This window comes from Streptosporangium minutum (genome assembly GCF_002149035.1).
GTDB classification, from domain to species: domain Bacteria; phylum Actinomycetota; class Actinomycetes; order Streptosporangiales; family Streptosporangiaceae; genus Streptosporangium; species Streptosporangium minutum.
In genome coordinates this window covers 1-56390 of sequence record NZ_NGFP01000010.1, presented here as the reverse complement: position 1 = coordinate 56390, position 56390 = coordinate 1, and the positions used below count along the sequence as shown (strand labels likewise).

The window sequence follows — 56390 nt, the reverse complement described above, 5'->3', positions numbered from 1 at the left end:
TGCATTACATAACAAGCCACTCCTTCCCCGGGGGCGGGCGGGGCGGACCAGCGTCCGGCGTCCCCGTCGAGCAGCCGAGCGAAGATCGCCGGACTGCCGGAGCGGAGGAGGCGCAACCGGCCCCCCGAACCGCCGGAGGGGCGGAAATCCGACAGCGGTACGTGGTCGTTGGCCGGTCTCGTGCCCGACGGGCACCTCCGATCCGCGGCGGCCGGCGCGCGCGTCCTCGGCGAGACGCCGCCGGCCAGGAGCTTGCCGGAAATACCTCTTCGGGGAGTGTAACCCACCGCTATCACCCCAGAACGGATCGTCAACACTCGCACACCGCGATGCCTCCGCCGCGGCGGCGCCCGGTAAACCCGCGGTCACCGGCGGGCGGGGCGGATGACGGCGCCCTCCAGCCCGATCCCCCGCGAACCCGCGATCACCGGCGAGCCGTACGGATGACGGCGCCCTCCAGCCCGATCCCCCGCAAACCCGCCGTCCTCAGCGGGCCGTACGGATGACCGCCGTCCGGCCTCCCTCGGGCCCCCGCGGGGACGGCTATCGACGATCTTCCGCCAGGCGGGCGGTGACCAGCCACCCCCGGCCGGTGCCCGCACATTCCGGGTCGAACGCCGGTGGCACGGGGCGGCGGTATTCTGCCGCGACCTCACCGAGGTCATGGAGAGCCGGGCGCCATCCTCGTCCGCGGAGCCAGGAGGCGAGGTCCCCGGCGGGACCGCCCCGCCACAGGTCGACGAGCTCGGCGGAGATCGCCCGCCGGGCGGCACGGAGCGGTTCGGAGTCCTCCATATGATCCAGCGCCAGGACGCTGCCGGGGGCCGAGGCCCCGGTGACGCGATCCAGGAGGAGGTCGGCGGCGTCGGCCGGCAGGGCGTACAGGATCCCCTCGGCCAGCCAGGCGGTCGGCAGGTGCGGCCGGAGACCCGCCTCGACCAGCGCACCCGGCCAGTCGTCGCGCAGATCCGCGGGGACCTCCACCCGGTCGCAGCGCGCGAGGACGCCATGCTCGGCCAGGCGGGCGCCCCTGAACGCCAGCACGTCGGCGAAGTCGACCTCGAAGACACGCGTCCCGGCGGGCCAGTCCAGCCGGAACGCGCGGGTGTCCAGACCACACGCCAGCAGCACCACCTGGGCGCACCCGGCCCCGGTGGCCTCCAGCAACGCCCGGTCCAGGAAACGCGTGCGGACCGCCACCTGATCGGCCATCATCTCCGCGAAGCCCGGCCCGGTGGACGCCGGCGCGGCAGTCCACACCGATCTGGCGACGCCGTCCGCGTCGAGGAACGTCCGCGCGTAGGGGTCGTCGAAGAGCCGGTCCGCGCGGCGGCTCTCCTCCGCTCGCAGGAAGGCGACCCCCAGGGCGGTCGCGCCGATTCCGGTCAGCTCGCCGGCGAGTTCGGGTCGGTGTGCCATCGTGCTCCTCCAGAGCTGTCGTGAACGCCTTCCCTGGACGGGCCGGGCGCGGGCGTCTTCCCCGCCCCTCCCCCTCCTAGGAAAGAGCGAATGCTCGTTCTCTCTTCAAGCTGCCACGCCCGCACCGGATTGACAAGAGCGAACATTCGTTCTTTTATGGAGCCATGTCACCCGTCTCGTCGGCGCACCTGGCGGCGCGGCGCGCCCAGCTCCTCAAGGCCGCCCGCACCTGCTTCGCCCGCAACGGCTTCCACGCCACGTCGATGCAGGAGGTCCTCAGCGAGGCCCGCATGTCCCCCGGCGGCGCGTACCGCTACTTCCCCAGCAAGGAAGCCCTCGTGGCCGCCATCGCCACCGAGACCCTGACCGAGGTCTCCGCCGCGCTCAAGGCCCTGTCGGAGGACGGCTCCACCCCGGGGCCCGACGACATGGTGACCGCGGTGACCTCCACCGTCGAGCGGCTCGACGCGCTGCACGACACGGCCAAGCTGGAGATCCAGGTGTGGGCGGAGGCCCAGCGCTCCCCGCTGCTCGCCGAGCAGTTCGCCAGGGCGTTCGCCGACGTGGAGCGCTTCATGACCGAGCAGGTCGAGACCTACCAGGGGCGTGGCCTCATCGAGCGCGACGTGCCGGCCGGCCACATCGCCCGGGTCCTCATCGGCCTCGTACACGGTTTCATGGTCCAGCGGACCCTGCTCCAGGCCGACACCGCCCTGTTCCGCGACGGCCTCCGCGCCCTGGTCGCGGGCCCCGGCCGCGCCCCCGCCCCGCCGTCAGAGTGATCCCTGGACTGCCCCGCCGTCAGAGTGATCCCTGGACTCCGGCGTCCTCGCGGTAGCCGCGGGCCTGCATCTCGAACAGCCGGGCGTATCCTCCGTCCGTGGCCGTGAGCTCGTCGTGCGTCCCCCGCTCCGCGATCCGGCCGTCGTCGAGCACGACGATCAGGTCCGCGTCGCGGACCGCGCCGAGCCGGTGGGACACGAGCAGGCTGGTACGGCCGGCGCGATGCTCGCGGAGCCGCCGGTGCACCTCGTACTCGGCCTGCGCGTCCAGGCCCGAGCTGGGCTCGTCGAGGATGAGCAGGTCACGCCCCTGGCGCAGCATCGCGCGGGCCAGGGCCAGGCGCTGCCACTGCCCCCCGGAGAGCACCACTCCGGCCTGCGGGTCGTCCTCGTCCTCCGGGCCGAAGAAGATCCGGCTGAGCAGCGTGTCGTAGCCCCGGGGCAGCGCCTGGACGGTCTCGTGGACGTCCGCCATCCCGGCCGCGGCCTGGATGCGGGCGCGGTCGGACAGCGCCTCGATCTCCCCCACCCCGATGTTCTCCGCCGCCGTCAGGTCGTAGTTCATGTAGTCCTGGAAGAGCACGCCCATCCTGGCGCGCAGCTCGGCCGGCGGCACCTCGCGGAGGTCCACGCCGTCCCAGAGGATGCTCCCCCGGGACGGGTCGTAGAACCGGCACAGCAGCTTGATCAGGGTGCTCTTGCCCGCCCCGTTGAGCCCCACCAGCGCGACCGACGCGCCGTGCGGGATCGTCAGGTCGACCCCCCGCAGCACCCACGGGTGGCTGTCGTCGTAGCGGAACCACACGTCGCGCAGCTCGATGCCCCGCCGCAGCGCGGGCAGCGCGGCGGCCGATCGCGGGGCCGGCAGGTCGTCGGGGAGCGACGTCACCTGCTCGTGGTAGCCGAACAGGGACAGCGCCTGGCGGGCATGGGCGGCGTTCTCCACCGTCGCGATCAGCGCGGCCTGCGTCCCGGCCACGGCGGCGGCGAACGCGGTCACGTCACCGAGGGTCAACCGGCCGTCCACGGCGGCGTACACCGCCCATATCAGTCCCACGCCGCTGACCGCGGCCGACAGCACCGCCAGCACCGACTGGGTGAGCGCCTCCCGCCGGTCCAGCCGCCGCTCACCGGCCTGGATGGCGGCCAGCTCCCCGAACATCCGGCCCTTGAGGAAGTCGCCCAGCCCGAAGAGCCGAACCTCCTTGGCGGCCTGCACCTCGGTGATGAGGGAGGAGTAGAGGACCTGCCGCCGGATTCCCGCGGACTGCCCGGCGATCATCCTCATCCGCCGCTTCTCCAGCGACATCCGCGCGACCAGGGCGGGAACCGCCGCGAGCGCCACCAGCCCCGCCATCAGCGGGCTCAGCACGGCCAGGGCGACGAGCAGGCCGACCAGCGTGATGACGTTGCGCCCGATGTCGAACAGGCCGGAGGTGATGGGCCTCAGCGCGCCGCCCGTCGCCTGCGCGGCCATCCGCAGCCTGTCCAGGAAATCGGGGTTCTCGAACCGTGACAGGCCCTGGAACCCGTTCACCGCGGTGTACAGGCGGTCCTGCGTCAGGCGGTCCAGCCTGCGCTCCATCTCGGCCTGCAGGTAGGCGATGAGATGCGGCAGCACCCCGGCGGCCAGTCCCAGGACGGTGAGGCCGCAGGCGGGCAGCAGCACCTGGCCGGTACGGCCGGCCGCCAGCTCGTCGATGAGGAGCTTCGTCGCCCACACCGTCCCCAAGGGCAACAGGCCGCCGATGACGGTCGCCGCCAGCTGGGACAGGGCCAGCCCCGGGCCGGCCCGCCAGCACAGCGACGCCACCGTCGCGGCGTATCGCGACAGACGGCGGAACCGGCCCCCGTCCGGTTCCGCGTCCGAGACCGGAGACGTCGTCACCTCGCGCGGGCCGTTCCGGCGAGAGCGTCCAGATCCGTGTCCGCCGCCACGATCGTGCCGTCCGGGCCGACCCGGAGGAACGTCGGGAAAGCCTCGATGCCGACCGCCTTCACCAGGCTGTCGGCCTGTTCCGCCGTGACGACGCTCGCCGCGCCGCCGATCATCCCGATGAGGTCGCCGGCCTTCCCGCCGTCACCGGAGATGACCGCCATGGCGGTGCCGGTGCGGGCCGCGTCGGCGAAACGCGGCGCGTGCTCATGGCACGCGTCGCAGCTGACGTCGAAGAACGCCACGAGGCGTGGCCGCTCGCCGCCGTCCGCCCCCGCGGGGGGCAGCGTGCGACCGACCAGGACTCCCGGGTCGTAGGGAGGACCGAACCGCGCCGGTCCGGCGAGCCGTTCCAGCTCGGCGGTGTGCTCGCGCAGGCGGCGCAGTACCGCGAAGGTGAGCACCAGGTCGAAGAGGCAGAGTATGCCGACCAGGACGACGGCGGCGATCAGAAAAGGCATCGAGCAACCTCACTTAAGGACTTCGAGTCGTCACACCCGCGCGTCATCGCGGCGGGGCGGAGGTGGTGAACAGGCCCAGCAGGTCGTCGAGGCGTACGACGAGCAGGGCGCCCACGGCGGCGGTGACCAGTGCGAGGACGACGCCCGCCGGGTGTGCCCCGGCCCCGGCGTCACCGGCGACGGTCCCTGCCGTGAGCCCGGCCCCGCCGGCCAGCAGCAGGACGAGATTGCGCACCACGTGCGCCGTGCCGAGCGGCGCGGCGGAGGCTCCGAAACAGCGGCACGGCGCGCGCCGCCCCCGGCGCACGGCGGCCAGGATGCCGGCGGTCAGAGCGGCGAGCAGCGCCATCGCCACCGCGAATCCCAGGAGCACGGTGGACGGCAGCGCGAGTGACAGGATCACCACGGCCTCCGCCCCCAGCACGGCGTACGCCGCCGTCACGGATCCGGCGCGCGGGAACATCCCCAGGGCCACGATCGAGCCCACGAACTCGTCGAACGCCGCCCGCCCGCGGACCTTGCCCGCCAGCGCGATCACGAAGACACCGGCCAGCAACGCCCGGCACCCGATCGTCAAATAGAGCATCTTCACCGTCTCACCACTCGTTCCACCCCGCGACGGACGTGCTCCGCGGATCCCCGCCACGGTGAGGACCCGCGGAACACGCCCGGAGTCCGGCGGCAGCTTCGGCCCCCGGACCTACGGGTTCTGCCCGGTCAGCAGCTCCCGCGCCTCTCGCAGCCCGTCACGCAGCCGGTCGTACCGCCGACGATGTGGCAGAGCTTCTGGTACCTGGCCGTCCCGTAGCAGAAGCAGGTCATGTAGTAGGAGGTGTCAGCCTTGGCGGTCGCCTTCGGCACCAGCTTCCCGAGCACTCGGTCGCCGAGCTTTCCCAGAAGAGCGTTCATCTGGATTCACTCCTTCATAGAGCGATGTGGACAGCCGAAACGCTATTTTGGGGAAATACAGCCGCTGATACAGCGGAGCTACAGCGGGGCGGTGAGCAGCCTCTCCAGCACCGGATCAGGCCGCATGGCGGGTGACGCGAAGAGCTCCGCGGCCCGGCGCGCCTCCTCCGCCGCCGCGGCGGGGTCGCCCAGCGCGGCGCGCGCCCTGGCGAGCTGGCGGGCGGCGGCGGCCTGACCGTAGAGCTCACCGGTCCGCGCGGTCAGCTCCAGCACCCGGGCGAGGTCGGCGGCGGCCGAGGCCGGGTCCCCGCGGCGCAGCCATATCTCCGACCTGCTGAGCAGCACCTCCCACTCGTCCTCCCGGTTGCCGGTCTCGCGGCAGTGGCGCAGCGCCTCCCCGAGTGTGGCCAGAGCCTCGTCCCTGCGGTCGAGCAGGCAGTAGGCGCGGCCGAGCGCGGCCAGGGTGATGCCCTCCCCGAAGGAGTCGCCGTCCGACCTGCGGAGGGCCAGGCACCGCTGGAGGCAGTCCGCCGCCTCGGTGAACCGGCCGAGCCGCAGCAGGACCTCGCCCAGGTTGTGCCTGACCATCCCGACCCGGCTGGACCCGTGCGCCTCAAGCAGCCGCAGGCCCGCGATGATGTGGCCGAGGGCGTCGTCGAGGTCGCCGCTGCGCGTGCTCAGCCAGCCGAGGTTGTGCAGCGCCATCCCCTCGGCCTCCCGGTCGCCCAGGTCGCGCCGGAGTTCGAGGGCGCGCCGCAGGCAGTCGCGGGCCACGTCGGACCGGCCGGTCCTCCACTCCACCAGTCCCAGCATCGTGAGCGCCGCCGCCTCCCCGGGACGGTCGCCGTGCCGCCGCGCCACCTCGATGGCGAGCCGTGCGACGGTCTCGAACTCCCGCCAGTGCCCGCACTTGGTCGCCAGCGCCCTGATCAGCGGCATCAGGTCGGTGACGAAGCAGGCGACCGCCGGTTCCCCCGTCGCCGCCTGGGCCGCGGCCGCGATCAGGCACGGCATCTCGGTCTCGAACCGTCGCACCGCCTCGGCGGGGTCACGGAGGGCCACCCCGGTGTCCCGCCGGCTCGGCCGGTGCCCGTCGCCGGACCGCAGATGCGGCTGGAGCAGGTCGTTCACCTGATGGCAGAGGTCGAGGTACCAGTCCAGCGCCCGCCGTACGGCCCGCACGCGCTCGTCCGGCGGGTCGTGGACGACGGCCAGCTCCGCGGCGAACAGCCGCAGCAGGTCGTGCATGCGGAACCGCCCGTCGCCGGCCGGCTCGACCAGGCGGACCTCCGCCAGCTCGTCGAGCGCGTCCTCCGCCGCCTTCGGGTCGGCGTCGAGGAGCGCGGCGGCGAGCTCGACGCTGATCTCGGGCACGTCGAGCACACCGAACAGCCGGAAGGCGTGCGCCGCGGCGGCCGTGGCCCGGCCCGCGCCGCCCGTCAGCGCCGCGTAGCTGACCTCGAAACAGGACCGGATGCCCAGGTCGGCCGCCCGCAGCTCGTCCAGCCGCCGCCGCTGGTCGCGCAGCCGCTCGGCGAACCGCACGAGCGGCCAGTCGGGGCGGCCGGCGAGACGGGCGCCGGCGATGCGCAGCGCCAGCGGGTGGTAGCCGCACCAGCGCGCGACGTCGGCCGCCGCCCCGGCCTCGGCGGCCACCCGGTCCTGTCCCGCCAGCAGCGTGAGCATCCGCACCGAGTCCGCCTCGTCGAACACGTCCAGGGCGATCGGCACGGCGTCCATGGTGGTCAGCGCCGTCCGGCTGGTGACCAGTGCCGCGCAGCCGCCGCCGGCCGGCAGCAGCGGTCCCACCTGGGCCGCGTCGACGGCGTTGTCGAGGACGACCAGGACCCGCCGGCCGGCCAGCAGGGACTGGTAGCGGGCGGCCGCCTCCCCGGGTGCGGCGGGGACCTCGCCGTGGGGCACTCCCAGGGCCCGCAGGAAACGGCCGAACACCTCGATGGGCCGTAACGGCGGCAGTCCCGGGCTCGCCCCCTGCAGGTCGACGTAGAGCTGGCCGTCGGCGTAGTGGCCGGCCGCGGCGTACGCCGCCCGCAGCGCCAGCGTCGACTTGCCGACGCCGCCGGGGCCGTGCAGCGCCAGCACCGGCGGTCCCGCGCCCGGCGCCGGCTCGCCGCACAGGACGGCGAGCATCCCGGCCAGCTCGGCCGGCCGGCCCACGAACAGCGCCGGCTCCCGCGGCAGCTGTCGCGGGCGCGGCGGCCCGTCCCCGGCGTGCGCGGTCACGGCCGCTCCCCCGGACACGGCGACTCCCACCGGCGCAGCCGCTCCCCCGGTCACGGCGTCGCCCGGCGGCACGGTCGTCCCGCCGGGCACGGCGGCTCCCATCGGCACGGCCGCTCCCCCGATCACGGCGTCCCCGCCGGTCGGCGGCCTCCCCGGCGCCATCAGGTCCGCGTCCCGGCGCAGGACCGCCTGGTGCAGGCGGCGCAGCTCCGGGCCGGGGTCGAGCCCCAGCTCCTCGGCCAGGACCCGGCGGGCCATCCCGAACACGTCCAGCGCGCCGGCCACGTCGCCGCACCGGTACAGGGCGACCATGAGCTGGCCGTGCAGCCGTTCCCGCAGGGGGTAGCGGCCGATCAGCTCCCGCAGCCGGGTGGCCGCCGTCGTGGGGCTGCCGAGGGCGAGCTGGATCTCGGTGTACTCCTCCACCGCGCTCAGATACTGGTCGGTGAGGCGGGTGACCACCTCGCGCAGGGTCGGCCCCAGCGGCGCGTCCTCGGCCACTCCCCCGCGCCACAGGGCGAGGGCCCGGGTGTAGGCGTCCTGCGCCGTGACGAGGTCCCGCCGGGTCAGCGCCTGGCGGCCGCGCGCGGAGAGCGCCTCGAACTGGAAGAGGTCGAACTCGGCCGGCTCGACCCGCAGCAGGTATCCGGCGTCGGAGGTGACCAGCCGCTCGACGGCCGGATCCTCGGAGAGGGGCAGCACCCTGCGGAGCTGCATGAGGTAGGTGCGCAGGTTGGCCACCGCGGAGCGGGGCGGATGCTCGTCCCACACCTCCGTCACCAGCGTCCGGATCGGCACGACGTAACCGGCGCGCGCGAGCAGCATGGCCAGGACCGTGCGCTGTTTGGGCGCCGTGATCCGTAAGGGTGAGCCACCGGCCTGGATCAGCACCGGGCCCAGGAGTCCAAACCTCAAGGTCGTGCCTTCCTCGCCGGCCCCGCGTCGTCGGTTAGAGGGACCGCCCGCCCAACCGGCGCAGCACGACGCCGAGCAGCCGGTCGGCGGGGAAGAACCCCCGCTGCCGGGAGTCCACGCTGTCCGGGTTGTCCCCGAGGACCACCAGCGTCCCGGAGGGAACGCGGACCACGCCGTCGCCGGTGGCGATCCCCGGCGGCACCGGGTCACCGGGGAGCGCGGCGACCCGTTTGATGTTCCAGAGCCGGCCGTCGGCCCCGGCCGGGCCGGGCGTGTACCGGCCGGCGGGATCGGACGGAGGCTCCAGCACGACGACGTCGCCCTGGCCCACCTGGCCGATCCGCCGCCGCCGTACCAGGACGCGGTCGCCGTCGGTCAGCGTCGGAGCCATGCTCATTCCCTCGACGGTGACCACCACGTAACGCAGGCGGGCCCAGAAGGCGCCCGCCACGAGCACGAGAACACCGGTAAGCAGCCCACGGATGATCAACTTCGCCTCGCCCCCCTCCGTCGGCCTTGATCCACTCACGGCAAACGATCTCCATTGGCGCCGGGATCTGTCAACAGGTCCCGGCGGGCATCCGCGGATCCCGTGGGCGGCGAGAGACATGGGCGGCTGTGTCCGCGTGAACACCTGCCGGATCTCCCGGCCTCGACGCCGCCGGCGGAGTCCCGCCCCTGACGCGCGCCGCCGTCAGGCGGTCAGCGCGAGGCCGGCACTCTCCGCCTGCGCCTCCGGAGGCGCGGTACGGCGGGCGATGGCAGGGCCCATCGCCATGATCACGACCGCGGCCGCGATCCCGGCCAGCAGGGCGGTCCACCACAGCACGGCCGGGCTGAAGTGGGTGTAGACGGTGGCGCCCACGGTCAGCGCGGTGAACCGGGCCAGGCCCCATGTCCACTGGAAGGCCCCCTGGTATCGGCCGCGAGCGTGGGCGGGCGCCAGGTTGGCGATGATCGAGGCCGCGATCCCGCCGACGCAGGCCTCGCCCACCGACCACAGCAGCACGGTCAGGGCGTACTCGACCGGCTGGTCTGCCGCTCCCGTCAGGGCGACGCCGACCGCGATCAGCACGCTGGCCACGCCGAGCACCGGCAGCTGCGGCAGCCGGGAGAGCAGACCCGTGGCGACCGGCTGCAGCACCACGACCACCACCGCGTTGATCATCGCCATGTAGCCGTAGACGGCGGGAGAGAGCCCGTCGTCGCGGACGGCGAGGGGCAGGGCGACCTCGGTCAGCGAGTAGACCGCCAGCTGGACGCCGAACAGCGGCAGCAGCGCGAGCATCAGCCGGTCGCGCAGCACCACCCCGTAGCCGGCGCCGCCGTTCTCCCTCGCCGGGCGCCGGGCGGACCGGTCGGCCGGCAGGAAGACCACGACGATCAGCGCGTACCCGAGCGCGCTGACGACGTCGACCGCGAACAGCAGCCAGTAGCCCTGCTCGGCCAGGAACCCGCCGAGCACGCCCGCGACCGCGGTGCCGACGTTGACTCCCCAGCCGAACAGCGAGTACGCCGCCCGGCGGCGCTCGGCAGCCACCGTGTCGGCCAGCACCGCGTACGCCGCCGGGCCGACCATCGCGCCGGCCATGGTGAGCGTCAGCGCGGCCAGCGCCAGCGTGATCACCCCCGGCGCCACGAACAGCGCTCCGTTGGCGGCCGCGTTCCCGACCAGCCCGATCAGCATCGTGGGCCGCCGGCCCAGACGGTCGGCGAGCAGGCCGCCCAGCATGGGGCCGATCAGGTGCCCCGCGCCCAGCGCGCCCAGGATGTACGGGGTCTGCTCGGCCGAGATGCCGCGCGAGGCCAGGTAGAACACCAGGAACGGGGTGACCAGGTAGCCGATCCGGCTGACGACGGTCCCGGCGAACAGGATCCAGACCTGCCGGGAGAGGCCGCCGAACTGGTCGGCCACGGAGGAGCGCAGAGAGGGCATGCGGAGATCCTGCGGCGCTCCGCGCGATGCGGCCATTGATTAAGCTCAGACCGAATACTCGACCATCCGGGAGAGCACATGCAGTCCGAGCTGGCCTTCTCCACGGGCGACCTGGCGCACACCTGCTTCGCCGTCTCCCCCATGTGGGAGGTCGTGACCAGCTTCCGCCTGCTGGTCGGTTCCCCCGTACCGGCACCGCACCGGTCATGGGCCGAGCAGGTGCTGCCCCGGCTGAGGGCGGCGGGTCTGGACCGCGGCCGGCTGGCCCGCCTGATCCCCGCCGGAGGTTATCTCGCCGACTTCCTCACCCCGACCCCGGCCACACCGTTCCCCACCCTGGAGTCCGAGCTCGCCGCGATCCGGGAGACCCCGGCCGAGCAGGTGCGGGAGGACCTCCGCCACCTGGCGGCGGACTCCCGGGAGCCGTGGGAGCTGCCACAGGATGATCTCTCCCGCGTGACGGCCGAGATCGAGACCTACTGGGAGCTGGCCCTGGGCCCCTACTGGGCCCGCGTCCGCGCGGTGCTGGAGGCGGACGTCTTCCACCGGGCCAGGCAGGTCGCCGAGTACGGCGCCGCCCACCTGCTCAACGACCTGCACACCTCGGTGAGCTGGGACGACGACACTCTGCGGCTCGTCAGACGGCAGTGCACGGTCACCCGGGAGGGCGCCGGCGCCGGACTGATCCTGGTGCCCTCGGTGTTCGCCTGGCCGACTGTCCTGATCAGGATCGTCGCACCGGACACGCCACAGCTCGCCTATCCGGCCAGAGGCTTCGGGACCGTCTGGGAACGGCGCGCGAGCGCGGACAACGCCGCCATCGCCGCCGTGATCGGCCGGTCACGCGCGCTGCTCCTGGCCGAGCTGGAGACTCCGGCCTCCACCACCCAGCTCGCGCGCCGGGCCGGCCTGTCGGCGGCGGGGGTCTCCCAGCACCTGACCGCGCTGCGCGACGCCGGTCTGGTCACCGCCCACCGGGCCGGCCGTTCGGTCCTCTACGCCCGCACCACGGTGGCCGACTCCCTGCTCGCGGCCGCACCCGCGTGAGGCCGGGTGTTCCCTGACCGCGGTCCGCGGAGGCACGTCGCGATCGGCGGACACCGGGATCACGCTTTCGGTGTCCCCGGTGTCCCCGGTGTCGTCGGCGGGCCGGTCCGCCGCCCCCGGAGGTCCGGGGGCGGTGAAGACCGCCCTCCGGATCCGGGACGGTGAAGGCCGCCCGCCCGGCGGTCATGCCGCGGAGAGGGCGTCGATCGGCCGGGTGCGCAGGGCGCCCACGGTCGTCGGGACGGTGGCCAGCATCACGAGCAGGAAGGCGCCGCCGACGATGGCGAGATACATCCACGCCGGGCCGGACGCGATCGGCGAGCCGGTCTTGACCAGGCTGTAGGGCACCGTCGTGGCCGCGGCGGCGACGGTGCCCAGCACGACGGCGATGCCCGCGGTCACGGCGGCCTCGACGGTGACCATTGCCAGCACCTGGCCACGGGTGGCGGCCGACAGCCGCAGGAGGCCGAACTCGCGGCGTCGCCGGCGGGTGGCCGCGACAAGGGTGTTGACCACCACGATCGCCGAGAAGCCGATGATCATGGTGACGATCAGGTAGTTCACGGGGGCGAGCTGCGCGCCGACGTCGCCCGCGACGGCGGGTCCCCGATGGGCGCCGTCCTCCGTGCTCTGCATGTAGAGGGTTCCGGCCGCGATGCCGACCAGGAGGATCAGCGGAGATGCCACGCCGGCGCTGTGCCTGGCCCGCACGCGGGTGTTGCGGGCGGCCAGCCGGGCGGTGGCTCCGAGCCGGGCGTGGGCGAACCATCCGACGGGCGTCACGGCCAGCGGGCTGAGCAGGGCGAGCCCGACGGCGACGGCGACGCCCGCCGGGCCCGCGGTGCTGGAGAGCAGCGGACCGTTCTCCATGAAGAGAGTCCCCGCCGCCAGGCTCAGACCGACGGCCAGCAACCCCAGGCCGCCGACCGCCCGAGCACGGCTGAGCAGCCGGGTCGCCGACGGCGACGCCTCGCCCAGCGCGCGCACGGGCGGGATGGAGGCGGCTCGCCTGCTGGAGATCAGGGCGGCGGCGACCGCCGCGGCCAGGGACGTGCCCGCGCCGACCGCGACGCAGAGCCAGCCGGCGCTCAACCGGGTGGAAGCACCGACCAGACCGCCGTCCACCAGCCGCCCGAGGACGACCGCGCCGAGCGCGACACCGGGCAGCAGACCGGCCACGACCGCCGGCAGCGCCACGATCACCGTCTCCAGCACGACGTTCTGCCGGATCTGCCGCGGGGTGGCGGCGATCGACCGCAGCAGCGCGAGCTCCTGCTCCCGGTGCTGGATCGTCAGGGAGACGGTGGAGACCACGCCGAAAGCCACGATCGCCACCGTCCACCCGCCCAGGATGGCGGGCAGCATGATCAGGAACCCGGAGCTGCGCCCGGTCTCCAGCCCGGTCTCCAGCAGGCTCGCGAACGCGGTGAGCAGGGCGGTGCCGGTCGCCATCACGGCGGCCGAGGCGAGGTACGACCCGATGTGGGCGCGGACCGTGAGGAAGGCCAGCCTCCACATCATCGGAGACCACCGTCCCGGCGGCCCGGCGCCGCGTCCGCCGGCCCGGCGGACCGGTCCGGCGCGGACAGCCGGGCCATCCGCGCGGCCACCGCCTCGGGGCTCGGCCGCGACATGGTGTCCACAATCCGCCCGTCGGCGAAGAACACCACCGTGTCGGCGTAGGAGGCCGCGACCGGGTCGTGGGTCACCATGACGATCGTCTGCTGGGTCAGGGTCACCGCCTCCCGCAGGATGCCGAGCACGTCGCGTGCGGCCTGGGTGTCCAGCGCGCCGGTGGGTTCGTCCGCGAAGACGACGGCGGGCCGGGAGAGCACGGCGCGGGCGATGGCCACGCGCTGCTGCTGGCCGCCGGACAGCTCCGCCGGCCGATGGTCGGACCGCTCGGCGAGCCCCAGCCGCGCGAGCAACGCCCGTACGGCCCGCTCGTCGGGCCGGCGGCCGGCGAACTCAAGGGGGAGTGCAACGTTCTGCGCCACCGTCAGCGTCGGCACGAGGTTGAACGATTGGAAGATGAAACCCATGCGGTCGCGCCGCAGCCGGGTCAGAGCCGTTTCGTCCAGGTCGCTCAGCTCGTGGCCGTCCAGAACCACGGATCCGGAGGTCGGCCGGTCAAGCCCGGCGGCGCAGTGCAGCAGGGTGCTCTTCCCCGACCCCGACGGCCCCATCACCGCGGTGAAGGTGCCACGCGGGATGGACATCGTCACCCTGTCAAGAGCGGTCACGACGGCATCGCCGTGTCCGTGGCGCTTGACCACCTCATGGAGTTCAAGGGCGTGACGCGAAGCCGTATGCGACATTTGTGAGTACGCTGTACGAGTCATAAATACACCGTACCGCACTTATGGATCAAAAGATTGAATTTTATTAAATCCGCAGGTCAGAGCGGTAAATATACACATAGTCACGTTCACTGCCTATAATTTCGTCACGCCACGAGTTTCGTGACGTAAATCGACGGAGGTCATCAAGCGTGCCGACGTGTGAGATGTGCGGACGGACATTGCGCCTCGCCGTGCGGGGGCGGCCGCCGCGGTACTGCTCGCGCGCCTGCCGGGCGCGGGCCTACCGGATGCGGGTCGCGGACCGTTCCGCGACCGACACCCGGCCCGGCGGCCGAGCCGAGGCCCAGGGCGAGGGCCGAGCCGGGGTCCGAGCCGAAGTCCAGGGCGGAGTCCAGGGCGAGGGCCGAGCCGAGGGCCAGGCCGATCCCGGAGCCGGCCCCCGGGCCGATCCCGGAGCCGGCCCCCGGGCCGATCCCGGAGCCGACGCCCGGCGGATGCCCGAGAGCACCGAGACCGGCCTTTCGGAAGGGACCCTGGATCAGCGGCTCATCGTGCGCACCGCGATCGAGCTCGCCGACCGCGACGGCGTCGCCGCGGTGTCCATGCGGCGCGTCGCCACCGAGCTGGGGGTGGGCGTGATGTCGCTGTACCGGTATGTCGCAAGCCGCGAGGAGCTCAACGACCTCATGGTGGACACCGTCTTCGGGGAACGGCCGCTGCCCGAACCGGGCCCGGACGGCTGGCGGGCCAAGCTGGAGCTCTCCGCGCGCGAGGAGTGGGCGCTCTACCGAGATCATCCCTGGGTGTCGCACCTCGTCGCGGTCACCACCCGGCCGCCGATCGCCCCGAGCCTCATGGCGTACACGGACTGGCGCATGCGGGCCCTGGACGGCCATCGGCTGGACTTCGCCACCATGGTCCAGATCGCCATCATGATCGGCACATACCTGCAGAGCGCGGCCATGCCTCTCGCCCACGAGGCGCAGGCGGCGCGGGCGACCCGCAACACCCGGCAACAGTGGGCGGACGCCCGGCAGGACGCGCTCCACCGCACCCTGCGCACCGCGCATCTTCCGATGGTGTCGGAGTTCGGCACCGAGGCGTTTCAGGCGTCCGAGCCGGAGAACATCTTCGAGTTCGGCCTCCACCGCATGCTCGACGGCGTCGCCGCCCTGCTCGACGCGGTCAGAGCGGCAGGTGACACACCGGCGGGGTCTCCGGCAGGTCCGGGCGACGGCCGATCAGGCATTGACGAAATTTAATTACATGTTATTCATGTGAAATGTCAGAAAATTTCGTATAGCTACACCACCTGATCGGGAACCGTCGGAGCCCACCCCCCAAGGAGGATGCGCATGGCGCGCAGCCAGCCCACCGACCCGCCCATCGACTTACAGGCAGCCGTCCGAGGAGAGGTCTCCTGGTTCTGCTGCGGCACGGCCTGGGGGCCCTGCAGCAGCACAGGCAAGGGAGCCTGCGGCACCTGCAACTCCGGGAACCTGCAACACGCCTGGCCCAACACCTCGGACGCCTGCTGGGCGATCACCCGGCCGGACAGCTGCGGTTTCGCGCTGAGCCGCAGGACCTGCGGCTTCCAGCACCGGATCACCGCGCTGTGCAGCGGCACCAGCGTCGTCACCTCCATCGCCGACTGCGGCCCGCAGACGGACCTGTTCTGCGGCGAGCGCAGCTGCTGCGGCGCGACCTGCGCCACCGACCGCATCATCGACCTGACCCCGGCCGCCTACAGCCGGATCGCCAGCCTGTCGACCGGCCTCCGGCCATGTGAGATCTCGACCCCCTAGGAGGCCGTCGTGACCAGCAGAAGGCAACTGCTCAAGTCCGCCGTTCTCGGAGGCGGGGCCGGCGTCGTCGCCGCGACCGCGCTGGGATCACTCGGCCCGGAGGCCGCCTTCGGCGCCGCCGCACCCGACGTCGAGCCCGGCGCGCCCGACCCCGACTTCGCCGAGGGCCGGATCCGTTCCATCAAGGACAACACGCTGCTCGTCCTGGGGTCGAACATGGTGTTCCACAACATCAGGGTCGTCGACGGAACGAGCCTGTGGAAGCTGGGCCCCACCAGCTTCGACCAGGCCAGGCCCGGTGACGGCCTCTACGCCCGGGGCGTCCGCATGCCCGACGGGGTGCTGGCCGCCGAGTCGGTCTGGCTCAACATCGTCAACATCAAGGGGCACGTCAGCAACATCACCAGCGAGAAGATCCATCTCGACCACAAGGGACAGGAGGTCCTCTGCCACCGCGTGGCGGGCAAGTCGATCGCCGTCTACTCCGACGCGCCGCCCTCGGCCGACCTGTCGCTGCTGCGCGTGGGCCAGCACGTGCAGATCCTGGGCGCCTGGCGGCCGGACACCAACGAAGTCGACATCGCCACCGTCTTCTCCCCTCACTAGGAGCGACAGATGTATGGGATCGCCGCGCTGCAGCCGTACGTGATCGGCCTCTTCCTGCTCTGGGCCGCCCTGATGAAACTGCTCGACCGGCGGATGCGGGCGCAGGCCGGGCAGACCGCCCTGGGCCGGCTGGTCGGCTCGGCGCGCGCGGTCCCCGCACTCCGGCTCGTCGGAGTGCTGGAGCTCGCTGTGGCGGTCGCGTTGCTGCTGCCGCCCGCCCTCCCCGTGGAGGGTGCGGCCGCGGCCGTGCTCTCCACGGGATTCCTGGTCTATCTCACCTACGCGCACCTGGCCGCGCCCGCCTCGTCGTGCGGCTGTCTGGGCGCGCACTCGCGGCCCGTGAACTGGCGCGGATTCGCCCGGGCGGGACTTCTGCTCGTCATGAGCCTCGTGGCGGTCCAGGCGCGGCTGTATCCGGTGGACCCGTGGCTCGTGGTGCTGGGCCTGGCGGAGGCCGTCGCCCTGCTGGGGCTCTCGGCTGAGCTGGACCGCCACTGGCTGATGCCCCTGCGCCGGCTTCTCGTACGGCTGCGCAAGCCGCTCGCCGTACCCTCCTCACAGGAGATCCCGCTGGAGGTCACGATGCGCCTCCTCTATCTCAGCCCCGCCTACTGCTCGGCGTCCGCGCGGCTCACCTCGGACGTCCAGGACGTGTGGGACGAGGACGGCCTGCGGTTCGTGGTCTACGCGGCCGGAGGGCGTACGGCGGTGTTCGCCGTTCCGCTCCCCGGCGACGATCCGTCGGCCATCCGCGTCGCCCTCACCGACGAGCCCGCGCTCATCTGACGTTCCAGGCGTCATGCCGCCGCCGTCCCCGACCCGGACGGGCGCGAGTGGTCGCCCCGCGCGGCGGCGGAAAAGACCGGCCTCAGCTCGCCGAGCCGGCCGCGCCCGCGTCGCTCCGCGCCTCGCGGGCGCGCCACTCGTCGGCGAGCACCGACCAGACCTCGATGTCGATGCGCCGGCCCTCGCGCGGGTAGGCCTGCCGCAGGGTGCCGTCGCGGGTCATGCCCAGCCGCTTGGCGACGTTGATGCTGCGCGCGTTGTCGGCGTTGGTGCGCCACTCGACGCGCTGGATGCCGCGCTCGTTCACCGCCCAGCCGACGATCCGCTCGGCGGCGCGGGTGATCAACCCGTTGCCCTCCGCGCCGGGTTCGAGCCAGCAGCCCGCCTCGCAGACGCCCAGCGCGGCGTCGAACGACACGAACAGCACGCCGCCGACGAGTGTGCCCTCCAGCCAGATCCCCCAGATGCCGCCCGCGTCCTGTGCCCGCCTGTCGGCGTAGCGCCGCAGCACCGCACGGGCCTCGGCGAGGTCGGTGGCGACGAAGGTCGGCGACACCCACGGCGAGATGTGCTCGCGCGCCCGGTCGAGGTTGGCGAGGAACTCCTCGGCCAGCCACGGCTCAAGGGGCCGCAGTTCCGCGCGGTCGGTGAGGGGAAGGGCGAACATCGGACCTCCGGGCACATTCATAACAAACGTTCGGTATGTAGGCTAGTAGACCATGAGCCCCGCCCGCACCGACCACGACGCCCGCCGCCACGACGTCTCCGAGGCGGTCTGGCGGGTCCTCGCCGAGCACGGGTTCGCCGGTCTCACCCTGCGCGCGGTCGCGGCGGCCATGGGGGCCTCCACCGGGCTCGTCACGCACTACTTCGCGGGCAAGCACGAGCTGATCGCGCACGCCCTCGACATCCTGGAGGCACGCACGCGGCAGCGCCCGCGCCTGGAGGCGCCCGCCGCGACCGGACTGCCCGCACTCCGCATCCACCTGCTCGACATACTCCCGCTGACGCCGGACGGGGTGGCGATCAACCGGATCTGGGTCGGCTCCTGGGACGTGGCGCTCTCCGACCCCGCGCTCTTCGCGGCGCAGGCCACCCGGTACGAGCGCATCCGCGCGGTGCTGCGCGCCGCGATCGAGGACGCGCAGCGCCTGGGCGAGCTGCCCGCCCGGGCCGACGCGTGGCGGCTGGCGACGACCGCGCTGTCCTTCACGCACGGCCTGGTGGTGCAGGCGCTCTTCGCCCCGGACAGGCTCCCGCCGGAGCACCAGATCGAGCTCGTCGACGACTTCCTCGCCGGGCTCGCCGCTGACGCCGACCAATCCACTTGACCACCGGGCGCTGGTCGCGTGGCGTGAGGGCGTGGCGACGTCATGCGCACCACGGGACCGCGGCATGCTCGCCGGCCGCCGTCCGTCCACTCGTGTCCCCGGCCCCTCCGACGCACCGCCCCAGGCGGAGCCGACACCGTCACGCTCCGCCGGTCAGGCGGGCGATCTCGTCGCGTACGGCGCGGCTGAGCCCGTCGAGGAGCCGATCGGCACGGCCGTCCGAGGTCGCGGACAGCAGTTCCGCGACGACGGCGGGCGGCACGTATCCGAGCACCCGGCAGGCGCGCCGCACCGTCATCGCCTCCACCAGGCGGACCGCGGCGGGGACGATGCCGAGCGCGCCGAGGACAGCGGCCGTGACACGGTCATCCGTGTGCGCCAGGATGCTCGCGCTCCGGCTGGGGGGCATCGCGCCCACCAGCCTGGCCGCCCGATGCGGGGGCATGTGGTCGATCACCCGCGCGGCTCGCGGCGGCGGCAGCAGCGCCAGCACCTCGGCTGCCGTGCCCGACGCTTCCGCCGCGCCGCCCAGGAGCCGCCCGGCGGCCTTCGGCTCCATCGAGCCGAGCAGGGTGGCGGCCTCCTGGCGGGGCCGATCGAGCAGCGGGCTTCCGCCGTCGCGGCCTTCCCCCGCCCGGGCCGGATCCCGGACCGGCCCCGAGCCGTGCGCACCGTGTCCGCGCCGTGCCTCCTGGCCCGTTCCCGGGCCGGTGCGCCGCTCCGGCTCCTGCCGTTCATGGGGCCGCGGCGCCGGGCCCGCGAGGATCGTGTCCAGCCGCCGCCCCAGCTCGGCCGCCCCCATCCGCCGAGCGGGGGCGGTGACGAGCAGGCCGGCGATCGCGTCGGCGAGCGGACCCGGTCGCCGGAAGCGCGGAGGCCGGCCGGCGGTGACCGCCCGCACCGTTTCGAGCGGGCTGTCACGGAGGAACGGCGAGTAGCCCTCCAGCGCGCAGAACAGCGTCACTCCCAGCGACCACAAGTCCGACGCCGGCCCCACCACGTGCCCGTCGATCCGTTCCGGCGCCATGAACTCGATGGTTCCGAGCAGCATGTTGGCCGACGTGAGGCCGCTCTCCCCGGAGATCCGCGCGATACCGAAGTCGACCAGGAAGACCCGGTCGTCGGGATCAACGATGATGTTGGCCGGTTTGACGTCCCGGTGCAGCACCTGCGCGTCGTGCACGGCGGCCAGTCCGTCCAGCACCTCACGTCCCACCCGGGTGATCTCCCGCTCGGAGAGGACCTGCCGCCGGGAGAGGGTCTGCCGCTCGATCCGGCGGTCCAGCGACGTGCCCTCGATGTACTCCATGACGATCCACGGCGATCCGTCGTCCATGAAGGCGTCGTAGATGTCGACGACCGCCGGATGCCGGATCCGCGCGGCGGCACGCGCTTCGCTCAGCGCCCTCTTCCGCCGTACGGCCATGTCCTCGCCGTACGGCGCCAGCACGACCTCTTTGAGCGCGACGGATCGCCGCAGCGTCCGGTCCCAGGCGAGCCACACCGTGCCCATGCCGCCCCTGCCGAGCCGGGACCTCAGCTCGTACCGGCCTTGGACGATTCGTGCCGTCATCCGGTGGCCTCAGTCCTCGTCGGGGAGCAGTTCGATCCCGCCCGAGCGCTCCGCACCCGGTCCCGGTCTCCGCATGATGCGGGTGTCCGTCATGCCACGCAGGGCCTGGTCTTCCATGGGCCCGTACTCGTAGCCGGGGTCAGCCGACTCGGCCTGGGTGCCGTTCGGTCCTCGGGGTGGCCGCGTCTCCTCCCCGAAGGCGGCGCCGGGCCGTCGCGAGGTGTCCTCCCGGGGCGACCAGATGCTCCAGACGCTGTCCGACCCGCCGGGCTCCGCCGGCCGGGACCGGGACCCGGCGCGAACACCGAACTCATCGCGCATGCCGTCCAGCTCCTGGCGCTCGGCGAGCGCGAGCGCCTTCTCATAGATGCCGGGCCGCTGCATGAGCTTCACCGCGACCGGCAGACATTCGATGAGCAGGAACAACGCGAACAGCAGCAGCCGGGCCATGCTGAGGGTGATGTCCTTGCCGGTCAGCTCGTTGAGCGCCCGGAGCCGGATGAGCAGCCCGTCGGTGGCCAGGTTGTCCTCGTCGAAGGACCGCTGGATCCGGGCCTGCTGCTCGACCGCGGCGTCGAGCTGGCGCTGGGCCTTGGGCAGGGCCTCCTCCGCGGCGGCGAGCCGTGTCCCCTTGGCCTGTTCCCCGGTCGCGTTCAACTCCCGCTTTCGGTCCTCTATCTGCCGGGTGAGCAGCTCGATGCGCCCCTTGTCTTTTTCGTACGCACGCCGGCTCTCCTGAGCGAGTGGACCATTGCCCTTTTTGATGCAGTTTGGACCACCATAGAGCTGGCACTGCCACTCTTTGTAGTGTTTGTCCGCTCGCTTCTGCTCATCGGCGCGCTGGGCGGACAGCGCCTTTATCTTCGAGTCCTGTTCTATGTCAAGGGGAACGTCGCCGCCGGAGGAAATCACCTGCCGCAGATCGGCCACCTCCTTGCGGAGCTGGCTGACGCTCTTTCCCACCGCGCCCTGCTCCTGCTGTACGGCGAAGGCGTCACCGCGCCGCTGTTTCATCTCGGTGATCTGGGTGTCGATCTCGGCCTTGAAAACCTGCAGCACCAGAGGAGTGGAGATCACCAGGCCGAGCACGACGGCGACGAGGACGCGCGGCGCGGCCAGCGCCCAGCGGTTCGGCGCGTCAGCCCTGATCGTGGAGACGAGCCACCGGTCAAGGCTGAGGATCGCCAGGCCCCACAGCAGAGCGGCGGCGACGGCGAGGACGATGTTGACGCTGAGCGTGCTGTTGAGGGCGAACGTCATGGAGACGAAGGCGAGCACGCTCGTGGTGAGAACGGCGCCCCCGATGCCCTCGAATTTGCCGCGTTCGGTCGGGCACGTCCGGAGAACCTCGGGTCGCGCTCCTGACAGCGCGACCAAAACCCCGGACAGCGCGCTCAGGAAACGTCTCATACTCCTCCTCGCAAAGGGAGTCTCATCGCGTCGGCACCGATTGGAACGGCGTCGGCTCCCCGGAGGGGATATCATAGGCGCCCAATATCGTATTTACAGATACCCGATAGAATTTCATCGAGGAATCCCGATACAGCACCTCGCCCCAGCGGCACCTCCTAACGTTATATACGCCGACCAATCGGGACACCAGGGACGCAGCGCAGCTAATACGACATATCTATGGAGGACTCCTCGTGCCGGAGCCCGACAGGGATCTGAGCAGGAAGGCGATCGCCCAGGCCCTGGCCGACCTCGCCGACACCGATCGCCTCACCCTGGTGGAGATCGCCGCCGACGGCGTCACCACGTTCCTGCTCCACCGGGACGACAACGGCCGCCCCCGCGGCCGGAGCTGGTCGGCGACCTGGCCGGGCCTCGCGGGCGAACGCGGGTGGGGCACCCATCCGGCCGAGACCCGGGAGGCCGTGCTACGCATGGCCCGCGCCGCCTCGTCCACCGCCGACGTGATGCTCGTAGCCGCGTCCTCCGCTGATCCGCAGGTCGAGCAGGCCCTCGCCTGGCTGCGCGCGGCACATCCCGCCGCGCAGGTGCTGCGAGCCGAAGCCCCGATCGCCGCACTGATCCGGGAGGTCATCGCCGACGACCCGCTGACCAGGTCGTACGAGCTGATCGTCGTCCTCGTCGACTCGGATACCAGCCGACCTCGGCTGACCAGCAGGCAGCTCTTCCCCCTCGGCTCCCGTCCGGGGGCCCGGACCCGGGTCGCCCTCCGCTGCGAAGCCGCGGGCGCGCACGGCACCGCGTTCGCCGTGGTCACCTGGCAGGGTCCGAAGCCGCGGCTGCTGTCCGTGCAGTCCGCCCCGGTCGCGCCCGGCCGGTATGAGGTGACCGCCGAGCTGGTACGGCCCGGCCGCGTACGGTTCACCGGCCTGCCCGCGCTCTCGCCCGACCCTCGGGGCTGGGATCAGCTCGTCGCCGCGCTCCCGGATCGGCTGGCGGGGGGCAGCGGCCCGGCGCACCTCGTCTGCGCGGTGGAGGTCTGCGGAGCGGACGACCAGGTCGCGGAACGGCTGAGCCGGGCACGCCAGATGATCAGCTCTGCCTCCGGCGAGCTCGGTGGCCTGCTCCGGGTCTCCCTCCTCGCCTACGCGGCGCACTCGTACGACCCGTCGGCGCCGGAGTTCCCGGTGCGGATCGCGGCCTGGGAGGCCGGCGCGGGAGAGGCTCTGAACGCACTCGGCGCGCTGGAGGAACGGGGAGCGGTGGCCAGGGGATATCCGTACCATCCCCACGCGGCGCAGCTTGAGGACATGCTCGCCGTGGTGGTCGAACGGCTCGGCCGGGCGGATCCGGCGCCCGCCGTCATCCTCACCGTCGGAGGCCTCCCACCGCACCCGGCTCGCACCGACCAGTCCAGGATCCTGCCCTGCCCCCACCGGCACGACTGGCGGAAGCTGCTCGCCGCCCTGCGGCAGCGGCAGGGCACGGTGCTGGGCGCGATCTGCGACCAGCCCGCCGACCAGGCGCACCAGGTGTGGCACCGGATCGGCGCGGCGGCCCTGGCCCATCTGGAGGCGGTGGACGTGCGCGGCCTGGCCGCCGATCTCGGCCTGGTCGCCTCCTCCCCGGTCCATCTCCCGTTCCCCCTGCTCGACGAGACGGAGTGACGACGCGCATGCAGCCCGATCCGAGCCGGGAACGTCCCGATCACAACATCGCCATGTGGGGCGCTCCCGGCAGTGGCAAAACCACTCTGCTGGCGGCGTTGTTCATCGCCCTGACCAAGAGCGACGATGACTGGAAGATCATCGGATCCGACCCCGCGTCGTCGGACTACCTGATCGAGAAGACCAACGCCCTGTTGCGGGGCAAGCTGTTCCCCGAGGCGAACATGACCATGGAGCGCTATCACTGGACGCTGCTCGGCCCCGCTCTCCGCAAGCCCGGCTTCTGGAGCAGGAAGGCCAAGCCGGGGCCGCCGGCCCGGATAGGCATCGGCATGACCGACGCTCCCGGGGGGTGGTACGGCCCGGCGGGCGGCCCGAGCGCTCTGGACGGCTCGGGAGACCCCCGTCTGCAAAAGCTGCTGGACAACCTTGAGCGGAGCCGGGGCATCGTCTTCCTCTACGACCCGATCAGGGAGTTCACCCTCGGGGACGCCTTCGACCACATGCACGCCCCGCTCACCCGGCTCGCCGAGCGGATGCTCGCCGCCGGCGAGTTCACCGACGGGAAGTTGCCGCACCACATCGCCGTGTGCGTCACCAAGTTCGACGACCCCCGGGTGCTTGAGACGGCGGAGAAGCGACGGCTGCTCACCGTGGACATCGACGATCCGTACCGGCTGCCCCGGGTGACCAGCGAGGACGCGCGGGAGCTGTTCCACGAGCTGTGCCAGGTGTCGGCCAGTGGCACCGCCGACATGGTGCTCAAGGCGCTCGACCAGTTCTTCCACCCGGATCGGATCCGCTTCTTCGCCACGTCCTCGATCGGCTTCTATGTGGACCGGCGCACGAAGCGTTTCGACTGGGACGACTTCCAGAACATGGTCCCCGGAGAGGCGGACGAGGATTCACGCATCCGGGGGCAGTTGCATCCGATCAACGTGGTGGAGCCCATGCTCTGGCTGGGGCAGCGGCTCGCCGCGATCCGGCCGACGGTGGTCTCGTGACCGACCACGAGATCGGATTCGAGTGGGCGCTGGAGGGGAAGCGGCCCGGCGCCCACGACGACTACGAGCTGCTCGACTGGAGCGACGACCGCCTCGGGCCCGAGGTCTTCGAGAAGATCAGGAGCAGGTACGCCACGGGTCTCTCGGCGGATCTGCCCCAGGTGACGATCGCGGTCGCGGCGACCAGGGAGCGCGAGCAGGTGTCGCACCACATCGTGCTCGCGGCCCAGGAGTGGTCCGGGCACCGGGACGCCACCAACCGTAAGATCGCCTACACCCGCTGGTTCTACGTCCCGTACCAGGATCTGGCCGTCCATCAGGTGTCCTATGAGGCCCTCTACCACGCCCTCGCGGGCCTGCCGGCGACCCCGTCCCCTCCCCTGGTCGTACGCGTGCCGGAGTTCGACCCCACGGCCCTCGTCCCCGGGTCGGACGCGCGGTACGCCGCCGCGCTGCTGCTGACCGGGCGGCCCGTCTGCGTGGTGGGCGCGGACAGGGTTCCCATGATCGAACGGTTGCGCTTTCTGGACACCGTCGCCGCGCTCCTGCCGTACGGCATGCGGACGAGGTTGACCGCGGCGACCTGGACCAGCAGCACGGCCCGGCACAAGCTCAGGCTGTCCTTCGCGCGGCACGCGCCGGAGAACGCCTACGAGGTGCGGTGGGGCCACGGAGCGGAGATCACCTGGCGGGACGGCCGGGCGAACGTGTGCCTGGGCCTGCTGGCCCGGCACGATGTCCAGCTCGAGGACATGCTGCGGGGGCTCGCCGGGCTGACCGATCCGCTGTCGTTCGGCCCCGAGGACCTACCGAACGCCGCACGGCTGCTTGAATACGCCGGCTCCGGGCTGCTGTCCCCCGACGCCACCGGCGTGTGGCGGAAGGCGAAGCCGGGCTCGGAGGATCCCCGGGCAGGGGGCCCCGGTGCGGACACGGTCGTCGCGGCGGGGCATCGAAAGGCCTTGCCCGGCCCCAGCGCGCCCGGTTCCGAGGATCGTGATCCGGTTCCGGGAGGAGGGGGCGGTGTCCCGGAGGCCGGGGCGGTCCCGCCCGCCGCGGTGACCGTGCCCTACCGGCCGACGGCCGCCGTAGGCCCGGCCCCGGGCACCGTGCCCCACCGGCCGACGGCCGCCGCGGGCCCGGCTCCGAACACCGTGCCGCCCTCGATGCGGGCCGCGCTCGGCGAGCTGGAACAGGCCGACCGCGAAAGGCGGCTCCGGCCCGGCTGGGGCCTGCACGGCAAGGTCACCATGGTCGTGGCCTTCGCGACGCTGGCCATCACCTTGATCGGCACCGGTGTCGTCGCGATGCTGCTCGCCCCCGGCGGCGATCCCCCCGCCGCGGGGGACTCGGCAGGGACGGAACCGGGCACGGTCGTCGTCCAGGCTCCGCCCGGGCAGGAGGACGCGTTCGCCAGGAACCTCGTGGCCAAGGCCGTCCAGCGGACGGGCTATCGGTCCGAGATCCGGCTGAGTGACGCCCCCGCCGAGACCGCACCCGTCGCGGAGCCGGCCGTGGTCCTCGTGGAGATCCCTCCGGCGGATCCCGCCCTCTCGGGTGCCCTGCCGACGTGGCCGGTGGATCCGCCGGCGGCGCAGGGGTTCTCCGCGGTCGCCGCCATCCCGGTCCCGAACCGAGACGTCCTGGTCTACGACGCCGGTCTGATCAAGCCGGAGAAGTTGACGGCGGCCTTCGCACGCCCGGACAAGGAGGTCCGGATCTCTGTGCCGGACACCTCCCAGGAGGGGCCCTCCCGGGAGCGGCCTGAGCAGATCCTGCGGCAGCGCCATCCCTGGCTGCATCTGGAGACCGTCCCGGGGACCGACCCACTGCGCGCTCTCCGGGACAAGGCGGTGCAAGCCGCCATCGTGCCCCGCGAGGCCGCCCGCGACAGCGGTTATCCCCGATCGGAAGCGCTCGCCGGGATGCCGAGCCGCTCGCTGCTCATTCTGTGCAACCAGGCCGGTGGCCGCGCGCTGCGCGACGCGCTGGACACGGTCGCCCGGTCCATCGACCCCGGCAGGCTGGCATCGGAGGACTTCGACTCCCCGGTGACGGCGGCCGCCCGGCTGGTCGAGTCGGCCCTGCCATCACCGTCCGGCGCCGTCCCCCATGCCGGGGACCGGGAGAGCGACTGGAGGGAGGACCCCTTCTGGCCCGCCCTCTCCCTGGTCGCCGCCGGGAGCGCCGCCGGATTCCTGGCCCTCCTGCTGGGGATACGGCTGCCGACCAGGATCGAGCCGCACCGGCACCAGTCGCGCCCGCCGTCCGCGCCGGCCTCGCCCGACTCCTGAGCACACGGCTCGTCCAACGAAGAAAGCCCAGGTCGGCTATGTCGACCTGGGCTTTCCGCTGGTGCGCCGCCAGGGACTCGAACCCCGGACCCGCTGATTAAGAGTCAGCTGCTCTAACCAACTGAGCTAGCGGCGCGTGAAGCTCTTGAAGGATAGCGCACTTTCCAGAGGGCTTCGAAACGGAGAACCTTGAGCCGCTAGGGTAGAACAACATTCGGTCCTGTACTGGGAGTGCACATGTGGTTCGCCTCGCCCGCCGACGTCCGGGAGCGGCTCAGCGCCGTGGACTACCTCGCCGACGACTCCATCGCGACCTCGGTCTTCCTGGCCGGCGCGCTGGGCAAGCCGCTGCTCGCCGAGGGCCCGGCGGGGGTGGGCAAGACCCAGCTCGCCAAGGCCGTGGCGGCCGCGACCGGGGCCTCGCTCATCCGGCTGCAGTGCTACGAGGGGCTCGACGAGGCCAGGGCGCTGTACGAGTGGAACTACAAGAAGCAGCTCCTGCGCATCCAGGCCGGAAACGGCGAGGGCTGGGACGCCACCCACGACGACATCTTCACCGAGGAGTTCCTGCTCGAAAGGCCCCTGCTGCGGGCGATCAGGTCCGAGACCCCGACGGTCCTGCTGATCGACGAGACCGACAAGGCCGACGTCGAGGTGGAGGGGCTGCTGCTGGAGATCCTCTCCGACTACCAGGTCACGATCCCCGAGCTCGGCACGATCACGGCCGTGCGCAGGCCGTACGTGGTGCTGACCTCCAACGCGACCCGCGAGCTGTCCGAGGCGCTCAAGCGGCGCTGCCTCTACCTGCACCTGGAGTATCCGTCGCCGGAGCGCGAGCGCGACATCGTGCTGGCGCAGGTGCCCGCGATCGAGGCGGGCCTGGCCGAGCAGCTCGCCCGTACGGTCGCCACGATGCGCACCCTTGAGCTGAAGAAGGCGCCCTCCATCGCCGAGACCGTCGACTGGGCCAACACGCTGCTCGCGCTGGGCCGTACCGAGCTGGACGAGGCGACGGTCGGCGCCACCCTCGGGGTCGTGCTCAAGCACGCCTCCGACCAGACCCGGGCACGCAAGGAACTGGCGCTGTGAGCGGCCGGAGCCGAGGGGCGGGAGGCCCTGTGAACGGACAGACCGGGAAGCAGGGGGGCGGGAGGTGAGCCTGCTCGACCGGCATGTCGGCTTCGTACACGCGCTGCGTGAGGCCGGGCTGCCGGTCTCGCTGGCCGAGGGGCTGGACGCGGCACGGGCGCTTCAGGTGATCGACCTGGCCGAGCGGGAGTCGCTGCGCGCCGCCTACGCCGCGACCCTGGTCAAGCGGCCCTCGCACCGGCCGGGTTTCGACACGCTCTTCGACCTGTGGTTCCCCGCGTCGACCACCGGCCTGTACGGCCCGCGCCCCGAGGACGGCCCGGACGCCGCCGGGCCGGATCTGGAGACCGCGGCGGTCCCCGAGCTGCGGGACCGGCTGGCCGAGCTGCTGCTGGGCGCCGACGGGATGAACGAGTTCGCCCGGGCGATGGTGGAGCGCTTCGGCCGCCAGACAGCGGGCCCCGGCCGGCAGAACTGGTTCTCCTACTCGGTGCTGCGGGCGCTGTCCCCCGAGACGCTCATGGCCCGGCTGCTCGCCGAGGTGCTGGCCGGCCAGGAGCGCGGCGGCCTGGCGGAGAAGGTGGCCCGGCAGCGGATCGGGGAGAACACCAGGCGCTTCGAGGACGCCGTCTCCACCGACGTGCGCCGCCGGATCGCCGAGGACTCCGGGATCGAGCGGATCGCGCGCTCCGCCGTACGGCCGCCGCTGGAGCAGCTCGACTTCCTCAGGGTGACGAAGGCCGACCTGTCCAGGCTGCGCCGCGAGGTCCAGCCTCTCGCCCGCCGCCTGGCCGCCCGGCTGACCGTCAAGCACCGGCTCGGCCACCGGGGGCGCCTGGACTTCCGCCGGACCGTGCGGGCCTCGCTGTCCAGCGGCGGGGTGCCACTGACCACCTTCAACAAGCCGCGCCGCCCGCACAAGCCCGAGCTGGTCATCCTCTGCGACACCAGCGACTCGGTCGCCTCCTTCGCCCACTTCACGCTGCTGCTCACCTACGCGCTGCGCGAGCAGTTCACCAAGGTCCGCGCGTTCGGCTTCGTGGACACCGTGGACGAGATCACCCGGTTCTTCGTCCCCGGCGCCGACGTGGTGGAGGCGATGACCCGGCTGGCCAAGGAGGCCGACATGGTGCGGTTCGGCCGGACCAATTACGGCAACGCCTTCGAGCGGTTCGCCGAGCGGTACGGCGACGCCATCGGGCCGAAGACGTCCCTGCTGATCCTGGGCGACGCGCGCTCCAACTACCAGCCGCCCGCGCTGGAGACGCTGAGACGCCTGAGCCGGGAGGCCCGGCACGCCTACTGGCTCAACCCGGAGCCGGTGAGCCAGTGGGACACCGGTGACTCGGTGGCCACGGCGTACGGGCAGATCGTCCCGATGCACGAGTGCCGCAACGTCGTCCAGCTCGCGGCCTTCATCGAGGAGTTGGCCTGACACCGAGAACGAGGTGTCCGTCCTGCGGGGAAAGCTCAGCCCGCGTTGAACCGCTCCACGCTGAACCGGTTGAGATCCTCCGGTCAGGCAGCACGCGCCCGGACGTCATCGCTGCTCATTGCCTGTAACTCCCATCAGACGGGCCGAGCCGCCCCTGCAGCAAGCGATCAGGCCAGACGGGTGGACAACCAGCGCGCCCCAGAGCCAAGCCTGGAACGCCGCTGAGTGCGGCCTCCGCCGTTTGCCCGCCGTAGCCCTATCCATCTCTCCACAAATTGCGAATCTGCGCAATTAACTATATGTTGATGCGTGTACTGTCGGGTGAGATCGAGGTCAGGGGTGTGCTGTGAGCGGGTCTTTCGCTGCCGCGGTCAGGGAACGGGGGCGCCGGGCAGCCGCGGCGTTGGAGGCGGCCCGTCGTGGCGATGATGTCGACGCGCTGATGCTGGCCGAAGCGGAGTGGGACCATGTGGCGCGGTTGGCTCGCACGCACGGTGTGCCGACCGGCTCGGATGAGGCCGGACCGGGCGAGGGAACGGCTCTGTGATGTCGGTTCCGTTGTATGAGGCCAAGGCGGAGCTGTTTCGACTGCTGGGCCACCCCGTGCGGATCCGGGTGCTGGAGCTGCTGCAGGAGGGCCCGATGCCGGTGCGGGACCTGCTGGCCGCCATTGAGGTCGAGCCGACGGGACTGTCGCAGCACCTGGCCGTACTACGCCGCTCGGGGATGGTCGGCGCGCACCGCGACGGTTCCACCGTGGTCTACGCCTTGGCCGGCGGGGATGTGGCCGAGTTGCTGCGCGCGGCCCGCAAGTTGCTGACCCAGAAGCTCACCGAGCAGCACGAGTTGCTGAGCGAACTGATCCAGGCGGAGGCCGGCTCCTCGTGACCCCCTTGTTCTCCTCGGGCTGGGCCCGCCTGCGCAGCGTGCTGCCCGAGGGCGGGGAGTTGGCCGCGATGGGCCGCCGTCCCCGCCGTGACCTGCTAGCCGGGTTGACGGTGGCGATCGTGGCATTGCCGCTGGCGCTGGGGTTCGGCATCTCCTCGGGTATGGGCGCCGCAGCGGGCCTGGCCACCGCGGTGGTCGCCGGAGTACTGGCGGCCTTGTTCGGCGGCTCGGGCTTGCAGGTGTCCGGCCCGACCGGGGCGATGACGGTGGTACTGGTTCCGATCATGCACGCGCACGGCGCCTCCGGTGTGCTGATGGTCGGTGTGCTGGCCGGGCTGATGTTGATCGCGTTGGCGCTGGGCCGCGCGGGCAAGTACATGGCCCTGGTGCCTGCCCCGGTGGTGGAGGGCTTCACCATCGGCATCGCCTGTGTGATCGGCCTACAGCAGGTCCCGGCCGCCCTGGGCGTGCCGACCCCGGAGGGAGACAAGGTCCTCGCCGTGGCCTGGCAGGCCGCGCAGGACTTCCTCGCCCAGCCGCGGTGGTGGGCACTGGGCATCGCCTTGACGGTGGCCGCGGTGATGCTGCTGGGGGCGCGCCGGCGGCCCACCGTACCCTTCTCCCTGCTCGCCGTAGCCGCCGCCACCCTGCTGGCGCAGTTGGTCGACCTGCCGGTAGCGCGCATCGGAGACCTGCCCGCCACCTTGCCCTCCCCCTCCCTGGCCTTCGTGGATGTGAGCGTGCTGAGCTCGCTGCTCGCTCCTGCGGTCGCGGTCGCGGCCTTGGCCGCGTTGGAGTCGCTGCTGTCGGCCGCCGTGGCCGACGGCATGAGCGTCAACCACAAGCACGACCCCGACCGGGAACTGTTCGGCCAGGGCCTGGCCAACCTCATCGTCCCGCTGTTCGGCGGCGTCCCGGCCACCGGCGCCATCGCCCGCACCGCGGTCAATGTCCGCTCCGGCGCCCAATCACGGCTGGCGGCGCTGGCTCACGCGGGTGTCTTGGCCGTGATCGTGTTCACCGCCGCCGACCTGGTCGCCCAGATCCCACTGGCCGCGCTGGCCGGTGTGCTGCTGGCCACCTCGGTGCGGATGGTGGAGGTCGGCTCGGTCAAAGCCATGATCCGCTCCACCCGCGGCGACGCCGTCGTCTTGGGGTTGACCGCTATCGCCACCTTGGCGCTCGACCTGGTCCAGGCCGTCATCCTCGGCCTGATCGTGGCCGGCGCGCTGGCATTGCGCTCCATTTCGCGCGACGTCCGCCTGGACGCGATGCCGATTCACCCTGATCTGCCCGGCGACCACACCGAGCAAGAACACGCCCTGCTGGCCGAGCACATCGTCGCCTACCGTCTGGACGGGCCGCTGTTCTTCGCCGCGGCCCACCGTTTTCTGCTGGAGCTGTCCGAGGTCGCCACCGTCTCCGTGGTGATCTTGCGCATGTCCCGTGTCACCACCATCGACGCCAGCGGCGCTCTGGTCCTGGGCGATGCCATTGAACGCCTACAGCGCCGCGGCATCACCGTCTACATCTCCGGCATCCGCACCGACCACCACCAGCCCCTGCACGCCCTCGGCACCATCGCCCGTCTCGATGAGGCCAGTCACGTCTTCGCCACCACCCCCGAAGCCATCGCCGCGGCCCGAGACCGGCTCCGATGCACCGGAGTTCTGCCCGCGCCCGCCGCCACCTCCTCGGCATCGGACCTAAGCAGGTCACGCCCGTAGAAGGCGGTCTGCCGCCGAGGAGCGTGTCACCAGGTACACGCGAGCCGGGGATCGTATCGCAGCGGCACGCGAACGTACGCTAAGTCCGTTCATGCAGCAGTGGGACGTGCTCGACTTCCTCGCCCGCAAGGCCGCCGCCCTCTCCCCTGGTCGACGCGCTCGCCCGCCACCCGGCTCCGCGTTGGACGCCCGATCGTCAGCCCGCGGCCAGGTCCATGCGGAGGAACTCGGTGATGCGGAGTAGCTTCGGTGGGCGTGTCACCTCGTCGGAGAGAGCCTGGAACGCCTCGTCTTTCCCGACGAGGCGTGGGGCGGCGAGCTCCACCTCACTCCCGTCGACCCGGAGCCGCGCCCCGTCGGCCGCCAGGACGTTCTGCACCCAGTCCGAGCGCGATCCGTACACCAGAACGAACAGGTAGCCACCGTCAACAGGGTGCGCATCGAGCGGCGTGCGGTAGGTCATGCCAGAGCTGCGACCGACGTGCGTCAGCACCGGCCACGTCCCGCCCGCGATCGCACGAGGGTTGAACACCCGCTTGTTCACGTGCCCCCACCACAGCGGCATCGGCATCGGGATCTCCTTGTCTCACCCCGTCGGGGCGTGTCGCGGGTCAGACGTTCGCCGAGCTCACAGCCGATTCCAGCCGATTCCAACCGGTAAGACTTACGGCCGTAAGGCGACTTACACTCGCAAGGCTGGCTTACGCATGTAAGGTTGTCAACCCGCCCATACTTGGAGCCGCCGTGTCACCCTCACCACCGCTACCGCCACGGCAACCACTCAGCAGAGGTCGCGTGCTGGAAGCCGCGATCCGGATCGCGGATCGCGGCGGCGTGGAGGCGATCACGATGCGACGGGTGGCGCAGGAGCTGGGCGTGGAGGCGATGTCGCTCTACCACCACGTACCGAACAAGGACGCGATCCTCGACGGCGTGGTCGACATGGTGTTCGCGGCGATCGAGCTACCCGGTACCGAGTGCGGCGATTGGCGCGACGCGATCCGTACGCGCGCTTCCTCCGCGCGTGCGGTCTTGTCGCAGCACAGCTGGGCCCTCGGCCTCATGGACTCCCGTCGCACCCCGGGGCCGGCGACGCTACGCCACCACGACGCCGTCCTCGGTGTCTTACGGGAGGCGGGGTTCACGCTGCCGATGGCCGCGCACGCCGTCTCGCTCATCGACAGCTACGTCGGCGGGTTCGTCCTTCAGGAGGCGAACCTGCCGGTGACGACGCCGGACGATGTCGGGGAAGTGGCCGGCGACATCCTCGACCACCTGCCGGCGGGCGAATTTCCGTACCTCACGGAGATGATCGTCGACCACGCCCTGCAACCGGGCTACGACCACACGAGCGAGTTCGGCTACGGCCTGGCCCTCATTCTGGACGCACTCGAAGCCCGCCGGAGGCAGAGCCCCGACACCGCCACGTGAGACGCGCCCGATGCCGGAGCACGAGGTGTTCTCCGGCGCACGACGGGATCGCGGCGGTGCACGAATGGCGGAACGTCATCCAGATCGCGGCCTTCATCGAGGAACCGGCCTGAGGGCCCCGCCCGCCACGGTTGTCGCGGGCGGGGGCCGTCGGGCTCAGAGGTCTTCGGCCGGTGTGCTTCCGGGGTCCTGAGCGACGGCGCGGTTCTGGAGGGCTTCGGCGATGGCGGCGAACTCGCTCAGCGCGGCCTCCAGGTCGTCGACGATCTCCTGCGCGATGATCTCGGGCGGCTGGAGCGCGTCGGCGTCCTCCAGGCTCGGGTCCTTGAGCCAGAAGATGTCCAGGTTGCACTTGTCGCGGGCGACCAGCTCGTCATAGGTGAACTTCCGGAACCGTTCGGTCTCCACCCGCTCGTCGGGTGACCTGCCCGGAAGGTAGGAGTCGACGAACTCCTGCAGGTCCTCGCGGCGGAGCGGGTTCTGCTTGAGCGTGAAGTGCTGGCCGGTACGGAAGTCGTACACCCAGAGGTTCCTGGTCCAGGGCTCCTCACTGGCCGGTTTCCGGTCGAAGAAGAGCACGTTCGCCTTGACCCCGCCCGCGTAGAAGATCCCGGTGGGGAGCCGGAGCAGGGTGTGGACGTCGTACTCCTTGAGGAGCGCACGGCGGATCCCCTCCCCCGCGCCGCCCTCGAAGAGCACGTTGTCGGGGAGGACCACCGCCGCGCGGCCGGGGATCGCCATCAACCGGGCGATGTGCTGGACGAAGTTGAGCTGCTTGTTGGTGGTGGTCTGCCAGAAGTCCTGCCGGTCGTAGGCGACGTCGTCCCGGGTCGCCTTGCCGTCGAGGCCGATCACCGTGATCGCGGACTTCTTTCCGAACGGCGGGTTGGCCAGCACCAGGGAGGCGCGGACGGAGGGGGAGGTGGCGAGCGCGTCCTCGGTCTGGATGGGCGATTCACCGTCCGCCTGGCACATGCCGTGCAGCAGCATGTTCATCGCGGCGAGCCGGGCCGTGCCGTCCACCAGCTCGGTCCCCAGGAACGCCTCCCCGTGCGTCAGGCGGTGCCGCTGGCCCGGGGTCAGGTCTGTGTGGTGCCTGCGGATGTAGTCGTTGGCGGCCAGCAGGAAGCCGCCGGTGCCGCAGGCCGGGTCGATGATCGTGTCCCCGGGGGTGGGCTGCGCGCAGTCGACGATCGCGTTGATGAGCGGGCGCGGGGTGAAGTACTGCCCGGCACCGGACTTGACGTCGGTGGCGCTGCGGGCGAGGAGCTGCTCGTAGGCGTCGCCCTTGACGTCGGTGCCGCGCCGTCCCCAGGTCTCGTTGTCCATGAGGTCAACGATTAGCTTCCTGAGCAGCGCGGGCTCCTGCACCCTGTTCTGTGCCTTGCGGAAGACCGTCCCAAGGATGCCCTTCTCCTTGCCCAGCTCGGCCAGCGTCTCCCGGTACGCCTCCTCCAGCGCCGCGCCGGTCAGCTTCTTCAGCGTCTCCCAGCTGATCCCCTCAGGCAGGATCCGCCCGCCGCCGAGGCTCTCCGGGAGCTTGGCCCGCTCGTCGGCCATCTTGAGGAAGAGCAGGTAAGTCAGCTGCTCGACGTAGTCGATCGCCGACACCCCTGCGTCGCGGAGCACGTCGCAGTAGCTCCACATCTTGTCCGCGAGCCGCCGCGCCTCCGCGAGCCGCGCCGCCTCGGCCGACCGCTCGGCCTGCTCGCTGTCGGACACGGTCGTCGTCACAGCAGTTCTCCCTGCTCGTAGGTGGTGGGGGTACGGGTCGAGTCGGGCCACTCAGTACGGCTGGCGGCCGATGGCTCGGCGAGGCTCACGGAGGGTGATTCCTTTGGCTTGGTACGGCGGGCACGCTGAGGCTTGAGCTGGTTGGCTCGTTCAGCTCTGATGCGCGCCAGCAATGCCAAGGCGGGCTCATCGGTCGGGTCCTGTGGAAGCAGCCGGCCCGCAAACGCCTCTCTCAAAAGCGACCGGCGCAACTGGCTTGAACGGCTCCGTGCGCCTTCCAGCCCTCCGATCAGGCGAGAAACCCCCTCTTGCTGCGCTTTTACAAACTCGACGAATTCACGCTGAACATCCAGTGGGGGCGTTGGCAGCTCTATCCGTTCGATAGTTCCTTGATCAATTTTCGGCATTGAACCTGCAAGACCCTTGGCGGATGAGCGTAAATATCTTTTCGTCCGAGTAGTAGATAGCATCAAATGAACAAATTCTGGCAACAACGAAGGGGCGACTCTGATCCGAATCAAGAGATCGGGAAATATCGCCCAATCTTCCGGACCGCGATAAAGAGCTGACGACCCCACCAACTCTGGAGTGTTCGAGCGTTGAATGAAGATATCCCCAGAGCGGAGCCAAAGATGTCGGACACGGTCAGGGTCCGCCGCCGCAAGTTTGGTGTTTTTTTCGATGAACTGGTTATTTGTGACAGCGGTAAGCGTCAGCGTGCGGATCCCTGTAGCGTCTTGAGTGGCTCTTGCTGAGTGACCATTCCGCAAAGGCTCTCGAAGAAGTTCCCCGAGCTGCTTCCACGGAACATCAGAAAGTCGAGAATCTTCATCATCAAGAACCTTACGACGCAGCGCCGAGGCGCGAATCCTGGCCCTTTCTACCGCATGAGATATTTTATCAAGTCGCGAGAGATGACTTTCGAGAGCAGCGACAATCCTGCACTGCTCTTCCAGTGGAGGCACTGGAACGCAGAGCTTTCGTAGCGCCTCTGCATTAATCTTCGGCAGCACCACTCGCCCTTGATGCTTCGTAGATTCTTCGACAAACATAGGTGTTAGCATCCACCATTTTAAATATCTAGCATTGAGGTTCGTATCAATAGGGTACATATCCGCACTACAGAGGCCTTCAAAGTCTACCAAGGAAATCTTGGCTAAGTATGGACGAATCTTTGAATAGAGGATCTGGCCGGAGTGAAAATAGTGTTTTGGGCTTGTCACTCCATCATTTTGGATGGTCGCGTAATCAAGAATTCGACCAGTCCATGGTTCGATGTGATTAGGCGCTATATGCGGCTTATTCTGATAATCTTTGGGATCAACTAAGTTGCTTGCGATCCGTGCAACATCTCCGAATGAGGCCCAAGCCCAAGAATCAGGGATCGAGAACAACGTCACGCGGTTAGCTCCTTGTTGAGTTCTTCGAGAATGGATTCGGCGCGGTCGCCGAAGGCGTCGGCGAAGCCGTACGCGCCGCCGCGCTGGTCGAACGGCATGCCGTGCAGGTCTTCGACGGTGACCTCGACGCTCGTGGCGATCACGCCCACGATCCGGTCGAGATACCAGCGCTGCTCGGGGGTGAAGGTCACCCCGGAACGTTCCTGGCTCGCGCGCCAGGTGGCGTAGCGCTCCTCGATGATCGACCGGAAGGGCCGGACCTCCCGGTCCACGCCGAGCTCGCGGCGGAGCAGGGAGACCAGGTCCGTGACGGCGGCCTCGCCCTCCCCCAGCGACGGAGCCTCGCCCAGCTCCTCGTACGACCTCCAGAGGAAGTCGACGTTGTAGACGTTCGGCAGCCGCTTCACCCGGTCGGCGAGATCCTGGAGCTGCGCGTACGTCAGCCGCGGTCCGCTGCCGTGGCGGAGCTGCTGGACGATCACCTCGTCCTGGTGCTCCTTCACGAACTGGCGGAACGACTGGACCGCCTCCTTGGCGATGTCCACTCCCTCGGCCGAAATCAGCTCATCGGTCGAGAGGTCGTCGATGGCGGTGTCGCGGTCGTGGCGGATGTCGAGGATGCGCCGGCGCAGGTCGGGATTCGCGGTGAGGGGGGCGACGGCCTCACGCAGCCGGCGCTGGACCGCCCTGTCCCCACCCGTGTCCTGGACTGCGATCAGCTCGTCGGTGTCGACGGCGTCGACGAGCCGCCGGACGATGTCGCGCAGCGTGGTGCCCTCGGCGACCCGCGCGATCTCGTCGCGGTCGGCGTCGGTCATGTCGAGGTCGAGCCGGGCGAGCCGGGACGCGAGAGAGGCGATCTCGTGCTCGTCGATCGAGAGGTTCGCCGCCTTAGCCAGCAGTTGCTTGAGGCTGAGCGACGGCGTCCGTTCGAGCGGGCGCGCGTCGCACAGCGGGCTGTCGGTGACGCCGACCGCGTCGACCAGCAGGAAGCGGTCCTTGCGGCGGGCCGACCGGTCGGGGTTGACCTGCCGGAACTCGGTCTCGTCGACGGTACGGGCACCCCGGCCCTTCATCTGCTCGAAGTAGACCGCGCTCTGCACACCACGCATGAAGAACACGATTTCGAGCGGTCGCACGTCCGTCCCGGTCGCGATCATGTCGACGGTGACGGCGATCCGCAGGGCCGCGCTGGTGCGGAAGAGCTGCAGCAGCTTCTTCGGGTCGTCGCCCACGTCCTTCGACTTGTAGGTGATCTTCGCGGCGAAATCGTTGCCCTTGCCGAAGACCTCCCGGACGATCTGCACGATGTCGTCGGCGTGCTCGTCGCTCTTGGCGAAGATGAGCGTCTTGGGGACGACGGTCCGCTTGCCGTACTGCTCGGGGAGGACCTTGTCGCGGAAGGTCTTGAGGACCAGCCGGATCTGGTCCTTGGCCAGCACCGAGCGGCCGATCTGCTCGCCGGAGTAGGTGAAGTCCTCCTGCAGCTCCTCGTAGCGCTGCATCCGCGTGCGACGGTCCCGGAACGGGACGACCGTGCGAGTGCCCTCCTCGTCGAGGGCCGGGATGCGGCTGCCGCTCTCGCTGATCTTCGTGCGGATCCGGTAGACGTCGTAGTCGACGTTGACCCCGTCGGCCACGGCCTGCTCGTAGGTGTACTCCGAGGCGATGTTCTGGTCGAAGAAGCCGAGCGTCTGGGCGGTCGGCGTCGCGGTGAGGCCGAGGATGGGCGCGTCGAAGTAGTCGAGCACCGCCCGCCACTTGCCGTAGATCGACCGGTGGCACTCGTCCACGACGATCAGGTCGAAGGTCTCGGGCGGGAGCTGCCGGTTGTACTGCGCGTCCACCGGCCGGTCGGGCACGTAGTCGTCGATCCCCTGGTCGTCGTCGTCCGGCGGGAGCTGCTCGCCGCGCAGGGCGAGGCTAAGCCGCTGGATCGTGGTGATCACGACGTTCGTCGACTCCAGGACGGTCCCACCGGCCAGCCGCTGGATGTTGTACAGCTCCGAGAGCTTCCGGCCGTCGTCGGGCGTGGTGTAGTTGCGGAACTCCGCCGCCGCCTGGTCGCCGAGGTTGTTCCGGTCGACCAGGAAGAGCACGCGCTTCGCGCCCGCGTGCTTGATCAGCCGGTATGTCTGGGTGACGGCGGCGAACGTCTTCCCGGCACCGGTGGCCATCTGGACGAGGGCACGGGGAAGGTCCCGGCAGAGGGAGCTCTCGACGCCCTTGACCGCGTCGATCTGGGCGGGACGCAGCCCCGTCTCGACGAGGGCGGGCATCTGCCGTACCCGCGCGCGGAGGGTCGGCGCGTCCGGCCGGTCGTCGGCCTCGGCCATCCAGGCGGCAACGGTCTCCGGCCGGTGGAAGGAGAAGACGCCACGGGAGCGGGGATCGGGGTCGAGCCCGTTGGTGAAGCGGGTCTCCACCCCCGTGCTCTCGTAGCGGAACGGCAGCGGGATGTCCCTGCGCCAGGTGGCCATGGCGTACGCCTTGGGGAGCGCAGCGGCGTATCCGGCGCTCTGCCACTCCACCCCGGTCAGCGAGGTGCCCTCCCGCTTGGCCTCGATGACGCCGACGAGCATGCCGTCGACGTAGAGGGCGTAGTCCGACCTGCCCCGGGCGAAGGCGAACTCCCGTACGGCCACGCCCGTGCCGGCCAGAGGGTTGAGCTGGGCCAGGTCCTGCACGACCCAGCCGGCCTCGCGGAGCATCCGGTCGATCTCGCGGCGCGCCTGCGCCTCGGTCAGCGGTTCCGGCGCCCGCGCCTGCTCGATGAAGAGCCTGCGCCTGGAGATCGGGACCTTGTCCGGCGTCCGCTCGTCGAACTCCGACCTGAGCTGCTGCGCGGTGCCCTGCAACGTCTCCAGCTGCGCGGCCAGCCGGTCGCGTTCCCGCAACGCGCGGCTGAGCTCGGCCTCGGCCTTCGCCCTGGCCTCGGAGACCGCCTCCGCGCGCGATCGCTTGCCGTCCAGGATGAGCCGGGCCTCGGTGAGCTCGCGCTTGTAGCGTTCGAGGTCCTCACGGAGCTGACCGGTCACATCGACGGGCGGCTGCGGCGGAACGAAGGTGATGACCTGGCGGTCGCCCGTGATGGCGCGGTGCAGGAGCAGGCCGAGCTGGAAGCACTTGTTCACCGAGTCGAGAGCGGCCCTGGTGTCGGCGTAGTGCTCGTGAACGGCCCTGTTCCCAATCCGGCGGATCTCGTGGAAGGCGTCCGCGCCGCTCCTGAGGATGACGCCGTTGTCGGAAAGGGCATGGATCCGGGTCCCCAACCGGTTGTCAACGGCCACCGCTATGCCCGTCCGGCGCACCATGACGGTCGTCAGAACCTCGATGAACTGACGGCATTTGACCAGGGCGCCGTTGGGATCGGTGAAGACGGACGTCTCGGCGCCCGCTCCGTACACCACGAGCAGCGGCTCATGGGCAAGCAGGAATCCGAAGTTGGGCGATCCGCCTGCCAGCCCACCGACCCCATTAACCATTCATCCTCACAGACATCACGCCGGATTCAGCAAAGCCTTGCAGAATACCTCAAATCGTGCAGCGCGAACCAGGAATTCTCAGACCTCTATCCCAGACCTGCTCAGCATCGTTACGGAGACGCAGAAAAACCCCGATCGGTTGTCCGATCGGGGGTTAGAGACAAAAAGGATTGAACAGTGCCCCAATTAAGGGCAGGCCGAAACCAGGTTAATTCCGGCAATCAGGACGAATGGTTGAAATCTCCGTCCTTGACGCCACCGATGAAGGAGCGCCACTCGGCGGGGGTAAAGAGCAGCTTGGGGCCATCGGGATCCTTGCTGTCACGGACCGCGACCACGCCCGGCAGGTTGTCGGCGACCTCGACGCACTGACCACCGTTGTCACCAGAACGTGACGACTTCCGCCACACTGCGGCGCTCAGGTCCATTCCCGCCTCACTTCCTCACCTGTGGAGGATCAGGACAGCCGGTCGAACGCACCCGACTTGACGCCCCCGACGAAGGTCCGCCACTCGGCGGGAGTGAAGAGCAGCGCGGGACCCTCGGGGTCCTTGCTGTCACGGACCCCGACCACACCCGGCAGATTGTCGGCGACCTCGACACACTGACCACCATCGTCGCCAGAAAGCGACGACTTCCGCCACACAGCGGCGCTCAGGTCCATTCCCGCCTCACTTCTTCGATCATTTTGAGGGACATATGTTCAGGGTAAGCCCATCGACGTATCGCTTCATAGCGGTTCCATATTGAGGTCACCTGAATGGGATCAGCCGAAACCTGCCCTTCCACTGAAGAGCCCGCATGAATGACATCCGGCTGTACGTTCGGAAGCTTGGCGATCATGAAGGCGCCCAGCATGCCTGATAGGCACTGCTGATCGACGAGTTGGATGGAGATGGATGGCCGCCGGGCTATCTCCAATAGGTGACCGAGCTGCTCCCGCATCACCTCCGGCCCGCCGACCCGACGGCGCAGCACACCCTCGTCCGCGAGGACCAGGAGCAGGGGAGGACCGTCCTTGTCGAGGATGCTCCGACGCCGCATACGCGTTTCAACACGCTCCTCCACCTCTTCGGGAGTGATCAGAGGCGCATGGTTGAAGACATGGCGGGCGTAGGACTCCGTCTGCAGAAGACCCGGGACCAGCAGCGGGTCCCACGACCGCAGGACCAGGGCGGCGGGTTCGATCTCCTCGGCCCAGCTCGTGAACCAGTCCGGGCTGCCCGGACGGGCGAGGATGCGCCGGTGCAGCCCGGTGAAGAGCGTGCCGCCGCCCGCGCCGAAGAGCCGGTCCAGCCGCTCGGCGTCGGACTTGGACGGGGTCCGGGTGGCGGCCTCCAGGCGGCTCACCTGAGTCTGCGTGCACCCCAGCCGTGCGGCCACCGCCCCCTGGGAGAGCTGAGCCTCCTCGCGCAGGCGGCGCATCTCGGCCCCGAACCGCACCCGGGGGGAATCGGGACCGGAAAAAGGATCGACGCTCATCGCATTCCCCCTAAAAAGAGAAAAACGGACCTTCTGCTCCGACGGGAATACCAGCGGCCGGTTTAGACAAGCCGGTACCTGACATTGGCTGCCATCCCCCAGCCCACCGGTCCGGCCATTGCCTCACCTGCTGCAAGGGCAATCTAAGCACACGCCTTCTCTTTCCGACAGGAAGGAAAAGAAAGCGATAAGAGCCCCCTTCAAACAGGAGACAAACGAGCGATGCGCGATCAGGAAAACAGCCTTTCCCGTTCCGCCCGCGGCCATCGGAAACCTCCGGATCCCACGACCGCGGAGCAGCAGGAGCGGTTCGTCCACCTGGTGCGGCTCGGCTGGGACCTACGCGCTCTCGGGGTCCGCACCTCGCTCGTCCTGCCGGTGACCGGGCAGCCGATCCTGGAGGTCCACTCGGCAGCGGGGACCCTGGCCCGGATCACGGTCATCCGGCGTTACTGCGGCTGGGTGTTCACCTGGCGGCCGTGGTGGGCGCGCCTGTGGCGGCGGGGCGAATGGGTGCTGGCAGATGCCGACAACGCGGCGGACATCGTCATGACCGAGGTGAACGGATGAGACCGGAGGAGCGGATCAGTTCCCACGACGCCGCCCCGGGGACTCCCCGCGCGGACGCGCAGCAGGGCTCGTGGCGCAGGGAGTTCCCCGGCGAGGTGTCCTCCGTACCGGCGGCCCGCGCCTGGGCGCACGGGCTGCTGGCCGTACGGCTCGCACCCCCGGCGCTCGACGACGTCCTGCTGCTGCTCAGCGAGGTGATCACCAACGCGGTCACCCACTCCGACTCCGGCCGTACGGCGGGCGGCCGGGTGACCGTCAACCTGACCCACGACCCCGGAGCGGTTCACGTGGAGGTCACCGACGACGGATCGGTCAGCAGCGCCCCGGCCGTACACGTCCCGGACGCCGACAGCGACGGCGGGCGGGGCCTGTGGCTGGTCGACCTGCTCGCCACCGCATGGGGATCGTCCCGCCACGACGACGAGGCGGGCAGATCCGTCTGGTTCCAGGTGCCGGGGTGACCCGACCTGCTCCGTGCGGATCACGCCTCCCCCTCGCCCAGCTCGCAGCCGGCGATCGAACTGGGCTGGTTGCCGCCCGCCCAGCGGGCCGGGAGGTGGACGGAGGAGCCGGCCGACGGCGCGCCAGACCCACGCCCCAACCCGACAACAAGTCATATCCAAGAGGTGCTGCCTAACATCTCCCTGGACGCGAGGCCGGGAGCGTCCAGGCATCGAGATGCGTACGGAATATGCACCTCAGTTCTTCCCGGCTTTCCATGGCGAAGTATCAAGGAATTTCTCATGCAGATCGGATATGCAGTCCCGCAGTACGGTGCCTTCGCCGACCCGGATTTCATCCGGCAGGCCAGCGCGGATCTGGAGGCCATGGGCTACAGCAGCCTGTGGGCGGGTGATCGGATCATGCTGCCGCTCGCACCCAGCGATCCCTACCCGGGAGGAGACGGCGAGATCCCCCCAGCCTTCGCGACGTTCTTCGACCCGCTGACCGCATTGACGCTGGCCGCCGTCAGCACCCGGGAGGTCCGGCTGGGAACCAGCACGCTCAACGCGCTGTGGCAGCCGCCGGTCCTGCTCGCCCGCATGCTGACCTCGCTCGACCTGCTCAGCCACGGACGGCTGGACGTCGGCATCGGTCTCGGCTGGCTGCGTGACGAATACACCGCGACCGGGGTGCCCTGGCAGGGGAGGGGAGACCGGCTCGAAGAGACGCTCGACCTGATGGAGGCCGTCTGGAGCAGTGAGGTGGTCGAGCACAAGGGCACGCTCTGGACCGTGCCGCCGTCGCACATCGACCTCAAGCCCTTCCAGCGGCCGCGCCCCCCGGTCCTGCTCGCCGGTTACACGCCCTCGTCCATGGAGAGGATCGGCAGGCGGGCCGACGGCTGGCTGAGCGCGGCGATACCCATGCCCTATCTGACCTCCCTGTGGGATGTCGCGCTGCAGACCGCGGCCCGCGTCGACCGCGACCCGTCGGCCCTGCGAATGGTGGTGCGCGTCAATCCGAAGATCACCGATTCTCCCGCGCCCGACGACCAGGTGCCGCACGCCGGGACCGTGCAGCAGATCGGTGACTACCTGCTGACCCTCGCCCAGGCCGGCGCCCACGAGGCGTTCGTCGACCTGCAGACGACGACGTCCTCGCGCGATCAGTTCCTCGACGTCGCGCATGAGCTCATCACCAGGCTGCACGCCGGCTGAACTCGCGCGCCGACCTCGCCGACCTCGCCTACCCGCACCGGCGGCACATCAAGGCAGTCATCCCGGAGAAGGCGGACCGGGCGGCCGACCGCAAGAAGGGCTCACGCGGCGGCCGCCCGGTCACCCATGACGCGCTGCTGTACAAGGACCGCGACACCGTGGAGCGCCGCACCAGCAAGATCAAGGAGTGGCGCGGGACGGCTTTCCGCTTCGGCAAGACGCCGGGGAGCTATCCGGCAGGACTCCGTCCGCCGGTGCCGTCCTGTGAATCCGGAGCCTCCGACCCATCTGAGGATCCGAACTCCGAGCAGGCCCTAGCAGGAGGTCCTGAACGTTCCCGACGTGGCGATCGTGCCCGCCGAGCCGCTTTTCCAGACAGTGGTCCTGAACGTGTGGGTCCCTGTACCCGCACAGTTGTAGGTCACCACCGTGCCCTCATTGGCCTTGATCCAGATCGACTGTGCCATGCTCTCCCAGCCGTAGTACCGTGAACGCTCGATCGTGATTCGGTAGTCACCGCTGCATGAGCCGGCGAATCCCTCCCCCCAGATGGTGCTGCCCGACTTCCACGGCGTTTTGGCCGAGGCGCCCCCGCAGGCGAGAGCAGCGGCAGGCTGCGGATTGGCGACCAAGGTGGTTGACAGTGCCAGGCCGAACGCCGCCGCGACGGTGACCATCCGACGGCTGATCTTATGTGACGCCATTGTCGTCTCCTTCTGGGGTCTCGGCAGTAATCGCCGTGAAAGCAACGGGAATGCCGGTCGGAGCCTTGGCGAAGGGTTTTCCAGGGCGAACCCCGGAAGGTCCCGTGGCCTGCATATCCGTTGGGGGTTCGGCGGATACTGACGGGACCCCCGTTAGCGGTCTTATTGGCTTATCTCAAATGAGAACAGTCCCTGCACGGGCCGGAGGTCCTCGTGCGCGGCGACACGGCGCTCAAGGTCGGCGGACGCGAGACGCGCCCGCCCGACCTCGAACCCGCGCGCATTCGGGGCGACCTGGCCGTCCACCTCGCAGACACGGGCGCGCTGTCCGCCGCCGCCCCGCTGTCCCCTGACGGCACGCCGATCATGCGGGCCGGGCGTCCGGGCCGCGTGAGGGCGCGACACGAACGTCTGCTCCGAATCCCCTGGTCAGGGCTTGGTGTTGCTCAGCACCCACGTGCCGGACGCGGGCTCTTCGCTGCTCTGGCAGCTGGCGATCGAGAGCCCTTCGCCCACCTTCCTCCACGCGCCGTACCGGGTCGTGTACTGCGAAGAGCCGATTTTGTAGCATCGCACCTTTGCGCGGTAGTACCCCGTTCCGCTTGTGCAGTTCACCCAGTACTCGTGAAGCACGTACTTGTCACTGCAGTTGGAAGGCGTCGCGTGCGCGGCCGTCGCCGGCACGATCACCGCTCCGGCCATCAGCCCACCGATCACGGCCGCCTTGAGCGCTTTTCTTACTCCAACCTTCATCGGGCTCCTTCTTCTGTTACGCCAGCTGCCGCCACCCGACTCGCTCCTCGACACGAGCCCGGCTCCGGGCTCCCTTCGCCGCGCAAATCGGTTGGCCCTTACAGCTATTCGGTAAAAGAACCCTAATTATGATCCGGATTTGTCGTCCACGCTTTTCGGGTCTGCCCGAAACCCCCAGGCGGGACGGCATTCCCAGCTCTTCGATGCCGAGGGTGGACATCCCTCTCTCAAAACCGAAGAGTCCTTAAGCCAGGGACAGGGCAGCGGTGAACCAAGCCAGGGACAGGACAGCCGTGAACCGGCGCTCTCATGCCGCGGCTCTCATGCCGCGGTCTTGGCCGACACCGTCTCCCGGGCCGACTCTCGCCGGCGTGACAGCGCCCGGCCCGTTCCCGGTGAATCGCCCTGGTCCGTTCCTGGTGAATCGCCTTGGTCCGGAGGGAGGCTCCTGACATGCCCCAGCCGCCGTACGGCACGGCGGGGCCGGTCGATCAGCTCATCCGGCGCAACACCCGGGCGGCGGTCCGGGCGAGCAGCTCTACCTGGCTCTCGTCGAACTCCGCGCGCGGCCCCCGTATGATCCAGCGCGCCACCAGACGCGGCTTGAGCAGCGTGAGCCCCGTCGGAGAGCCGGGAAAACTGGAACAAAACGGCCCTCTGTCCGCCGGCGCACCCGCATAGCCGAGGACGTCGGCGCCTGGAGGGCCGGACCCCGCGGAGGCCGGCACGGTCCGTCGCCCTCGGCAACCCGGCGCGTCGGTCGGCAGACCTTCAGCCTCCGTTGAACAGGTCTTCCAGCATGAGACGGGCCCGATCAGGGACAGGTTCGTCGGGAAAGATCTCTGCGCACAGAGCGAGGACTTCAGCAGCCGAGTCAAGGGTAAGGCGTTCGACAAGAGCGCGAATATCACCGGTGTCCCGTCGGCGAGCGGCCAGAACTTTCATCGCGAGTAGATGTTCTGGCGATGCTGCCGATACACGTAGGCCCGGATGGTCGAAGACTCGCCGAGCCGAGCTGTCTCCGCCCGGCGCGACATAAGCGCTGGCCTGCTCATTGAGCCACCATGATGGCAGGCCAAGCTCGGATGCGACCGCCCGTGCCTCATCAAGGACGATCCCGTGCGGTTCGAAAACGGCATCGATGTCACGAGTGGACCGGCGGGCATCGTACGCCAATGCCATGGCTGCTCCACCGAAAATATAGAGGTCGGCAATGACCCCCCGGCGGGCAAGACGGTCGCCGAGACGCTGGAATGCGTCCTCGATCGCAGCCCGATCAAGCAGAGGCGCATCGTTCATGCGACTTCCAGCTCCTGGGGGTGGATAAAGACGCCACGGCGACGGAATGAGGCCGGTGCGTGGACGAATGCGTCGACGCGGGCTGCGGGGGTGTTGAACGGGAACCAGAACTGGCGGAGTCGCCGTGATTCAGTCCAGGGGGGGCCGGCATGACCGTCCTTCGCGGCGAGGTGCTCGGCGAGCGCGGCAAGAAAGACGTCCCAGTGTGGGTCTCCCACGCTGGAGGGCTCTGGAGACAACAGAGCAAGTCGGACCACAGGCGGCTCGTGCCGGTACTCCTCCAGAAACTCGGCGACCAGGCGCCAGCGTGTCTCCTCGTCAGGATGATCGGTCAGCCAGCCCGCAAGCACTGCGACGGAGGCCGCTTGGTACTGCTGGACGCGCTTCATGAGTATCACGTTAGTGGCTCTTCGATTCCGAGGATGGACATCCCTCTCTCAAAACCGAAGAGTCCTTAAACCAGTACAGGGCAGCAGTGAACCAAGCCAGGGACAGGACAGCCGTGAACCGGCGCCCTCAGGCCGCGGTCTTGGCCGACACCGTCTCCCGGGCCGACTCGCGCCGGCGTGACACCGCCCGGCCCGTTCCTGGTGAATCGCCCTGGTCCGGAGGGAGGCTCCTGACATGCCCCGGCCGCCGTACGGCACGGCGGGGCCGGTCGGTCAGCTCATCCGGCGCAGCACCCGGGCGGCGGTCCGGGCGAGCAACTCCACCTGGCTCTCGTCGAACTCCGCGCGCGGCCCCCGTATGATCCAGCGCGCCACCAGGCGCGGCTTGAGCAGCGTGAGCCCTTCGGCGGTGACCGTCCGCCTCAGCTCCCCGCCGTGTACGGCGAGCAGCGGTTCGATCGTGACGGGGATGCCCGACTCCTTGGAGAGCACGGCGGCCAGCGACTCGGAGGCGTCGACGAGCGCCTTGGCCACCTTCGAGCCGTACTTCTCGCCGAGGAACAGCCGCTCGCCGTACCGGGCGATCTCGGTCTCGGGGTCCCAGGCCTCGTTGTCGACCACCCAGATGCCGCCGGGGCCGATGACGAGATGGTCGATCGACGCCTGTCCGGGCACAGCACGGCCGTCGAGGATGCGGTAGCCGTGCCTGCGGAGCTTGCGGCGGAGCAGCTTGCCGGTGATGGTCTCGCCCCGGCGTCTGCCGCGCCAGACGGCGGTGGCCTCGTAGGAGTGCCAGGCCCAGAACATGTCGGCGGCGCCGACCAGCAGGCCGGCCACGATCCCGATCACCGGGGGGCTGGGCAGGTCGAAGCGGTAGGCGAGCAGGATGCCCACGACCAGGCCGACCGCGGCCTTGACCGCGCGCGCCTTCCGGCGCTGATCGGCCTCCTTGATCCAGAACTGCTCGTACATGACCTGGGGTGACAGGCCGTGCACCTGGTCATCGGGCGTCACGTAGATTGATCCGCCGGACACAGCGAACCCCCCAGAGTCGATTGGTGGCAGTGAGGCGGATCTGCGACGCTGAAGATCCCTCAATCATGAAATACCCAAGCAGGGGCTCCAGGCATCCAAAGGTGATGGAAATAACACAACCCAGATACCTGCCACCGGTTTGACCGACCAGTCGGTATGCTTGCCGCACCACACCTTGGGGGACAGATGACGCAGGACAAGGAGCCGGTACGGCAGCGCCTGATCGGCGAGGCCACCCGCCTGTTCGCCGACCGGGGCTTCGAGAGCACCTCGGTGCAGGAGATCGTAGCGGCGGCCGGCGTCACCAAGGGCGCCATGTACCACTATTTCGACTCCAAGGACGACCTGCTCCACGAGATCTACGGCCGCGTGCTGCGCATGCAGATGGAGCGGCTCACCCGGATCGCCGACGGACCGGGCCCGGTGGCCGAACGCCTCCACGCCGCCGCCGCCGACGTCGTGCTGACCACGGTGGAGAACCTGGACGACTCCAAGATCTTCTTCCGCTCCATGCACCTGCTCGCCCCCGACACCCGCAAGAGCGTCCGCGCCGAACGCCGCCGCTACCACGAGCGCTTCCGCGACCTCGTCACCGAGGGCCAGCGCGAGGGCGTCTTCAGGGACGACACCCCCGCCGAGATCGTCGTCGACTTCTTCTTCGGCTCGGTCCACCACCTGGGCACCTGGTACAGCGCGGAGGGCGCGCTCTCCGGCGCCGAGGTCGGCGAGCACTTCGCCGACCTGCTGCTCACCTCGCTGCGCCCGAAGTGACCTGACACCGTCAGGACAGGCCGTACCTGCTTCTGGTCATCCTGGCCTCCTGCCCGCTCACCTGACGCGGCGTGCGGGCCGGCGCCTGGCGCAGGTCGGACAGGATCTTCTCCCCCGAGCCGCGGGCACGCGTGCGGTAGTCGGCGAGCTGTCCGCCGAAACGTTTGCTGGCCCCGTCCACACCTTGCCCGAGTGAAACTGCCGGTACGGCGCTTCGACGTCCTTGTCGATCTCCTGGATCAGCGGCCCGACCCTCCGCAGGGCATCCCCCAGCACCTCACAGAGCGGGGTGGGCACCATCTCGGCCACGACCTGATCACTCCTTCGTCGGGGACGCACCGTCTTCCATCTGCTCTCGGACTGCCTCCAGTTCTGCCCCCGGCGTGAGGTCGATCACCAGTACCACCGGCCGATCACCACCCGGACCCTGAACTCAGGCGTCGGAGATCTCACGAACGGCATGAAGAGATCCTTCGCGAAGGGTTGAACCGTCCGATGTGACGACGCTTCTCGATGCCGGTCCGCTAGTGGACGCTCTGGACGCCGACCACAAGGGTCATGCCCGCTGCGCCGGTTTTCTTGAAACCGACCGCATCGTTGGTAACGCAGCACCTTGCCCTCATGCTCAATGGAGCAGAGCCGTCACGGGAATCAGAGCGGCAACTCAGCTCGCCGGTGGGTCACCTGGCTTGACACTGGTACCGCCCGATATCTGACTGCCGTTCCGGCAGGAGTCCGTCAGCCGGCACGCTTACGCCGCCGACGAGACGGCTTGACGAGATCCCGGCAACGGGCCACCAGGTCATCGATTTCAGATAGGTCTGGATCCGCGCCGTCATCGTCACAGCAGGCGGGCTTGGTTCGCCTACCCACCGGCGGCGCGTCCAATCCGCACACCTGCCACAGGGAGGCGTAGACATCCTGTGTCCGATCGCGCTCATCATGAGGCCCCAGCATCAGAACCCAGGCGCGACCCGGCGCTTCGAAGGCGACCACGACGCGCGTGGCATCCCGCAAATGCTTGACGCACAGCCGGCTCACCGGAATCTCCCCGGTGAGCCGATATCCAAGGGCTGCGCAACCACGAGCTTCCAGATCACCAACGAAGGCGACAAACGCCTGCAGATCTGCCCCGCGTAAGGTCTCGGCCTGTTTCTCCGCGAGCACCGAGAGATAGACCTCAGTCTTCACCGGCGGCCGGCTCCGAGTTCTTGGAACTCCACTCGGCCTTGATCTCCCGCCACGGACGGCCCTCGCCCCGTTCCATCTGCCGGAGGCCGTCGATCAACTGATCATTCTCCAGGAGTCCCCGGTCTTGCAGGCGATACCAGACCGACTCGACGAGATTGCGGGCGTGACCGTCCCGGCGCAGATCCTGAACAAGCGTTGCCACGGTGTACAAGCGTTCGGCTTCAAGCATCAATCGAGGCTTTTCCCTGACCGGGATGAGCAGCCCTTCCTTGACCCACGCGCGAACGGTCTTCTCGTCAACACCGAGGATCTTCGATGCGATCGTCGCCCGCACCGGCTCGGCATGGGCGAGCAGGTCCTGGACGACTTCCCTGACCGTGTCACGGGTGCCGGTCTCATGGGTGCTGGCGGCTACTCCGTCCAGGCGCTGCGCTTGATCGAACAGGGCCAGCGCTGCCCGCTCCTCAAGCTCTTTCCTGCGAGGGGCCTGTGCTGTACCGGCGACATCGTTCCCGCGCTGCGCCGAGAGCGTGTGACGCTCTCGCTTCTTGGCCGCTCCTGCCGGAGACTTCCTGGGCTTGACATCGGTCATGAGTACGGCGCCCCCTTCTCACCCATACTACTCCCTGATTCAGGCTCAAAATCAGGAATCGAGTTTCTGGTTCGACGGTGGGACGGGTTGCCTGGCTTGGCCGCGGTGCTACCCGGCGATCGGCAGTCAGCAGGGGCACCGTCACGGGACCTTGCCCCTGGCGCGGAAGGCCGCGGTCTTGACGCGGTTCTGGCAGGCGGTGCCGCAGAACCGGCGGGTGCCGTTGCGGGACACGTCCACGTACACCCGATCGCAGTGCGGCGCCGTACACACGCCGAGGCGGTCGTGGAACTCGCTCCCCAGCACGATCGCGAGTCCGGTGGCGCAGCTCGCCGCCCAGTCGCCGGCCATGGTGCCGCCGGGGCCGTGGAAGTGCAGATGCCATGGCTCTCCGTCGTGCCGGTCGAGCAGCGGCCGGGCGCGGGTCTCCTCAAGAAGACCGTTGACCTGCAGGGCCGCCGCGTCGATGTCTCCCGTCGCGACGGCGTCGAAGACCCGGCGCAGCCGCGCCGCGATCTCGACGAGCTCACCGGCCTCCCCTTCGGTGACCTCCCGGTGATTCGGATAGCCGGTCCGCAGGCCCTCGGCGGCGGCGGCGGCAAGCTCGCGCGGCAGCGGGAAGGCGCGTCCCCGCCTCTCCCCGGGGGTCAGCTCGTTGACCAGGCCCACCGCCACCCGGACGATCGCATCAGCGTGACTGTTGAAATCCACTTGACCAGTTACATCCTCGCGCTTTAGTTTGTGACTGCCACAAGCCTAGACGACAGTTACAAGGAGACGATTGTGCTCACCCACGATGCCGCACTCGAGTGGATCGCGCGCTGGGACCGCCAGCAGGAGGGCTACCTGCCCGACCGCGAGGAGCGTTTCACTGCACTGATCGACGCCGTCGAGGCGGCGGGCCGCCCCGATCCGCTGGTCATCGACCTCGGCTGTGGGCCGGGCTCACTGTCCGCCCGTCTTCTGGAGCGGCTGCCCGGGGCGACGGTGGTCGCGGTCGACGCGGACCCGCTGCTGCTCGGCCTCGGCCGGGCCGCCTACCCTCGTCTCAGGTTCGTCTCCGTCGACCTGCGCACACCCGGATGGACCGACTCCCTGGGCCTGGACGGACCGGCCGACGTCGCGGTGAGCACCACCGCGTTGCACTGGATCTCCGGACCGGAGCTCCAGAAGATGTACGCCGAGCTGGCGACCGTGCTGCGTCCGGGCGGGCTCCTGCTCAACGGCGACCACATGGAGACCGACGACACCGCTCCGGCCATCGCCCGCCTCGAACGCGCCGTGCACGACCGGGAGACCGAGCGCGTGTTCGCCGGCCGGCGCCCAGAAGACTGGCGCCAGTGGTGGGACGCGGTCGCCGCCGACCCCGCCTTCGCCGAGCTCCACTCCGAACGCGCCACCGCGGGCGCCGACCACCACGGCTCGGAGTCTCCCCTGCTCTCCGAGCACGTCAACGCCCTCCGTGACGCCGGCTTCACCGAGATCGGCTCCTTGTGGCAGCGCGGCAACAACCGGCTCCTCTGCGCCGTCCGCGGCTGATCCAACCGGCCGCGGGGGCCGAGTTTCACGGCGTCCGGCGGCCGGTTCCCACCAGGTCCCGGCACCGGCGTCATGTAGGACAGGAGATGACCTACACCCGGCATAACGTGGTGCCTGTGACCGCGACGGGGATCCGGAGCGGAGGGTCGAGCGGACCGGAAAGCCATCCGAAAAATATCGGAATGAAGCATTCCGTTCTGATATAGTGGAACAGAACGAATCGTTCCACGAAAGATCCTCGATCTGAGCACGTTCGCGGAGCGACTCTTTCCGCGAACCCTCGTAGCGTTCACATATCCCCCGCACGCCAGGCTCTGGAGGAGCAATGACCACCCTCGACATCCGCCCGCTGGATGCCCGGGAAGCCACCGAGCCCGCGCCGTACAGGTGGCGCTGGCCCGCGCTCTTCGTGATCCTCGCCGGCTCCGTGATGGAGCTCCTCGACGCCACCGTCACCAACATCGCCGGTCCGACGATGCAGGCCGACCTCGGCGGTGGGACCTCGATGATCCAGTGGCTCGGCGTGGCATACACGCTGGCCATGACCGCCGGCCTGCTGACCGGCGGGCGGCTGGGCGACATCGTGGGCCGCAAGCGGATGTTCCTCATCGGCGCGGCCGGGTTCGTGGTCGGCTCGCTGTTCTGCGCGGTGGCCGTCTCACCGGAGACCGTGATCGCCGCCCGCGTGGTCCAGGGCCTGTTCGGGGCCGCGATGGTCCCGCAGGGGCTCGGCATGATGAAGGAGATGTTCCCGCCCAAGGAGCTGCAGGCGGCTTTCGGCGCGTTCGGCCCGATCATGGGACTGTCCGCGATAGGCGGCCCGATCCTGGCGGGCTGGCTGGTCGACGCCGACTTCTTCGGCACCGGCTGGCGCATGATCTTCCTGATCAACCTGCCGATCGGCCTGCTCACGGTGCTGGCCGCGGTGAGGTTCCTGCCCGCCACCCGGCCGACCCGCTCGCTCAAGCTCGACCTCCCCGGCGCGCTCCTGGCCTCCCTCGGCTCGCTGATGATCGTCTTCCCGCTGGTCCAGGGCCGTGAGCACGACTGGCCGGCCTGGACGTTCGTGATGATGGCCGGCTCCCTGGCGGTGTTCGCGCTCTTCGGCTGGTACGAGTCGCGCAAGAACAGCAGGGGCGGCGACCCGCTGATCGCGCCGAGCCTGTTCCGCAAGCGCGCGTTCATCGGCGGCATGTTCACCGGGACGATCTACTTCGCCGCCTTCAGCGGGTTCGGCCTGGTCTTCAACCTCTACACGCAGCTCGGCCTCGGCTACACCCCGCTGAAGGCCGGCCTGGCCGGCGTCCCGCTCTCCGTGGGCATGATCATCGGAATGGGCGCCATGCAGGCGGTCAGGAGGCACGGCCGCAGGGTGCTGCACGCGGGTGCCGCGATCATGACGGTCGGCGTCATCGCCCTCCTGCTGCTGCTCGGCCCGGATGTCGGCCCCTGGCAGCTCGCCCCCGCCCTGCTGGTCACCGGCCTGGGATCGGGACTGATCATGGGACCGTACTTCGAGATCGCGCTGGCCGGTGTCGAGCCGCACGAGACCGGCTCCGCCTCCGGCACGCTCACCGCGCTCCAGCAGGTCGGGGCGGCGCTCGGTGTGGCCCTGCTCGGCACCGTCTTCTTCGGCGCGACGGGCGGCGACCCCACCGCCGCGGCGCGGAGCACCTTCTGGGTCGTCGCCGGGATGGTCGCGCTGACCTTCCTGGTCGGTTTCCTCCTGCCCAGGCAGGCCCGCGAGGACGCCGACCCGGTCCACTGAGCCTTCACCGATAGGCGGTCGCCGCCTTCCCCGATCGCGCCCAGGCGGAGCCCCTGGTCGGCCTCATGCTCGCAGCATGAGGCCGACCAGGGGCTTTATGCTGTCCGGATCCGCCGCGCGCCTCCCCCGGCGGCCGGACGACCCGCCCACACGGCATCCGGCGACCCGCTGAAAGCGGCCGGACGACCCGCTAACACGGCACCTCGGCGACCCGCTGAACCCGGAACCCTTCCGGTGATCGGGAAAGCGAATCGGCCCATCGGGTGATACCCCATGACCGACATTCGCCACGAGAGGTTCTCGATGACAACCACGCCGGTCGAACGGCCGCCGGATCAGTCGCTCGACGACTTCTCCGCCGTCTTCGACGCCTACTTCAGCGAGATCCACCGCTACGTCGTCCAGCGACTCGGCCCCGGACCGGCCGAGGACGTGGTCGCCGAGGCGTTCCTGACGGCGTTCCGCAAGCGGGCGCGGTACGACCCCGCCAAGGCCGGCGTCAGAACCTGGCTGTACGGCATCGTCACCAACCTCATCCACAAGCACCGCAGAACCGAGGTCCGCGCGCTGCGGGCCGTGGACAGGCACGGCCCCCCGGCCGACGCGCCCAGCCACGAGGAACGCGTGGCGGCACAGGTCAGCGCCGAGAGTCTGCGTCCCGCCCTCGCCGAGGCCATCGCCCGTCTCGGACGGGGTGAGCGCGACGTCCTGCTCCTGACGGCCCTGGCGGGACTGAGCCATGAGGAGATCGCCGCCGCGCTCGGCATCTCCTACGGCACGGTCGGCTCACGGTTGAGCCGCGCCAGAGCCAAGATCCGCGCCGCTCTGGGCGGCGCCAACCCGATGGAGGCCAATCATGGATGAGCTCACCGAGGTCCGCGAGCTGTACGGCCGGCCCGACGACGACCCGTTCGCGAAGACGCGGGTGCAGGCACGGATGCGCGCGGCGACCAGGCGGCGCCTGCCGTGGCAGGCCGGTGTCGCGGGACTCGCCACGGCGGCCGCGGTCGCGGCGGCGGTCTTCGTACCCGGCATGACGACCTCCGCCCCCGCGCTTTCCCCCTCCTCCGGGAACAGCACGACCTCCCCCGGGAACAGCACGACCGTCCTGTCCGGTCACTCGATCCTGCTGGCCGCGGCGACCAGGGCCGAGGCCGCTCCCGAGGGCGCCTACTGGCACGTCAAGCGGCTGTACACGATGCGGTGGGCCAAGCCGTACGGCAAGGAAGGCGACACGTACCAGCTGGAGACCTCCAACCTCGTCGAGAACTGGATCTCCAAGGAGGGCCGGGCCTGGTCCGGCGTCCGGAAGCTGGCCACGCGCCCCCTCGACGTGGAGGCCTGGCGTCGCGACGGCTCACCGGCCGAATGGAAGGTCGAGGACGGCGGCTTCTCCACCTCGCCGGGCGAAGGGAAGCTGGTCCCCCACAAGGGCAGGCAGAAGTTCCCCCTCCTGGAGGGTGAGCAGCTGACTCTGGAAGAGGTCAAGGCGCTGCCCGCCGACCCCGAGGCTCTGAAGAACCGGATGCTGGATGCGATCCGTGCGAGCGACGTCGTCGAGGACGCCGTGGACGACAACCTGCCGAGGGTGTTGGCGTCGCTGCTGTACGAACTGCCCACCTCTCCGGAGGTGCGGGGCGCCGCGTACCGGGCACTGGCGGCGCTGCCCTCCGTGCGGGTCGAGGGCGACACCACGGACCCGCGAGGCAGGCCGGGCGTCGCGGTCACGTTCCCGATCCAGCAGGGCCGGCCCACCCAGGGCAGGTTGATCATCGATCGGGACACCTCGATGGTGCTGGCCTTCCTGGTCACCGGCATGCCGGACAAGGGCGACCGCACCGAGGTGGTGCTGGAGTCCGGCTGGACCGACTCCGAGCCGGTGGCGCCCACGGCCGAGTAAGGGGCCGCTCGTGCCCGGCCACGGAAGCGGGGGCTCTGTGGCCGGGCATGCTCGCGACTCTCGCTCGCCGCCTGCTCGATCCGCAGCCGATGCCCGACAGGGCCGCGCCGCCGATCGGGAAAGGACGGGGTCAGGCGGGAGCGGGCAGGTCCGCCAGGACCGCCAGGGCGTCCCGGTGGGCGCCGGGGGTGCCGAGCGCGATCTCCGTGGACTTCGCGCGCTTGAGATACAGGTGCACCGGGTGCTCCCAGGTCATCCCGATCCCGCCGTGGAGCTGCACCGCCTCCTCGGCAACGCGCAGCGCCACCTCCGAGCACCAGGACTTGGCCACCGCCGCCGCCAGCTCGCCCGCCTCGACGGCCGCCGCGTCAGCGGCGTCCGTCGCGATGCGCGGGACCGCCGCCAGCAGGTCGGCGGCGTTCCTCGCCGCCGCGCGGGCACGGACCACGTCCAGCCAGAGGTCGGCCATCCGGTGCTTGATCGCCTGGAAGGAGCCGACCGGCCGGGCGAACTGGTGGCGCTCCTTGATGTAGGCGAGCGTCGTGCCCAGGCACCACTCGGCGACCCCGAGCTGCTCGGAGGCGAGCAGCCCCGCCCCGGTGACCAGGGCCCGCCGTACGTCGGCGCCGGCGATCTCCCTGCCCGGCGCGGACGACAGCGTCACCGTCGCGACCGGCCGGGTCAGGTCGAGCGAGGCGGCGGCCTCCACGGTCACGTCGGCCGTGTCCACGGCGTACAGCCCGCCACCGGCCGGCACCAGCAGCACATCGGCGACATCGGCTCCCGCGACCGCGCGCACCTGCCCGCTCAGCACGCCGTCCCGGACGGTCACACCCCCGGCCGGCGGCCTGTACGGCGAGGCCGCGAACGACACCGCCAGCGCCGCCGTGACCTCTCCGGCCGCGAGCCTGCCCAGCAGCTCGTCCCCGGTCCCGATCAGGGCCGAGGTCGCGAGCACCGAGCTGGTGAGGAACGGGACCGGCGCCACCGCCCGCCCCAGCTCCTCCAGCACCACCGCGACCTCGGCCCTGATCGGGACCGGGGACGAGCTGCTGGGCAGGCTCGCGGCCGGAGAGGTCACGGCGGCGCTGGCGGTGTCGTTCGCGGCCTCGCCGT

53 protein-coding genes and 1 tRNA gene are annotated in these 56390 nt (G+C 70.2%); 23 read left to right on the top strand and 31 right to left on the bottom strand.

Going from position 1 to position 56390, the window contains the following annotated elements:
• Positions 1-543: 543 nt before the first annotated feature.
• Positions 544-1419 (bottom strand): SAM-dependent methyltransferase, encoded by an 876-nt coding sequence (locus CA984_RS04080; RefSeq protein WP_086568252.1) that lies wholly within the window; start codon positions 1417-1419, stop codon positions 544-546.
• 164 nt (positions 1420-1583) lie between these two features.
• On the opposite strand from CA984_RS04080, the gene CA984_RS04075 reads away from it, so the two are divergent.
• A complete protein-coding gene (locus tag CA984_RS04075; protein ID WP_086568250.1) occupies positions 1584-2201 on the top strand; it encodes a TetR/AcrR family transcriptional regulator in 618 nt (205 codons plus the stop codon).
• A 19-nt stretch (positions 2202-2220) separates the two neighbouring features.
• Here CA984_RS04075 and CA984_RS04070 read toward each other — a convergent pair whose 3' ends face one another.
• From CA984_RS04070 to CA984_RS04040, 7 genes are all read right to left on the bottom strand, one after another.
• A complete protein-coding gene (locus CA984_RS04070; RefSeq protein WP_242675718.1) occupies positions 2221-4014 on the bottom strand; it encodes an ABC transporter ATP-binding protein in 1794 nt (597 codons plus the stop codon).
• 71 nt (positions 4015-4085) lie between these two features.
• Positions 4086-4598, bottom strand: a complete 513-nt coding sequence (locus CA984_RS04065; protein WP_086568245.1) for a hypothetical protein — start codon at positions 4596-4598, stop codon at positions 4086-4088.
• Between the two features lie 43 nt (positions 4599-4641).
• Positions 4642-5184, bottom strand: coding sequence for a MauE/DoxX family redox-associated membrane protein (locus CA984_RS04060; RefSeq protein WP_341351697.1), 543 nt, complete (start codon positions 5182-5184; stop codon positions 4642-4644).
• 131 nt (positions 5185-5315) lie between these two features.
• Positions 5316-5507: a hypothetical protein gene (locus CA984_RS04055; RefSeq protein WP_086568240.1), complete on the bottom strand. Its 192-nt coding sequence runs from the start codon at positions 5505-5507 to the stop codon at positions 5316-5318.
• 78 nt (positions 5508-5585) lie between these two features.
• Positions 5586-8666 (bottom strand): AfsR/SARP family transcriptional regulator, encoded by a 3081-nt coding sequence (locus CA984_RS04050; RefSeq protein WP_133061546.1) that lies wholly within the window; start codon positions 8664-8666, stop codon positions 5586-5588.
• Between the two features lie 34 nt (positions 8667-8700).
• The gene (locus CA984_RS04045; RefSeq protein ID WP_207620711.1) at positions 8701-9195 is read right to left on the bottom strand and encodes a S26 family signal peptidase; all 495 of its coding nucleotides are present in this window, start codon (positions 9193-9195) and stop codon (positions 8701-8703) included.
• Positions 9196-9360: 165 nt separating this feature from the next.
• Positions 9361-10602 carry an MFS transporter gene (locus tag CA984_RS04040; protein WP_086568234.1) on the bottom strand — a complete coding sequence of 414 codons (1242 nt, stop codon included), beginning with the start codon at positions 10600-10602 and terminating at the stop codon, positions 9361-9363.
• 78 nt (positions 10603-10680) lie between these two features.
• Between CA984_RS04040 and CA984_RS04035 the strand changes: the two genes are divergently transcribed.
• Entirely contained in the window at positions 10681-11649 is a 969-nt protein-coding gene (locus CA984_RS04035; RefSeq protein ID WP_086568233.1) for an ArsR/SmtB family transcription factor, read from the top strand.
• Between the two features lie 183 nt (positions 11650-11832).
• Here the strand turns inward: CA984_RS04035 and CA984_RS04030 are convergent, their stop codons facing one another.
• Both CA984_RS04030 and CA984_RS04025 read right to left on the bottom strand, forming a co-directional pair.
• A complete protein-coding gene (locus CA984_RS04030; RefSeq protein ID WP_133061545.1) occupies positions 11833-13170 on the bottom strand; it encodes an FtsX-like permease family protein in 1338 nt (445 codons plus the stop codon).
• Complete coding sequence (locus CA984_RS04025) at positions 13167-13967, bottom strand: ABC transporter ATP-binding protein (protein WP_086568230.1); 801 nt, start codon at positions 13965-13967, stop codon at positions 13167-13169. The genes CA984_RS04030 and CA984_RS04025 overlap by 4 nt, the downstream gene beginning before the upstream one ends.
• 203 nt (positions 13968-14170) lie before the next feature.
• On the opposite strand from CA984_RS04025, the gene CA984_RS04020 reads away from it, so the two are divergent.
• From CA984_RS04020 to CA984_RS04005, 4 genes are all read left to right on the top strand, one after another.
• Complete coding sequence (locus CA984_RS04020) at positions 14171-15214, top strand: TetR/AcrR family transcriptional regulator (protein WP_086568228.1); 1044 nt, start codon at positions 14171-14173, stop codon at positions 15212-15214.
• 93 nt (positions 15215-15307) lie between these two features.
• Positions 15308-15757 (top strand): RlpA-like double-psi beta-barrel domain-containing protein, encoded by a 450-nt coding sequence (locus tag CA984_RS04015; RefSeq protein WP_051865070.1) that lies wholly within the window; start codon positions 15308-15310, stop codon positions 15755-15757.
• 9 nt (positions 15758-15766) lie between these two features.
• Positions 15767-16363 carry a cell wall protein gene (locus CA984_RS04010; RefSeq protein ID WP_086568226.1) on the top strand — a complete coding sequence of 199 codons (597 nt, stop codon included), beginning with the start codon at positions 15767-15769 and terminating at the stop codon, positions 16361-16363.
• Between the two features lie 9 nt (positions 16364-16372).
• Positions 16373-17149 (top strand): MauE/DoxX family redox-associated membrane protein, encoded by a 777-nt coding sequence (locus tag CA984_RS04005; RefSeq protein WP_086568224.1) that lies wholly within the window; start codon positions 16373-16375, stop codon positions 17147-17149.
• Positions 17150-17231: 82 nt separating this feature from the next.
• On the opposite strand, the gene CA984_RS04000 is transcribed toward CA984_RS04005, so the two are convergent.
• Positions 17232-17816, bottom strand: coding sequence for a GNAT family N-acetyltransferase (locus CA984_RS04000; RefSeq protein ID WP_086568222.1), 585 nt, complete (start codon positions 17814-17816; stop codon positions 17232-17234).
• 52 nt (positions 17817-17868) lie between these two features.
• Between CA984_RS04000 and CA984_RS03995 the strand changes: the two genes are divergently transcribed.
• Complete coding sequence (locus CA984_RS03995; protein ID WP_086568220.1) at positions 17869-18480, top strand: TetR/AcrR family transcriptional regulator; 612 nt, start codon at positions 17869-17871, stop codon at positions 18478-18480.
• 139 nt (positions 18481-18619) lie between these two features.
• Here CA984_RS03995 and CA984_RS03990 read toward each other — a convergent pair whose 3' ends face one another.
• Both CA984_RS03990 and CA984_RS03985 read right to left on the bottom strand, forming a co-directional pair.
• On the bottom strand, positions 18620-20053 hold the full coding sequence (locus CA984_RS03990) for a protein kinase domain-containing protein (protein ID WP_086568218.1): 1434 nt from the start codon (positions 20051-20053) through the stop codon (positions 18620-18622).
• 9 nt (positions 20054-20062) lie between these two features.
• Positions 20063-21463, bottom strand: coding sequence for a DUF4407 domain-containing protein (locus CA984_RS03985; protein WP_165781092.1), 1401 nt, complete (start codon positions 21461-21463; stop codon positions 20063-20065).
• Positions 21464-21699: 236 nt separating this feature from the next.
• On the opposite strand from CA984_RS03985, the gene CA984_RS03980 reads away from it, so the two are divergent.
• From CA984_RS03980 to CA984_RS03970, 3 genes are read left to right on the top strand one after another with little or no spacing between them, the layout of a single operon-like run.
• Complete coding sequence (locus CA984_RS03980) at positions 21700-23133, top strand: hypothetical protein (protein ID WP_086568214.1); 1434 nt, start codon at positions 21700-21702, stop codon at positions 23131-23133.
• Between the two features lie 8 nt (positions 23134-23141).
• Positions 23142-24137 (top strand): hypothetical protein, encoded by a 996-nt coding sequence (locus CA984_RS03975; protein WP_086568212.1) that lies wholly within the window; start codon positions 23142-23144, stop codon positions 24135-24137.
• Positions 24134-26431 (top strand): hypothetical protein, encoded by a 2298-nt coding sequence (locus CA984_RS03970; protein ID WP_086568209.1) that lies wholly within the window; start codon positions 24134-24136, stop codon positions 26429-26431. The genes CA984_RS03975 and CA984_RS03970 overlap by 4 nt, the downstream gene beginning before the upstream one ends.
• Positions 26432-26490: 59 nt before the next feature.
• Here the strand turns inward: CA984_RS03970 and CA984_RS03965 are convergent.
• Positions 26491-26567, bottom strand: a tRNA-Lys gene (locus tag CA984_RS03965).
• A 101-nt stretch (positions 26568-26668) separates the two neighbouring features.
• Between CA984_RS03965 and CA984_RS03960 the strand changes: the two genes are divergently transcribed.
• From CA984_RS03960 to CA984_RS03945, 4 genes are all read left to right on the top strand, one after another.
• Complete coding sequence (locus CA984_RS03960; RefSeq protein ID WP_086568206.1) at positions 26669-27520, top strand: AAA family ATPase; 852 nt, start codon at positions 26669-26671, stop codon at positions 27518-27520.
• Positions 27521-27584: 64 nt separating this feature from the next.
• On the top strand, positions 27585-28955 hold the full coding sequence (locus CA984_RS03955) for a vWA domain-containing protein (protein ID WP_086568204.1): 1371 nt from the start codon (positions 27585-27587) through the stop codon (positions 28953-28955).
• A gap of 546 nt (positions 28956-29501) precedes the next feature.
• A complete protein-coding gene (locus CA984_RS03950) occupies positions 29502-29843 on the top strand; it encodes an ArsR/SmtB family transcription factor (protein WP_086568201.1) in 342 nt (113 codons plus the stop codon).
• 68 nt (positions 29844-29911) lie between these two features.
• A complete protein-coding gene (locus tag CA984_RS03945) occupies positions 29912-31570 on the top strand; it encodes a SulP family inorganic anion transporter (protein ID WP_207620715.1) in 1659 nt (552 codons plus the stop codon).
• 196 nt (positions 31571-31766) lie between these two features.
• On the opposite strand, the gene CA984_RS03940 is transcribed toward CA984_RS03945, so the two are convergent.
• Complete coding sequence (locus tag CA984_RS03940) at positions 31767-32141, bottom strand: nitroreductase family deazaflavin-dependent oxidoreductase (RefSeq protein ID WP_086568195.1); 375 nt, start codon at positions 32139-32141, stop codon at positions 31767-31769.
• 224 nt (positions 32142-32365) lie between these two features.
• Here CA984_RS03940 and CA984_RS03935 point away from each other — a divergent pair, with 224 nt between their 5' ends.
• Positions 32366-33001 carry a TetR/AcrR family transcriptional regulator gene (locus CA984_RS03935; protein ID WP_086568193.1) on the top strand — a complete coding sequence of 212 codons (636 nt, stop codon included), beginning with the start codon at positions 32366-32368 and terminating at the stop codon, positions 32999-33001.
• Positions 33002-33157: 156 nt separating this feature from the next.
• On the opposite strand, the gene CA984_RS03930 is transcribed toward CA984_RS03935, so the two are convergent.
• The 6 genes from CA984_RS03930 to CA984_RS03905 all read right to left on the bottom strand — a co-directional run bounded on the left by CA984_RS03930 (position 33158) and on the right by CA984_RS03905 (position 41102).
• The gene (locus CA984_RS03930; RefSeq protein ID WP_207620707.1) at positions 33158-34735 is read right to left on the bottom strand and encodes a class I SAM-dependent DNA methyltransferase; all 1578 of its coding nucleotides are present in this window, start codon (positions 34733-34735) and stop codon (positions 33158-33160) included.
• Positions 34732-36135, bottom strand: a complete 1404-nt coding sequence (locus CA984_RS03925; protein ID WP_165781091.1) for a restriction endonuclease subunit S — start codon at positions 36133-36135, stop codon at positions 34732-34734. Before CA984_RS03925 ends, CA984_RS03930 begins: the two co-directional genes overlap by 4 nt.
• Positions 36132-39620 (bottom strand): DEAD/DEAH box helicase family protein, encoded by a 3489-nt coding sequence (locus tag CA984_RS03920; protein WP_086568189.1) that lies wholly within the window; start codon positions 39618-39620, stop codon positions 36132-36134. Before CA984_RS03920 ends, CA984_RS03925 begins: the two co-directional genes overlap by 4 nt.
• A gap of 221 nt (positions 39621-39841) precedes the next feature.
• Positions 39842-40048: a DUF397 domain-containing protein gene (locus CA984_RS03915; protein ID WP_086568188.1), complete on the bottom strand. Its 207-nt coding sequence runs from the start codon at positions 40046-40048 to the stop codon at positions 39842-39844.
• A gap of 29 nt (positions 40049-40077) precedes the next feature.
• The gene (locus tag CA984_RS03910; RefSeq protein ID WP_086568185.1) at positions 40078-40284 is read right to left on the bottom strand and encodes a DUF397 domain-containing protein; all 207 of its coding nucleotides are present in this window, start codon (positions 40282-40284) and stop codon (positions 40078-40080) included.
• Positions 40275-41102: a helix-turn-helix domain-containing protein gene (locus CA984_RS03905; protein ID WP_086568182.1), complete on the bottom strand. Its 828-nt coding sequence runs from the start codon at positions 41100-41102 to the stop codon at positions 40275-40277. The genes CA984_RS03910 and CA984_RS03905 overlap by 10 nt, the downstream gene beginning before the upstream one ends.
• A gap of 222 nt (positions 41103-41324) precedes the next feature.
• On the opposite strand from CA984_RS03905, the gene CA984_RS03900 reads away from it, so the two are divergent.
• The 3 genes from CA984_RS03900 (at position 41325) to CA984_RS03890 (ending at position 43333) form a co-directional block, all read left to right on the top strand.
• Positions 41325-41672: a hypothetical protein gene (locus tag CA984_RS03900; protein WP_086568180.1), complete on the top strand. Its 348-nt coding sequence runs from the start codon at positions 41325-41327 to the stop codon at positions 41670-41672.
• On the top strand, positions 41669-42133 hold the full coding sequence (locus CA984_RS03895) for an ATP-binding protein (protein ID WP_165781090.1): 465 nt from the start codon (positions 41669-41671) through the stop codon (positions 42131-42133). The genes CA984_RS03900 and CA984_RS03895 overlap by 4 nt, the downstream gene beginning before the upstream one ends.
• 282 nt (positions 42134-42415) lie before the next feature.
• Positions 42416-43333: a TIGR03619 family F420-dependent LLM class oxidoreductase gene (locus tag CA984_RS03890; protein WP_086568176.1), complete on the top strand. Its 918-nt coding sequence runs from the start codon at positions 42416-42418 to the stop codon at positions 43331-43333.
• 314 nt (positions 43334-43647) lie between these two features.
• Here CA984_RS03890 and CA984_RS03885 read toward each other — a convergent pair whose 3' ends face one another.
• From CA984_RS03885 to CA984_RS03870, 5 genes are all read right to left on the bottom strand, one after another.
• A complete protein-coding gene (locus tag CA984_RS03885; protein WP_086568174.1) occupies positions 43648-44010 on the bottom strand; it encodes a hypothetical protein in 363 nt (120 codons plus the stop codon).
• A gap of 456 nt (positions 44011-44466) precedes the next feature.
• The gene (locus CA984_RS03880; RefSeq protein WP_133061544.1) at positions 44467-44790 is read right to left on the bottom strand and encodes a hypothetical protein; all 324 of its coding nucleotides are present in this window, start codon (positions 44788-44790) and stop codon (positions 44467-44469) included.
• Between the two features lie 771 nt (positions 44791-45561).
• On the bottom strand, positions 45562-46089 hold the full coding sequence (locus tag CA984_RS45305) for a DUF6036 family nucleotidyltransferase (protein ID WP_133061543.1): 528 nt from the start codon (positions 46087-46089) through the stop codon (positions 45562-45564).
• The gene (locus CA984_RS03875) at positions 46086-46478 is read right to left on the bottom strand and encodes a hypothetical protein (protein ID WP_133061542.1); all 393 of its coding nucleotides are present in this window, start codon (positions 46476-46478) and stop codon (positions 46086-46088) included. Before CA984_RS03875 ends, CA984_RS45305 begins: the two co-directional genes overlap by 4 nt.
• 273 nt (positions 46479-46751) lie before the next feature.
• A complete protein-coding gene (locus CA984_RS03870) occupies positions 46752-47492 on the bottom strand; it encodes a nuclease-related domain-containing protein (RefSeq protein WP_242675717.1) in 741 nt (246 codons plus the stop codon).
• A gap of 207 nt (positions 47493-47699) precedes the next feature.
• On the opposite strand from CA984_RS03870, the gene CA984_RS03865 reads away from it, so the two are divergent.
• Positions 47700-48284 carry a TetR/AcrR family transcriptional regulator gene (locus CA984_RS03865; protein ID WP_086568163.1) on the top strand — a complete coding sequence of 195 codons (585 nt, stop codon included), beginning with the start codon at positions 47700-47702 and terminating at the stop codon, positions 48282-48284.
• Between the two features lie 10 nt (positions 48285-48294).
• On the opposite strand, the gene CA984_RS45865 is transcribed toward CA984_RS03865, so the two are convergent.
• From CA984_RS45865 to CA984_RS03855, 4 genes are all read right to left on the bottom strand, one after another.
• Positions 48295-48465, bottom strand: a complete 171-nt coding sequence (locus CA984_RS45865) for a hypothetical protein (protein ID WP_165781089.1) — start codon at positions 48463-48465, stop codon at positions 48295-48297.
• Positions 48466-49022: 557 nt separating this feature from the next.
• On the bottom strand, positions 49023-49475 hold the full coding sequence (locus CA984_RS45300; protein WP_133061541.1) for a hypothetical protein: 453 nt from the start codon (positions 49473-49475) through the stop codon (positions 49023-49025).
• A complete protein-coding gene (locus CA984_RS03860) occupies positions 49465-50067 on the bottom strand; it encodes a MerR family transcriptional regulator (RefSeq protein ID WP_086568160.1) in 603 nt (200 codons plus the stop codon). Before CA984_RS03860 ends, CA984_RS45300 begins: the two co-directional genes overlap by 11 nt.
• A gap of 141 nt (positions 50068-50208) precedes the next feature.
• Positions 50209-50778 carry a CGNR zinc finger domain-containing protein gene (locus CA984_RS03855; protein WP_086568157.1) on the bottom strand — a complete coding sequence of 190 codons (570 nt, stop codon included), beginning with the start codon at positions 50776-50778 and terminating at the stop codon, positions 50209-50211.
• A 72-nt stretch (positions 50779-50850) separates the two neighbouring features.
• Here CA984_RS03855 and CA984_RS03850 point away from each other — a divergent pair, with 72 nt between their 5' ends.
• From CA984_RS03850 to CA984_RS03835, 4 genes are all read left to right on the top strand, one after another.
• Positions 50851-51606, top strand: coding sequence for a class I SAM-dependent methyltransferase (locus tag CA984_RS03850; RefSeq protein ID WP_086568155.1), 756 nt, complete (start codon positions 50851-50853; stop codon positions 51604-51606).
• 325 nt (positions 51607-51931) lie between these two features.
• Entirely contained in the window at positions 51932-53374 is a 1443-nt protein-coding gene (locus CA984_RS03845) for an MFS transporter (protein ID WP_086568152.1), read from the top strand.
• A gap of 273 nt (positions 53375-53647) precedes the next feature.
• The gene (locus tag CA984_RS03840) at positions 53648-54238 is read left to right on the top strand and encodes an RNA polymerase sigma factor (RefSeq protein WP_242675716.1); all 591 of its coding nucleotides are present in this window, start codon (positions 53648-53650) and stop codon (positions 54236-54238) included.
• Positions 54231-55274 (top strand): CU044_5270 family protein, encoded by a 1044-nt coding sequence (locus tag CA984_RS03835; RefSeq protein ID WP_086568150.1) that lies wholly within the window; start codon positions 54231-54233, stop codon positions 55272-55274. Before CA984_RS03840 ends, CA984_RS03835 begins: the two co-directional genes overlap by 8 nt.
• A 130-nt stretch (positions 55275-55404) precedes the next feature.
• On the opposite strand, the gene CA984_RS03830 is transcribed toward CA984_RS03835, so the two are convergent.
• Positions 55405-56390, bottom strand: a 986-nt coding sequence (locus CA984_RS03830) for an acyl-CoA dehydrogenase family protein (protein ID WP_108724526.1), incomplete at its 5' end; no start/stop codon positions are given.

What these genes read in the sequence shown, in the direction of transcription:
- CA984_RS04080 (WP_086568252.1), bottom strand. Translation starts at nt 1,419, where the DNA reads ATGGCACACCGACCCGAACTCGCCGGCGAGCTGACCGGAATCGGCGCG.
- CA984_RS04075 (WP_086568250.1), top strand. Translation starts at nt 1,584, where the DNA reads ATGTCACCCGTCTCGTCGGCGCACCTGGCGGCGCGGCGCGCCCAGCTC.
- CA984_RS04065 (WP_086568245.1), bottom strand. Translation starts at nt 4,598, where the DNA reads ATGCCTTTTCTGATCGCCGCCGTCGTCCTGGTCGGCATACTCTGCCTC.
- CA984_RS04060 (WP_341351697.1), bottom strand. Translation starts at nt 5,184, where the DNA reads ATGCTCTATTTGACGATCGGGTGCCGGGCGTTGCTGGCCGGTGTCTTC.
- CA984_RS04055 (WP_086568240.1), bottom strand. Translation starts at nt 5,507, where the DNA reads ATGAACGCTCTTCTGGGAAAGCTCGGCGACCGAGTGCTCGGGAAGCTG.
- CA984_RS04040 (WP_086568234.1), bottom strand. Translation starts at nt 10,602, where the DNA reads ATGCCCTCTCTGCGCTCCTCCGTGGCCGACCAGTTCGGCGGCCTCTCC.
- CA984_RS04035 (WP_086568233.1), top strand. Translation starts at nt 10,681, where the DNA reads ATGCAGTCCGAGCTGGCCTTCTCCACGGGCGACCTGGCGCACACCTGC.
- CA984_RS04030 (WP_133061545.1), bottom strand. Translation starts at nt 13,170, where the DNA reads ATGATGTGGAGGCTGGCCTTCCTCACGGTCCGCGCCCACATCGGGTCG.
- CA984_RS04025 (WP_086568230.1), bottom strand. Translation starts at nt 13,967, where the DNA reads ATGTCGCATACGGCTTCGCGTCACGCCCTTGAACTCCATGAGGTGGTC.
- CA984_RS04015 (WP_051865070.1), top strand. Translation starts at nt 15,308, where the DNA reads ATGGCGCGCAGCCAGCCCACCGACCCGCCCATCGACTTACAGGCAGCC.
- CA984_RS04005 (WP_086568224.1), top strand. Translation starts at nt 16,373, where the DNA reads ATGTATGGGATCGCCGCGCTGCAGCCGTACGTGATCGGCCTCTTCCTG.
- CA984_RS04000 (WP_086568222.1), bottom strand. Translation starts at nt 17,816, where the DNA reads ATGTTCGCCCTTCCCCTCACCGACCGCGCGGAACTGCGGCCCCTTGAG.
- CA984_RS03995 (WP_086568220.1), top strand. Translation starts at nt 17,869, where the DNA reads ATGAGCCCCGCCCGCACCGACCACGACGCCCGCCGCCACGACGTCTCC.
- CA984_RS03990 (WP_086568218.1), bottom strand. Translation starts at nt 20,053, where the DNA reads ATGACGGCACGAATCGTCCAAGGCCGGTACGAGCTGAGGTCCCGGCTC.
- CA984_RS03985 (WP_165781092.1), bottom strand. Translation starts at nt 21,463, where the DNA reads ATGAGACGTTTCCTGAGCGCGCTGTCCGGGGTTTTGGTCGCGCTGTCA.
- CA984_RS03975 (WP_086568212.1), top strand. Translation starts at nt 23,142, where the DNA reads ATGCAGCCCGATCCGAGCCGGGAACGTCCCGATCACAACATCGCCATG.
- CA984_RS03960 (WP_086568206.1), top strand. Translation starts at nt 26,669, where the DNA reads ATGTGGTTCGCCTCGCCCGCCGACGTCCGGGAGCGGCTCAGCGCCGTG.
- CA984_RS03950 (WP_086568201.1), top strand. Translation starts at nt 29,502, where the DNA reads ATGTCGGTTCCGTTGTATGAGGCCAAGGCGGAGCTGTTTCGACTGCTG.
- CA984_RS03945 (WP_207620715.1), top strand. Translation starts at nt 29,912, where the DNA reads ATGGGCCGCCGTCCCCGCCGTGACCTGCTAGCCGGGTTGACGGTGGCG.
- CA984_RS03940 (WP_086568195.1), bottom strand. Translation starts at nt 32,141, where the DNA reads ATGCCGATGCCGCTGTGGTGGGGGCACGTGAACAAGCGGGTGTTCAAC.
- CA984_RS03920 (WP_086568189.1), bottom strand. Translation starts at nt 39,620, where the DNA reads ATGGTTAATGGGGTCGGTGGGCTGGCAGGCGGATCGCCCAACTTCGGA.
- CA984_RS03915 (WP_086568188.1), bottom strand. Translation starts at nt 40,048, where the DNA reads ATGGACCTGAGCGCCGCAGTGTGGCGGAAGTCGTCACGTTCTGGTGAC.
- CA984_RS03910 (WP_086568185.1), bottom strand. Translation starts at nt 40,284, where the DNA reads ATGGACCTGAGCGCCGCTGTGTGGCGGAAGTCGTCGCTTTCTGGCGAC.
- CA984_RS03905 (WP_086568182.1), bottom strand. Translation starts at nt 41,102, where the DNA reads ATGAGCGTCGATCCTTTTTCCGGTCCCGATTCCCCCCGGGTGCGGTTC.
- CA984_RS03900 (WP_086568180.1), top strand. Translation starts at nt 41,325, where the DNA reads ATGCGCGATCAGGAAAACAGCCTTTCCCGTTCCGCCCGCGGCCATCGG.
- CA984_RS03895 (WP_165781090.1), top strand. Translation starts at nt 41,669, where the DNA reads ATGAGACCGGAGGAGCGGATCAGTTCCCACGACGCCGCCCCGGGGACT.
- CA984_RS03890 (WP_086568176.1), top strand. Translation starts at nt 42,416, where the DNA reads ATGCAGATCGGATATGCAGTCCCGCAGTACGGTGCCTTCGCCGACCCG.
- CA984_RS03885 (WP_086568174.1), bottom strand. Translation starts at nt 44,010, where the DNA reads ATGGTCACCGTCGCGGCGGCGTTCGGCCTGGCACTGTCAACCACCTTG.
- CA984_RS03880 (WP_133061544.1), bottom strand. Translation starts at nt 44,790, where the DNA reads ATGAAGGTTGGAGTAAGAAAAGCGCTCAAGGCGGCCGTGATCGGTGGG.
- CA984_RS45305 (WP_133061543.1), bottom strand. Translation starts at nt 46,089, where the DNA reads ATGAACGATGCGCCTCTGCTTGATCGGGCTGCGATCGAGGACGCATTC.
- CA984_RS03875 (WP_133061542.1), bottom strand. Translation starts at nt 46,478, where the DNA reads ATGAAGCGCGTCCAGCAGTACCAAGCGGCCTCCGTCGCAGTGCTTGCG.
- CA984_RS03865 (WP_086568163.1), top strand. Translation starts at nt 47,700, where the DNA reads ATGACGCAGGACAAGGAGCCGGTACGGCAGCGCCTGATCGGCGAGGCC.
- CA984_RS03860 (WP_086568160.1), bottom strand. Translation starts at nt 50,067, where the DNA reads ATGACCGATGTCAAGCCCAGGAAGTCTCCGGCAGGAGCGGCCAAGAAG.
- CA984_RS03845 (WP_086568152.1), top strand. Translation starts at nt 51,932, where the DNA reads ATGACCACCCTCGACATCCGCCCGCTGGATGCCCGGGAAGCCACCGAG.
- CA984_RS03840 (WP_242675716.1), top strand. Translation starts at nt 53,648, where the DNA reads ATGACCGACATTCGCCACGAGAGGTTCTCGATGACAACCACGCCGGTC.
- CA984_RS03835 (WP_086568150.1), top strand. Translation starts at nt 54,231, where the DNA reads ATGGATGAGCTCACCGAGGTCCGCGAGCTGTACGGCCGGCCCGACGAC.